Source organism: Solidesulfovibrio aerotolerans, from assembly GCF_009856865.1.
Lineage (GTDB): Bacteria > Desulfobacterota > Desulfovibrionia > Desulfovibrionales > Desulfovibrionaceae > Solidesulfovibrio > Solidesulfovibrio aerotolerans.
In genome coordinates, this window is sequence record NZ_WVUD01000004.1 from 1 (window position 1) to 56,297 (window position 56,297).

Annotated in this window: 48 protein-coding genes and 1 pseudogene (1 of these 49 running past the window's edge); 25 read left to right on the forward strand and 24 right to left on the reverse strand. The window is 62.2% G+C overall.

Annotated features, from left to right (window positions below; all coding sequences use genetic code 11):
• Positions 1 to 140 precede the first annotated feature (140 nt).
• The gene (locus tag GTA51_RS03730; RefSeq protein ID WP_160958811.1) at positions 141 to 1,256 is read left to right on the forward strand and encodes a radical SAM/SPASM domain-containing protein; all 1,116 of its coding nucleotides are present in this window, start codon (positions 141 to 143) and stop codon (positions 1,254 to 1,256) included.
• Positions 1,257 to 1,472: 216 nt separating this feature from the next.
• Here the strand turns inward: GTA51_RS03730 and GTA51_RS03735 are convergent, their stop codons facing one another.
• From GTA51_RS03735 to GTA51_RS03745, 3 genes are all read right to left on the reverse strand, one after another.
• Positions 1,473 to 2,141, reverse strand: a complete 669-nt coding sequence (locus GTA51_RS03735; protein WP_160958813.1) for a class I SAM-dependent methyltransferase — start codon at positions 2,139 to 2,141, stop codon at positions 1,473 to 1,475.
• A 291-nt stretch (positions 2,142 to 2,432) separates the two neighbouring features.
• Positions 2,433 to 3,929 carry an outer membrane homotrimeric porin gene (locus GTA51_RS03740; protein WP_160958815.1) on the reverse strand — a complete coding sequence of 499 codons (1,497 nt, stop codon included), beginning with the start codon at positions 3,927 to 3,929 and terminating at the stop codon, positions 2,433 to 2,435.
• Between the two features lie 120 nt (positions 3,930 to 4,049).
• Complete coding sequence (locus tag GTA51_RS03745) at positions 4,050 to 4,544, reverse strand: AmiS/UreI family transporter (RefSeq protein WP_160958816.1); 495 nt, start codon at positions 4,542 to 4,544, stop codon at positions 4,050 to 4,052.
• Positions 4,545 to 5,172: 628 nt separating this feature from the next.
• On the opposite strand from GTA51_RS03745, the gene glmS reads away from it, so the two are divergent.
• Genes glmS through pyrF form a run of 3 tightly spaced genes read left to right on the forward strand, consistent with a single transcriptional unit; the run spans position 5,173 to position 9,647 of the window.
• The gene (glmS, locus tag GTA51_RS03750; protein WP_160958818.1) at positions 5,173 to 6,996 is read left to right on the forward strand and encodes a glutamine--fructose-6-phosphate transaminase (isomerizing); all 1,824 of its coding nucleotides are present in this window, start codon (positions 5,173 to 5,175) and stop codon (positions 6,994 to 6,996) included.
• Positions 6,997 to 7,005: 9 nt separating this feature from the next.
• Complete coding sequence (locus tag GTA51_RS03755) at positions 7,006 to 8,940, forward strand: N-acetylmuramoyl-L-alanine amidase (RefSeq protein WP_160958819.1); 1,935 nt, start codon at positions 7,006 to 7,008, stop codon at positions 8,938 to 8,940.
• Positions 8,941 to 8,957: 17 nt separating this feature from the next.
• Positions 8,958 to 9,647 carry an orotidine-5'-phosphate decarboxylase gene (gene pyrF / locus GTA51_RS03760; protein WP_160958821.1) on the forward strand — a complete coding sequence of 230 codons (690 nt, stop codon included), beginning with the start codon at positions 8,958 to 8,960 and terminating at the stop codon, positions 9,645 to 9,647.
• Between the two features lie 279 nt (positions 9,648 to 9,926).
• Here the strand turns inward: pyrF and GTA51_RS03765 are convergent, their stop codons facing one another.
• Together GTA51_RS03765 and GTA51_RS03770 are read right to left on the reverse strand one after the other, a co-directional pair.
• Entirely contained in the window at positions 9,927 to 10,172 is a 246-nt protein-coding gene (locus GTA51_RS03765; protein ID WP_160958822.1) for a hypothetical protein, read from the reverse strand.
• Positions 10,173 to 10,412: 240 nt separating this feature from the next.
• Positions 10,413 to 11,030 carry an XTP/dITP diphosphatase gene (locus GTA51_RS03770; protein ID WP_160958824.1) on the reverse strand — a complete coding sequence of 206 codons (618 nt, stop codon included), beginning with the start codon at positions 11,028 to 11,030 and terminating at the stop codon, positions 10,413 to 10,415.
• A 126-nt stretch (positions 11,031 to 11,156) separates the two neighbouring features.
• On the opposite strand from GTA51_RS03770, the gene rimO reads away from it, so the two are divergent.
• From rimO to GTA51_RS03790, 4 genes are all read left to right on the forward strand, one after another.
• The gene (gene rimO / locus GTA51_RS03775; protein ID WP_160958825.1) at positions 11,157 to 12,455 is read left to right on the forward strand and encodes a 30S ribosomal protein S12 methylthiotransferase RimO; all 1,299 of its coding nucleotides are present in this window, start codon (positions 11,157 to 11,159) and stop codon (positions 12,453 to 12,455) included.
• 112 nt (positions 12,456 to 12,567) lie between these two features.
• Positions 12,568 to 14,298 (forward strand): 30S ribosomal protein S1, encoded by a 1,731-nt coding sequence (locus tag GTA51_RS03780; protein ID WP_043637767.1) that lies wholly within the window; start codon positions 12,568 to 12,570, stop codon positions 14,296 to 14,298.
• Between the two features lie 28 nt (positions 14,299 to 14,326).
• On the forward strand, positions 14,327 to 15,223 hold the full coding sequence (gene sppA / locus GTA51_RS03785; protein ID WP_246197954.1) for a signal peptide peptidase SppA: 897 nt from the start codon (positions 14,327 to 14,329) through the stop codon (positions 15,221 to 15,223).
• 231 nt (positions 15,224 to 15,454) lie between these two features.
• Positions 15,455 to 16,333, forward strand: a complete 879-nt coding sequence (locus GTA51_RS03790) for a fumarylacetoacetate hydrolase family protein (protein WP_160958829.1) — start codon at positions 15,455 to 15,457, stop codon at positions 16,331 to 16,333.
• A gap of 300 nt (positions 16,334 to 16,633) precedes the next feature.
• On the opposite strand, the gene GTA51_RS03795 is transcribed toward GTA51_RS03790, so the two are convergent.
• On the reverse strand, positions 16,634 to 17,563 hold the full coding sequence (locus GTA51_RS03795) for a LysM peptidoglycan-binding domain-containing protein (RefSeq protein ID WP_160958831.1): 930 nt from the start codon (positions 17,561 to 17,563) through the stop codon (positions 16,634 to 16,636).
• 74 nt (positions 17,564 to 17,637) lie between these two features.
• The gene (locus tag GTA51_RS03800; protein WP_246197956.1) at positions 17,638 to 18,660 is read right to left on the reverse strand and encodes an OmpA family protein; all 1,023 of its coding nucleotides are present in this window, start codon (positions 18,658 to 18,660) and stop codon (positions 17,638 to 17,640) included.
• A gap of 351 nt (positions 18,661 to 19,011) precedes the next feature.
• Here GTA51_RS03800 and GTA51_RS03805 point away from each other — a divergent pair, with 351 nt between their 5' ends.
• Complete coding sequence (locus GTA51_RS03805; protein WP_160958834.1) at positions 19,012 to 21,924, forward strand: insulinase family protein; 2,913 nt, start codon at positions 19,012 to 19,014, stop codon at positions 21,922 to 21,924.
• A gap of 131 nt (positions 21,925 to 22,055) precedes the next feature.
• On the opposite strand, the gene GTA51_RS03810 is transcribed toward GTA51_RS03805, so the two are convergent.
• Positions 22,056 to 22,352: an SH3 domain-containing protein gene (locus GTA51_RS03810; RefSeq protein ID WP_160958836.1), complete on the reverse strand. Its 297-nt coding sequence runs from the start codon at positions 22,350 to 22,352 to the stop codon at positions 22,056 to 22,058.
• A gap of 112 nt (positions 22,353 to 22,464) precedes the next feature.
• On the opposite strand from GTA51_RS03810, the gene GTA51_RS03815 reads away from it, so the two are divergent.
• From GTA51_RS03815 to malQ, 3 genes are all read left to right on the forward strand, one after another.
• Positions 22,465 to 23,304: an MBL fold metallo-hydrolase gene (locus GTA51_RS03815; protein ID WP_160958837.1), complete on the forward strand. Its 840-nt coding sequence runs from the start codon at positions 22,465 to 22,467 to the stop codon at positions 23,302 to 23,304.
• 154 nt (positions 23,305 to 23,458) lie between these two features.
• Entirely contained in the window at positions 23,459 to 25,381 is a 1,923-nt protein-coding gene (gene glgB, locus GTA51_RS03820) for a 1,4-alpha-glucan branching protein GlgB (RefSeq protein WP_160958839.1), read from the forward strand.
• A gap of 548 nt (positions 25,382 to 25,929) precedes the next feature.
• Positions 25,930 to 27,435, forward strand: a complete 1,506-nt coding sequence (malQ, locus tag GTA51_RS03825; protein ID WP_160958840.1) for a 4-alpha-glucanotransferase — start codon at positions 25,930 to 25,932, stop codon at positions 27,433 to 27,435.
• 160 nt (positions 27,436 to 27,595) lie between these two features.
• Here the strand turns inward: malQ and GTA51_RS03830 are convergent, their stop codons facing one another.
• The 4 genes from GTA51_RS03830 to GTA51_RS03845 form a co-directional block, all read right to left on the reverse strand.
• Complete coding sequence (locus GTA51_RS03830; RefSeq protein ID WP_160958842.1) at positions 27,596 to 29,017, reverse strand: DUF1254 domain-containing protein; 1,422 nt, start codon at positions 29,015 to 29,017, stop codon at positions 27,596 to 27,598.
• Positions 29,018 to 29,110: 93 nt separating this feature from the next.
• Positions 29,111 to 29,707, reverse strand: a complete 597-nt coding sequence (locus GTA51_RS03835; protein WP_160958843.1) for a hypothetical protein — start codon at positions 29,705 to 29,707, stop codon at positions 29,111 to 29,113.
• A 246-nt stretch (positions 29,708 to 29,953) separates the two neighbouring features.
• Complete coding sequence (locus GTA51_RS03840) at positions 29,954 to 30,826, reverse strand: Cif family virulence factor (protein ID WP_246197958.1); 873 nt, start codon at positions 30,824 to 30,826, stop codon at positions 29,954 to 29,956.
• 26 nt (positions 30,827 to 30,852) lie between these two features.
• Complete coding sequence (locus GTA51_RS03845) at positions 30,853 to 32,025, reverse strand: geranylgeranyl reductase family protein (protein WP_160958845.1); 1,173 nt, start codon at positions 32,023 to 32,025, stop codon at positions 30,853 to 30,855.
• Between the two features lie 139 nt (positions 32,026 to 32,164).
• On the opposite strand from GTA51_RS03845, the gene GTA51_RS03850 reads away from it, so the two are divergent.
• Complete coding sequence (locus GTA51_RS03850) at positions 32,165 to 32,824, forward strand: HAD family hydrolase (RefSeq protein ID WP_160959062.1); 660 nt, start codon at positions 32,165 to 32,167, stop codon at positions 32,822 to 32,824.
• Positions 32,825 to 32,957: 133 nt separating this feature from the next.
• Here GTA51_RS03850 and GTA51_RS03855 read toward each other — a convergent pair whose 3' ends face one another.
• The 3 genes from GTA51_RS03855 to GTA51_RS03865 all read right to left on the reverse strand — a co-directional run bounded on the left by GTA51_RS03855 (position 32,958) and on the right by GTA51_RS03865 (position 34,811).
• Complete coding sequence (locus GTA51_RS03855) at positions 32,958 to 33,299, reverse strand: HigA family addiction module antitoxin (protein ID WP_343039455.1); 342 nt, start codon at positions 33,297 to 33,299, stop codon at positions 32,958 to 32,960.
• 43 nt (positions 33,300 to 33,342) lie between these two features.
• Positions 33,343 to 33,624, reverse strand: coding sequence for a type II toxin-antitoxin system RelE/ParE family toxin (locus tag GTA51_RS03860; RefSeq protein ID WP_160958848.1), 282 nt, complete (start codon positions 33,622 to 33,624; stop codon positions 33,343 to 33,345).
• 119 nt (positions 33,625 to 33,743) lie between these two features.
• Positions 33,744 to 34,811, reverse strand: a complete 1,068-nt coding sequence (locus GTA51_RS03865) for an adenine nucleotide alpha hydrolase family protein (protein ID WP_160958849.1) — start codon at positions 34,809 to 34,811, stop codon at positions 33,744 to 33,746.
• A gap of 170 nt (positions 34,812 to 34,981) precedes the next feature.
• Here GTA51_RS03865 and GTA51_RS03870 point away from each other — a divergent pair, with 170 nt between their 5' ends.
• The 7 genes from GTA51_RS03870 to GTA51_RS03900 all read left to right on the forward strand — a co-directional run bounded on the left by GTA51_RS03870 (position 34,982) and on the right by GTA51_RS03900 (position 42,643).
• Positions 34,982 to 35,245, forward strand: coding sequence for a hypothetical protein (locus GTA51_RS03870; RefSeq protein WP_160958851.1), 264 nt, complete (start codon positions 34,982 to 34,984; stop codon positions 35,243 to 35,245).
• A 251-nt stretch (positions 35,246 to 35,496) separates the two neighbouring features.
• The gene (gene recA / locus GTA51_RS03875) at positions 35,497 to 36,564 is read left to right on the forward strand and encodes a recombinase RecA (protein ID WP_160958852.1); all 1,068 of its coding nucleotides are present in this window, start codon (positions 35,497 to 35,499) and stop codon (positions 36,562 to 36,564) included.
• Positions 36,565 to 36,662: 98 nt separating this feature from the next.
• Positions 36,663 to 38,183 (forward strand): HNH endonuclease, encoded by a 1,521-nt coding sequence (locus tag GTA51_RS03880; protein ID WP_160958854.1) that lies wholly within the window; start codon positions 36,663 to 36,665, stop codon positions 38,181 to 38,183.
• Between the two features lie 116 nt (positions 38,184 to 38,299).
• Complete coding sequence (gene alaS / locus GTA51_RS03885; RefSeq protein ID WP_160958856.1) at positions 38,300 to 40,942, forward strand: alanine--tRNA ligase; 2,643 nt, start codon at positions 38,300 to 38,302, stop codon at positions 40,940 to 40,942.
• A 368-nt stretch (positions 40,943 to 41,310) separates the two neighbouring features.
• On the forward strand, positions 41,311 to 41,556 hold the full coding sequence (locus GTA51_RS03890) for an AbrB/MazE/SpoVT family DNA-binding domain-containing protein (protein ID WP_160958857.1): 246 nt from the start codon (positions 41,311 to 41,313) through the stop codon (positions 41,554 to 41,556).
• Positions 41,553 to 41,891, forward strand: coding sequence for a type II toxin-antitoxin system PemK/MazF family toxin (locus tag GTA51_RS03895; protein WP_160958859.1), 339 nt, complete (start codon positions 41,553 to 41,555; stop codon positions 41,889 to 41,891). Before GTA51_RS03890 ends, GTA51_RS03895 begins: the two co-directional genes overlap by 4 nt.
• 98 nt (positions 41,892 to 41,989) lie before the next feature.
• The gene (locus GTA51_RS03900) at positions 41,990 to 42,643 is read left to right on the forward strand and encodes a CatA-like O-acetyltransferase (RefSeq protein WP_160958860.1); all 654 of its coding nucleotides are present in this window, start codon (positions 41,990 to 41,992) and stop codon (positions 42,641 to 42,643) included.
• Positions 42,644 to 42,758: 115 nt separating this feature from the next.
• On the opposite strand, the gene GTA51_RS03905 is transcribed toward GTA51_RS03900, so the two are convergent.
• Together GTA51_RS03905 and GTA51_RS03910 are read right to left on the reverse strand one after the other, a co-directional pair.
• Entirely contained in the window at positions 42,759 to 43,280 is a 522-nt protein-coding gene (locus tag GTA51_RS03905) for a hypothetical protein (RefSeq protein WP_160958862.1), read from the reverse strand.
• 146 nt (positions 43,281 to 43,426) lie between these two features.
• A complete protein-coding gene (locus tag GTA51_RS03910; RefSeq protein WP_211922423.1) occupies positions 43,427 to 43,981 on the reverse strand; it encodes a hypothetical protein in 555 nt (184 codons plus the stop codon).
• A 115-nt stretch (positions 43,982 to 44,096) separates the two neighbouring features.
• Between GTA51_RS03910 and GTA51_RS20870 the strand changes: the two genes are divergently transcribed.
• Together GTA51_RS20870 and GTA51_RS20875 are read left to right on the forward strand one after the other, a co-directional pair.
• Positions 44,097 to 44,312, forward strand: a complete 216-nt coding sequence (locus tag GTA51_RS20870) for a hypothetical protein (protein WP_246197961.1) — start codon at positions 44,097 to 44,099, stop codon at positions 44,310 to 44,312.
• 12 nt (positions 44,313 to 44,324) lie between these two features.
• Positions 44,325 to 44,573 (forward strand): annotated as a pseudogene (locus GTA51_RS20875) (methyltransferase family protein); the annotation flags it as partial.
• Positions 44,574 to 44,779: 206 nt separating this feature from the next.
• Here the strand turns inward: GTA51_RS20875 and GTA51_RS03920 are convergent.
• Complete coding sequence (locus tag GTA51_RS03920) at positions 44,780 to 45,142, reverse strand: hypothetical protein (RefSeq protein WP_160958864.1); 363 nt, start codon at positions 45,140 to 45,142, stop codon at positions 44,780 to 44,782.
• Between the two features lie 281 nt (positions 45,143 to 45,423).
• On the opposite strand from GTA51_RS03920, the gene GTA51_RS03925 reads away from it, so the two are divergent.
• Entirely contained in the window at positions 45,424 to 47,268 is a 1,845-nt protein-coding gene (locus tag GTA51_RS03925) for a SulP family inorganic anion transporter (protein WP_160958865.1), read from the forward strand.
• A gap of 98 nt (positions 47,269 to 47,366) precedes the next feature.
• Here GTA51_RS03925 and GTA51_RS03930 read toward each other — a convergent pair whose 3' ends face one another.
• The 5 genes from GTA51_RS03930 to GTA51_RS03950 all read right to left on the reverse strand — a co-directional run bounded on the left by GTA51_RS03930 (position 47,367) and on the right by GTA51_RS03950 (position 53,206).
• Positions 47,367 to 47,813: a Fur family transcriptional regulator gene (locus tag GTA51_RS03930; RefSeq protein WP_160958867.1), complete on the reverse strand. Its 447-nt coding sequence runs from the start codon at positions 47,811 to 47,813 to the stop codon at positions 47,367 to 47,369.
• A 96-nt stretch (positions 47,814 to 47,909) separates the two neighbouring features.
• Positions 47,910 to 50,054: a chemotaxis protein CheA gene (locus GTA51_RS03935; RefSeq protein ID WP_160958868.1), complete on the reverse strand. Its 2,145-nt coding sequence runs from the start codon at positions 50,052 to 50,054 to the stop codon at positions 47,910 to 47,912.
• Between the two features lie 20 nt (positions 50,055 to 50,074).
• Entirely contained in the window at positions 50,075 to 51,253 is a 1,179-nt protein-coding gene (locus GTA51_RS03940; RefSeq protein WP_160958870.1) for an Hpt domain-containing protein, read from the reverse strand.
• Positions 51,254 to 51,269: 16 nt separating this feature from the next.
• A complete protein-coding gene (locus tag GTA51_RS03945; RefSeq protein ID WP_160958871.1) occupies positions 51,270 to 52,049 on the reverse strand; it encodes an ATP-binding protein in 780 nt (259 codons plus the stop codon).
• Positions 52,050 to 52,054: 5 nt separating this feature from the next.
• Positions 52,055 to 53,206, reverse strand: a complete 1,152-nt coding sequence (locus tag GTA51_RS03950) for a PP2C family protein-serine/threonine phosphatase (protein WP_160958873.1) — start codon at positions 53,204 to 53,206, stop codon at positions 52,055 to 52,057.
• A 230-nt stretch (positions 53,207 to 53,436) separates the two neighbouring features.
• Here GTA51_RS03950 and GTA51_RS03955 point away from each other — a divergent pair, with 230 nt between their 5' ends.
• The gene (locus tag GTA51_RS03955) at positions 53,437 to 53,901 is read left to right on the forward strand and encodes a hypothetical protein (protein WP_160958874.1); all 465 of its coding nucleotides are present in this window, start codon (positions 53,437 to 53,439) and stop codon (positions 53,899 to 53,901) included.
• Positions 53,902 to 54,101: 200 nt separating this feature from the next.
• On the opposite strand, the gene GTA51_RS03960 is transcribed toward GTA51_RS03955, so the two are convergent.
• The gene (locus GTA51_RS03960) at positions 54,102 to 55,382 is read right to left on the reverse strand and encodes an HDOD domain-containing protein (protein WP_160958876.1); all 1,281 of its coding nucleotides are present in this window, start codon (positions 55,380 to 55,382) and stop codon (positions 54,102 to 54,104) included.
• A gap of 193 nt (positions 55,383 to 55,575) precedes the next feature.
• Between GTA51_RS03960 and GTA51_RS03965 the strand changes: the two genes are divergently transcribed.
• Positions 55,576 to 56,297 carry the 5' portion of a polysaccharide deacetylase family protein gene (locus tag GTA51_RS03965; protein ID WP_160958878.1) on the forward strand. Its footprint extends 301 nt past the window's final position, so 722 of the gene's 1,023 nt are visible here — the first part of the coding sequence; it begins with the start codon at positions 55,576 to 55,578; its stop codon lies beyond the right edge, outside the window.

The following is a 56,297-nucleotide window of genomic DNA, read 5'->3' on the forward strand; positions in this document are numbered from 1 at the left end:
TTTGAACTTGATGTCATGGCAATTTATGCCATTTTTTCAAAATTGATCGCCTAAGTGGAAAGGCATCATGAGCTTGCACCAGTTGTCGCTTTCAGGCGTCAAGCCTTTTCTTAGCCGGACAGTAATGGGAGAGGATATGAATGGATAATATAAAAAAAATATTGGTTCAAGATGAGCGCTATAGAGAACGGATTGAAACGTGCCTGAAGAGCCCATCTGTTTTTATAGCGCCGACAAACTATTGTAATTTTTCATGCTTGTATTGTTCAACAAAGAATACACAAAAGAGTAAGATTAATATAGATCTTGATTTTGCGAAGACTATTGTCGATCAGTGTATCGAAAACAATTGGGATTTTTCATTTGGTCAAACTTATGAGCCTTTTTTGCATCCAAAGATAAGCCGTCTGATTCGGTATGTCCACGAAAACGGAAAAGTATTTAGTTCGGCAACAAATGCAATGAAAATTCCGGCAGACGTATTTGATCTTCCCATGAATTTGATCATAAGCTACAGCGCCGATGAATCTGACTACAGATTTCGGCAGAGTTCCCTAGCCTATGATTTGTACCAAAATAAAATTGTTCAATTTGTTCGGCACCGTATTGCCAACACTATTCCAGGACTCATAACGCTTCAGATCGCAGACTACAGCATTTTCAAGGGTGTTTTTGCCTATGACAAACGCATTTATGAAGTTGGGCAAATATATCAAAAGTCACAGAAGCTCCTGAGACAGCTTGGCCTTGCAGGGTCTGTCGACGATTCCGAATGGCGCAATAATATTAGCCAAAGAAGGGCACTCGTACTTTTTGAATCGCAATGCACTAAAATCCAAGTAGAACCGACTAAAATTATGCCAAATACGTATGAAGCGTTTGCTTCAATGCCACTATCTTATGAGAACCGGGGATACTGCGATTCGTGTTTCACCACGATGTCAATTCAAGCAGATGGGGAGGTGGCTTTTTGTTGTTGCGATCCAACAGCCCAGGTTGTTGCAGGCGCCATAGATTTGAAGTCAAATTTGCGTGATTTTTGGCTTGGAAGGGAAATGTCTGAAATTCGCAATAGTTTTAGGATGTTTGCACCGAAGCATTCCTTTTGCGCCCAATGCCTCAGCAACGTGTCAGAGAATATCAAGCCATTGCTCACCGTAAAAGATCCTGCCCTCGTGGCTGCAATACTTGCAAGCCATGGAATTGTTGATGATCTTCCCTGGTGCTCCTTCCCGAAGCCTCTTGTCGGGATTTGATGCAACAAGCCTGATACGTTTCATGAGCCGAAGCGCTGGTTTCGGTGCCTCGGGCACTGCCCCCTGCAACAGTCTTCGTATCTGCCAGATGCGCAAGGTCCATCGGATAGGACGGCCTGGCATCCGGCAAGCCTGCAATCGTCTTCCTCTCGATACGCTGCGCCAGCCGCCGGACGGTCTGGTGCGGTGGAAAAGACGTGTCTGCCACCGTGGCGCTCAACAGCAGGCGGCTTTTTTTTGCAGATGCAGGCGCAATGCTCCTGCGTCTGGTGGCATTTGGTCCTCTGGCAGAGCTTGTCTGCCAAGTATGGAGGTGGCCACGCTTGCCATAAATCGGTAGCGCGACATTTCCAACACGTCCCAGCCTGCGCCGAAGATTTCGGCGAGGTCCCAGGACACCAGGGTCGGTTCGCAGGGTTTCGGCGTCGGACTCACCTCGCAGGCAATGAGGACATGGCCGCCGACCGCGACGACGCGCCCGATTTCGGCCACGGCTTTTTCCAGATTGTCCACGTGATCCAGGGAATTGATCGACGTCACGATGTCGAAATGCTCGTTGGGAAAAGAGATTTGTTCCACAAAATCGGGAGTATACTCCATGCGGTGCTTGTCAGTTCCAAGGAACGTGTAGGCCTCGGCCAGGGGGTCGAGTCCGACGCGTTGTGTGGTATTGTCGGCCCATTCCAAGGAGCCGCAGGGGCCGCAACCGATGTCGAGCAGCCGCTTGCCTGTGTAGAAAGATCTGTCTAGGTTGAAAAGTGTCGTAAAAAGAGCCTCGTAATGATCATTGGCAAGGAAGCCATAGTCAGCGCCACGCTTTTTCCAAAACATGTATTCATGGACATATTTCGAGATGGGGTTTTTGTATGCTCCCTGGTGCGGCATTGGAGTGTTCCTTCTTTGTTTGAATATGGGCCTAAAAAACAAGCATCAAATTGCTTGCCGGTCATAAAGCGGAAAGTTGCCTGCATACTGAGCTTTGGATTCCATTTTTTCGTGAAATCTGTCAAGTGCAGTGCAGGAGGGTCAAGTGAAGGGGCGTGAAGGAGCGTGGCAACGAACGGCAGTGACAACGAAGGCAAGTGCGCGTGGAGGGATGCGCCGGCCTGCAGGCCGCAAAAAAAGCCGGAGCCCTGGCTGGACTCCGGCTTGGCGTCGGTTGGATCGCGTTGGTTGCTAGAAGGTGTACTTAAAGCCGAACGACACCTTCCAGGCGTCTTCGGCTTGGTTGGCCAGGCGACGGCCCCAGACACTGCGCTGGAAAGCGCTGGGATGGGCCCAGCCGGTTTCCATGATCAAGGCCAGATTGTCATAGAGCATGTATTTGCTGTCGAAGTTCAGTCCCATGACCCATTCATCCGCCGTCAGGTCGCGGCCCATGACGAAGATGGGGTTGGAACCGAGCACGTCGTTGGCGTAGCGGATGGCCTTGGACGAGTTGTTGCCGTGGACATAGGCGAAGGTCAGGCGTTGGCTGAGCTTTTCAATGAAGCTCACGTTATTAAGCGATGCGCCAAAGCCCCAGGCACCCACGGGCGAGATGCCCATGTTGGAGCCTTTGACCAGTTCCTGGCCACCGTCGAACAGGAAGCTGTTGCCGGCGTTCCAGGACTGGGTGCCGCCGTTGTGCTCGCCGCCGCGGCCGGAGCCGGGGAAGAAGTTGGGCATGCGCTCGGAACCGTTGCGGGTGGAGCTGTCTTCACCGGTGGACCAGAAGCCGAAGGCCTGGGGAGTCAGCATGGTGAAGCCGGTGTACTCGGCGGCGGCGTCGATGAACCAGCCGTTGCGCCGGTTCTTGTCGTACTCGTTCATGCCGTGCTGGCCCCAGATCACGTCGCCGTAGAACTTGAACGGATCAAGCGCCGTGACTTCCAGGGTGGTACCGGCCCACAGCGCGGTGATGAAGTTGTTTTTCCAACCGACCGGAGAAGCGGCGAACAGGCCGGCAGAGACGAGGCCTTCGGCCCAGCCGGCTCCTTCCAGGTAGTGGCCGCCCTTGCCGCCGACGCCGAAGAGAGCCCACGGGGTGGCTTTGAAGCCTTCCACGGTGATGGGCAGGGCCAGCATGTAGCCCTCTTCGTTGGAGTACACGGCGGTGGTGGTGGGGGCGTAGGTGCGGTCGCTGGAGATGGTGCGCACGTAGGCCAGCACCAAGCTCAGATGATTCTCGATAAGCGGCGCGGAAATGACCAGCGAGGCCACGTCTTCGTCGAAAATGATGCTGCCGGCGAAAAAGGAGCTTTGCGGAATGGAGGCCGGCTGGAGACCGGCGCTGATGGAGATGTCGCAGCCGGGCCATTTGAAAGCGAGATAGGCCTGATAGACTTCGACAGACACGGTGGGGTTGGCGGCGGTCAACGTGCCGTGGCCCCAGGTGTCTTCGACCTTGATGCCCAGACGGAATTTCACGGCTTCATTGGCGATAAAATCGGAACGCAGGCGAAAGCGTTCCCAGATTTCAAAACGGTCTTCGGTCCTGGTGCCGGCCCGCTGGATCGTGCCAGCCTCATTGAGCCATTTGGAGCTGTTCCAGCCGGTGAAGTTGCGGTTGGCGAAAAAGTTGCCGTACACCAGCGCATCGCCCGTCATCCGCACCTCGGTGGCTGCCTCGGCGCGGAATGCGGCCGTCATCACCAGGGCGGCCGCAACGATCAAAAGCATCAGACGTTTCATGAGTCCCTCCTCCGAAAATGACGTGTAATCCCCTCTTGGCAAACGATAAAATCAACCGACGCAGAAATATTCGACTGGCCCGGACCGCTGCACGGTTCCGGGCCGAGGGCTACGCATCGTTTAAAAAGGCAGTGGCTTTCCAGCAAGCAATAAAAACGCCGGAATGTAAAGCCCGATGGGCACCCAGATGATGAGCGACCATGCAAGAATTTTCCCGGAAAGCTTCCCGTAGGCGTTGAGCCACACTTCCAGAGTCAGCACGGTATAGCCGGCGCAGGCCAGGGTGAAATAGTTGCTGCCCTTCACATGGTAATACATCATCATATAGATGAAGGATACGATGGCGACGGTCAGACTGACGTTGCCGACGGAGTGCATACTCTCCAAACCGGCCAGCAGCGCAAAAGCCACGGTGCAGTAGAGCAGTCCGTGGGCAAACAGCAGGCCTGCAGTGAAGGCGTCGCCCTGAATGACATTGATGAAAGCGCCGAGAACGACGCAAATGCCGACGAAGGCGCAGATGGCCCCCGTGCCTTTCGCTTCGCCGTAGCCGAGAAAGAGCAAGGCCACGGGCAGCCACATCAAGGAAATGGCAATCAAAATAGCCAGCGTCATCGTTTCCCCCCACCGTTTCTGGTTAATCCGCTCTGGAAAACCTCCTGCCAAGCGTCTGCGTTTACGCCAAGGCGTCGCGCCGTCCGGGTCCAGAGGAGGCGAAACGCGCACTCGTCCCCCAAATGCGACGGCCGGGGCGGAGACGTCCGCTGGCCCAGGCCGGCGCAACCGAAAAAACCAACTGTCTTTTCGCTCGATTGGGTTGCGCCCCCCTAAGCAAGTATCGGCCCTTAAAAAAAGTTTCATAATATTGACATGTTAAAGATTCGTTGGGATGCTTTGGGCAGGGTCGTGGGACTCCTGCACACACTTCCGTCTGCGGTGCCCCGTCGCAAAGGGCTGGCTGTCTTCATTTAAATCCATGATATCAGCGTATTGTGGCAAATGTAACTTTTTGACCGGACCGGACGCCTGAGTGGGTCAAAATTTTACGGCAAATGGTAGCGGGTCAAAAGTACCCTGCAAAATGGCTGTCGGCAAAACCCGGCCCCGCCTGGTTGCATCACATGCCAAGCCGGGCTAAATAGCGCACGAGTACGGCGAGTATTTGACCCCCGGCCACAACGGCCGGCCTGTTCGCCCAGCCAAGAAGCGGCCTGCGCCTGCGGCGCGCCAGGAGTGTAAAACTATGTGCGGCATCATCGGGTATTGCGGACATCGGCCGGCGGTTCCGGTTATTATAGAAGGCCTCAAGCGCCTGGAATACCGGGGCTATGATTCGGCTGGCGTGGCCTTTCTCCAGGGCAGGGAACTCGTTTCGGTCAAGGCCGAGGGCAAGCTCGGCAATCTGGAAGCCAAACTCGCCGCGCAGAACATTTATCTGGCCACCTCCGGCGTCGGTCACACCCGCTGGGCCACCCACGGCCTGCCCACCGAGAAAAATGCCCACCCGCATCTGGACGCCGCCCGGGCCATCGCCTTGGTCCACAACGGCATTATCGAGAATTACCAGGAGCTTAAAAAAGAGCTGGCCGCAGCCGGCATTCGCTGCGTCTCAGAGACCGACACCGAGGTGCTGGCCCAACTGGTGGGCCTGTATTTAAAGGAAAAAGGCTCTTTGGCCGAAGCCGTGTCCAAGGCCCTGTCCCGGGTCGAGGGCTCGTATGCCATTGTGGTGGTCAGCCGCGACAATCCGGGCATGCTCTACGCCGCGCGCAAGCATTCGCCCCTGGTCCTGGGCGTGGGCGTGGGCGAAAATTTTCTGGCGTCCGACATTCCGGCTTTTTTGCCCTACACCCGGGAAGTGGTCTTTCTCGACGACGGCGAGATGGTGCGCATCGACGCCGGTTCCTGGCAGGTCATGGACGCCGTCACCCTGGCTCCTGTTGCGAAAGAAGTCCGCCATATTTCCTGGGACGTGGCCGCCGCCCAGAAGGGCGGCTACAAGCATTTCATGCTCAAGGAGATCTTTGAGCAGCCGCGCGTCATTGCCGACTGTCTGACCGGCCGACTGGACCGGACCACGGGGCAGGCCGTGCTGCCGGAGTTGGAAGATTTGCCGGCCCCGGAACGGCTTTTCATCGTGGCCTGCGGCACGTCCTACCATGCCGGGTTGTGGGGCATGTATCTGATGGAACAGTGGGCCGGCATCCCCACCCGGGTGGAAATCGCCTCCGAGCTGCGTTACCGCGACCCCATCCTCGGTCCCGGCGACACCGTGGTGGCCATCAGCCAGTCCGGCGAGACAGCCGACACCCTGGCCGGCATCCATTTGGCCAAGGCCCGGGGGGCCAAGGTCATCGGTCTTTGCAACGTGGTCGGTTCGACCGTGGCCCGCGAGGCCGACGTGGTGCTCTACACCCAGGCCGGACCGGAAATCTCCGTGGCCTCCACCAAGGCCATGTGCTCCCAACTCACGCTTTTAACGCTTATGGCCATGGCCTTTGGCCGCAAGCGCGGCGTGCTGCCGGCGGAGGTGGCCACGCGCTGCCTGCCGGCCCTGGAAGCCCTGCCGGCCGAGCTGGACGCCGCCTTGCCGGGTATGCGCCAGCGCGCCCGGGAACTGTGCCGCGTCTATGCCGAGGCGCACAGTTTCCTCTATCTCGGCCGGGGGTTGTGCTACCCCTTGGCCCTTGAGGGGGCGCTTAAGCTCAAGGAAATCTCCTACATCCACGCCGAAGGCTACGCTGCCGGCGAGATGAAGCACGGTCCCATAGCCCTTATTGATCCCAAATTCCCCACCTTTGCCCTGGCGCCGCTGGATGGGCTGTATCCCAAGGTCAAGTCCAACCTCCAGGAAGTCCAGGCCCGGGGCGGCAAGGTCATTGCGCTGACCAACCCCGGAGCCGATCTTGACGTGGACCATCCCTGGGAGGTTCCGGCCGGCTGGGGTCCGCTGTCCACCTTCTTCATGCTGCCGGCGCTTCAGCTTTTCGCCTACGAGATGGCCGACTACCTGGGCAAGGACGTGGACCAGCCGCGTAATCTGGCCAAAAGTGTTACCGTCGAGTAGGCGGCCGGTGTGAGGGGATTTGCCGCAGTCAAACGGGTCGGGGCGGTGCTGCTGTGCGTCGCCCTGGCCCTGGTCGTAACGGCGGGGACGGTTTGGGCCGAGGCCTCGCCGCAAGCCTTTGACAAGGATGTCGGCCGGTTCGACGCCCTGCGCAAAGATCCGGCCTCGGTTGGCCGGCGCGATTTGTGGAAAGGACTCGACGAGGACTTTGCTGCCCTATCCAAGGCTGCCGGCAACACGTCGCTGGCGGCCAAGGCGCTGTATTACCAGGCCTGGACCGCTGCCGAACTGGCCCGGCGCTCTGCCCTGGACGCCGACTACGAGGCCGCCGCCGCCCTCTATCGCCGGATGGCCCAAACCTTTCCCACCCATGCCTGGGCCGACGACGCGCTGTTGCGCCGGGCGGTTATTCTGGCTGAAAACCTCAAGCGACCGGCTGAGGCCAGGGCCGACCTCGAAACCATCCTGCGCCAGTACCGCAAGGGAGACATGGCCGCCCAGGCCAAAAAATTCCTGGCCGCCTTTGCCGACACGCCCCCGGCCAGACCGGCTGCGGCCGAAACGGCCAAAGCTGGCGCAACCGAAACGGCCAAGGCGTCCTCCCCGGAGGCGGGCAGGGCGGCTTCTCCCGAATCAGCCAAGGCCGCCGCTCCCGACACCGCCAAAGCGGCTTCCCCGGAGATGGCCGCGGCCGGTCCGGCCAAATCCGCCCCGGCCACTGGCGCGGCCCTGGCCACCTCGGCCCGGCCGGCCACCCTGTCGCGCACGGCTGTGGAGCACACCGCTGCCGGCAGCCGGCTGACCTTGGCTCTCACGCGCGAAACCACCTACCGCTACCAGATTCTCGAGCAGAAGCGCCCGGGCGGCGAACCGGTCAAACGCCTCTACATCGACCTCGACAACACGCGCACCGGCTCGAAAACAGCCACTGAGCAGCGTTTCACCAAGGGGCCGGTGTCCCGGGTCCGGGCCGGCTATTTCACCCCGGAAACCGTGCGTGTGGTGCTGGAACTGGAAAGCCTTGGCCACTACGACATCCGCTCCGAGGCCAACCCCTTCCGGGTCGTCTTGGACATCGGCGCGGACAAGGCCGCTCCCCCGGTCCAGACCGCCGAGGCCGCGCCGGCCAAAAAAGACATCCCGGCCCGGGAAGTCAAGGCCCCGGCCACCCCGCCGCCCTTGCCGGCCACTCCGGGCTCGAATCTGCGCCCGTCGGCATCGGCCAAAAAAAACGTCGGCAATCTTATTGAGCAGTTCGGCCTGTCCGTGCGCACCGTCCTTATTGACCCCGGCCACGGCGGCAAAGATCCTGGTGCCCACGGCTTAGACGGCCTGACGGAAAAGGACGTGAACCTGCGTTTCGGCCGCATGCTCGGTGAAGCGCTCCAGAAAAAAGGCTTCACCGTCCTTTATACGCGCACGACAGACACGTTTATCCCTCTGGAAACGCGTACGGAAATGGCCAATTCCAAGGGCGCGGACTTGTTTATCTCTGTCCACTGCAACGCCCATGGCAACGCCGGTTCCTCGGGGTTGGAGACGTATTCGCTTAACCTGGCCAATTCGCGCGACGCCGTGCGGGTGGCGGCCCGGGAAAACGCCGCTTCCCAGAAAAAGATCAGCGACCTGCAGGCGATCCTCACGGATCTTATGCTCTCGGCCAAGACCGTCGAATCCAAAGAGCTGGCCGGCTACGTCCAGAAACGGGCCATCAGCAGCATTCGCAAGAGCTATTCCACCCGCGACCGAGGCCCCCACGAAGCGCCGTTTTTTGTGCTGATCGGGGCCGACATGCCGGCCGTTTTGGTGGAATTGGGCTATATCACCAATCCCGAAGACGCCAGGCGGCTTGCCTCCGACGCCTATCTGCAGGCCCTGGCCCAGGGCATGGTCGAAGGTGTCGTGGCCTATAAAAAGCGCCTTGAACGCTACGCCAATCTGTAACCAACCACACAATCCCCATGCCAGCACAAAAAACGCCGCAAAAGCGCCTCATCGTGGCCCTGGACGTCCCCACCGCTGCCGAAGCCCTGGCTTTGGCCGATACGCTGGCCCCGCAGATTGATTTCTTTAAAGTCGGGCTGCAACTGTTTCTCGAAGCCGGCTTTGCCGTGTGCGACGCCCTGTCCAAGCGCGGCCATAAGGTCATGCTCGACCTCAAATTCCACGACATTCCCCAGACCGTGGCCCTGACCACGGCCCAGCTCGCCAACCACGACATCGCCCTGGCCACGGTCCACGGGTACCCGCAGGTGGTGGCCGCCGCCGCCAAAGCCAAAGGCCGGACAAAGATTTTGGCCGTCACGGTGCTGACCAGCCTGGGCCACGAGGAGCTGGCCCAGTCAGGCTTTGCCGGCACCCTGGCCGAACTGGTGCAGCTTCGGGCCGAGACGTCGCTGGCCGCCGGCGCCGACGGCATCGTCTGCTCGCCCCTGGAAACGGCCCTTTTGCGCAAGAAAGTCGGCTCCAAGCCGCTGATCGTCACCCCCGGCATCCGGCCGCTGGACAGCGCCCGCGACGACCAGACCCGCACCGCCACGCCCCATGCCGCCATCCAGGCCGGGGCCGACTACATTGTCGTCGGCCGCCCCATCACCAAGGCGGCCAGTCCGGTGACGGCTGCGCGCGAGATATTGGATGAGATCGGATAATGCGGGGGGAGAGGGACCCCCTTTTTGAAAAAAGGGGTTCCCTCTCCCCCCGCACCCCCCTCTCTCTCCCCAAAAACTTTTTCAAAAGGGTGGTGGAGGGGGATGCGCAAAGTGGAAGATGGTGCAGCGGAGTGGGGCTGTTGCGATAAAATGTGCAGGCTGGGATTGCGGGAAGACGGCTGGTTTAGCCTTTGAGAATACGAAAGGGTATCCAAAGGGCCAACCCCTTTGGCCGCCTGAGATGTTCCCCAGGCACAGCCCCCGACTGCGTCGGTCCGCTCACTCCGCTGGCGTCGTCACCCCGATAACCGCCACCGCCGCCTCCCACTCCCTGGGATCGCAGACGTCCTTCTCGATGATCTCGAAAAACTCCCCTGGTTCGAGAAGCAGCCCCGGCATGTCCGGGTGTTTGCGTTTCAACCACGTCGGGGCCTCGCGGGCTTCGTCCACGTTGTCGGCGCTGAAAACGACCAGCGGCGTACGGGATGCGGCCCCGCACTTGTACAGCAGATAGGACTTCGTCATGACACCCTCCCGCAGGCAGCGGCCTGCATTCCTGTCGAGGCATCATCGTGTGATGGCTAACGGGTTGTAGTCCCTTTGGCCGCCAGCGCTGCGGCGCTTCCCGTCACGCGCCCACTACGTCTGTCCCGGTCTTCACGGCCAGATTGCCAGCCAACGCCCAGAACCCCTTAATAACCCTCTCCCTTTCAGGGGGTCCGGGGGGGATGATCCCCCCCGGCCGCCGGAGGCACTCTTTCGTTATTAGCGCGCCCACGCGCCCCATTGCGCCAACAGCGCGGCGAGCGCTTTGCCGCGGTGGCTGCGGGCGTTTTTTTCGGCGGCCGTTAGTTGCGCCGCTGTTTTGCCGGCGGTGGGGTCGAAAAAGAGCGGATCGTAACCGAAGCCACCTTCGCCGGCCGGGGCGGTCGCCACGCGGCCTTCCCAGGTTCCTTCGGCCGTCAGTTCCCGGCCGTCGGGAGCGGCTGCCACCACCACAGAGACGAACCGGCAGGTTCGGTCCGCCTCGGGCACATGCTGCAAGGCGGCGAGCAACTTGGCGTTATTGGCGGCATCAGACGCGTCCTCGCCGGCGTAGCGGGCCGAGCGCACCCCGGGTGCGCCGGACAGGGCGTCCACGCACAGCCCTGAATCGTCGGCCAGACTGATAAGCCCTGTGGCCTGGCACACGGCCAAGGCCTTTATGCGGGCGTTTTCGAAAAAGGTCTCGCCGGTTTCGGCGATTTCGCCGATGGCCGGGAAATCGGCCAGCCCGATAACGGTCACGCCAAGCCCGGCGAGCAGGGCGTTTAATTCCTTTATTTTCCCGGCATTGCGGGTGGCCAGCACAACGGTGGCGGCCTGTGACGACGTGGCGTCCATCGATACTCCTTGGATTGTCCGGCCTGCGGCGGCGAGCGGCGGTCCCCCCGGCAGGACCGCTTTTGCCATCCGGGCCTTGTCATGGTAGCCCGGCGACACACCGCCTGCAAGGATGGAACGAAACCCATGTCAAAGATCTATCGCGTCCACGCCATAAGCCTTGGCTGCCCCAAAAACCGGGTGGACACCGAAGCGGTGCTGGGCGGCCTGCCCTTTGCCACGACCCCGGCCGAAAGCCCGGAAACGGCCGATCTGGTCGTTATTAACACCTGCTCGTTTATCGCCCCGGCCGTGGAAGAATCCGTCGCGGCCATCCTCGAAGCAGCGGCCGGTATTCGCGAACTTTCCCCGCGTCCGGTGCTGGCCGTGCTTGGCTGCCTGCCGGCGCGTTTTGGCCAGGAGTTGCGCGACGGTTTGCCCGAGGTGGATGTCTGGGGCCTGCCGTCGGAACTTGATCTGCTCCCCGGCCGGCTGGCCCGGGCCCTGGATGCGGAGTCGGCCGCGCCCACAGGACGCCTGGCCAGCACGCCGCCGTCGTATGCCTATTTAAAAATTGCCGAGGGCTGCGACCACGCCTGCCGCTACTGCACCATCCCGTCGATCCGGGGCGCGCTGGTCAGCCGGCCCATGGACGCCTTGGTCGCCGAGTCCAAGCGGCTCCTGGAAAAGGGCGCGTCGGAAATTGTGGTGGTGGCCCAGGATGTGACGGCCTATGGCCGCGATCTGGGCCTAAAGGATGGCCTCAAGGAACTGCTCGACAAGCTGTTGCCGCTTTCGGGCCTTAAGTGGCTGCGCCTGCTCTACCTCTATCCGTCCGGGGTGACCGAGAGTCTGCTGGCGTATCTGGCCGGGGCCGGGCGGCCGTTCGTGCCCTATTTCGATATTCCCTTCCAGCATGTGCACCCGGACATGCTGGCCGCCATGGCCCGGCCCAAGGCTGCCGCCGCCGAGGTCATTGTGGAGCGGGTGCGCCGGCATTTCCCGGCCGCAGCCCTGCGTTCGACCTTCATTGTGGGCCTGCCGGGCGAGAAAAAGGAACATTTTGGCGCACTGCTCGATTTCGTCAAGGAAACCAAGCTCCATCACGTGGGCGTGTTTCCCTACCACGCCGAGGACGGCACGCCGGCAGCGACCATGCCCGGCCAGGTGCGCCGCGACGTCAAGGCCCGGCGGGTGGAGGCGATCATGACCGCCCAACGCGAAATCAGTGCTGATATCTTGGAAGGTTACGTTGGACAGGACATGGAAGTGCTGGTGGACGGCGTCCATGCGGAGTGGCCGGGCCTGCATGTGGGCCGCACCTGGTTTCAGGCCCCGGAGATCGACGGCGTGACCTATGTCAGCGGCCCGGGGGTAGTACCCGGGGCCATGGTGACGGCGACGGTTGAGGAGTCGAAAGAGTATGATTTGGTGGCCTTGGCCTGAGCCGGGCCGCAGGGGTCTTTGAAGCCGCCCCCTTTTGGGTTGTGTGTTCGAGGGGTTTCTGCTATTAGCACAAATCCTTTTCAGAGGGATAGATCGCGTTGGAGGTCAACTCATGGACAAAACTCAGGAAATGCAGAACAATTCTAACATGGATATGGAAGTCAACTTCGAGGACGCGCTGGAAAATTACCTCAATGAGGATTTCGGCGACCTGGAAGAAGGCTCCATAACCCCGGGCGTCGTCGTCCGCATCGGCAAGGAGCACGTCCTGGTGGACGTCAACTTCAAGTCCGAAGGACAGATCCCCGTCAGCGAATTCCTGGACGCCTTGGGCGAAATGGAAGTCAAAGTCGGCGATCAGATCGACGTCTACGTCGTCTCCAAGAACGAATCCGAAGGCACCATCATCATGTCCCGCGAGCGGGCCAAGCGGATGCAGCTTTTTGATAAGCTCGAGGAAATCCAGGAAAAAGATGACGTCATCAGCGGTAAGATCGTGCGTCGCATCAAAGGCGGCTACACGGTCGATCTCGGCGGCGTCGAAGCCTTCCTTCCCGGCTCCCATGTCGATCTGCGGCCCGTGCCCGACATGGATGCCCTGGTCGGCCAGGAATTCGAATTCCGCGTTTTAAAGATCAACCGCCGCCGCAGCAACGTCATCGTTTCCCGTCGCGTGCTCTTGGAAGAGCGCCGGGATTCCATGCGCAAAGACCTCCTCAAGACCCTCGAAGAGGGCCAGACCGTCACCGGTCGGGTCAAAAACATCACCGAGTACGGCGTTTTCGTTGACCTCGGCGGCCTCGACGGCCTCATGCACATCACCGACATGTCGTGGAAGCGCATCAAGCATCCCAAAGAGTTGGTGCACCTTGGCGACGAACTGGAATTGAAGGTTCTTTCCTTCGACCAGGACAAGCAGAAGGTGTCGCTGGGCATGAAGCAGCTCGTTGCTGACCCCTGGGAAAACATCGCCGGCAAATATCCCGAAGGCACCCGCCTGTCCGGCAAGGTCACCAATCTGGTCGATTACGGCGCGTTCGTCGAGCTCGAGCCCGGCGTTGAAGGGCTGGTCCACATCTCCGAGATGTCCTGGACCCGCAAGCTGCGCCACCCGAGCCAGATGGTCCACGTCGGCGACGAGGTCGAAGTGGTGGTCCTGTCCGTTGACCCGGACAAGAAGCGCATTTCCCTTGGCATGAAGCAGGTGCGCCCCAACCCCTGGGACATCGTGGCCGAGAAGTACCCCGAGGGCACGATCCTTGAGGGTTCGGTGAAAAATATCACCGAATTCGGCATCTTTATCGGCATTGAGGACGGCATTGACGGCCTGATCCACGTTTCCGACATCTCCTGGACCAAAAAGGTCCGCCACCCGGGCGAGATGTTTAAGAGCGGCGATATCGTCATGGCCAAGGTGCTCACCGTCGATAAGGAAAATGAGAAGTTCACCCTTGGCATCAAGCAGCTTTCCGAAGATCCCTGGACCCGCGTGCCCGATACCTACCCGGTCGGCGCCATGGTCAAGGGCACGGTGACCAACATCACCGACTTCGGCCTGTTTGTTGAGGTCGAGGAAGGCATCGAAGGACTCGTGCACGTCTCCGAGATCAGCCGCAAGAAGGTTAAGACCCCGGCGGAACTGTACAAGGAAGGCGACGAGATCGAAGCCAAGGTCATCCACGTTTCGGCTGACGAACGCCGCCTGGGCCTGTCCATCAAGTCCATCAAGGACGAAGAAGACAAGAAAAAGGCCAAGGAGTTCCGCACCGCCGGTCCTTCCGACACCGGAAGCAACCTGGGCGAACTGCTGCGTCAGAAGTTGGAAGAGGATGCCCAGCGTTAAATCGCCATTCTCAGTCAGGCACCCGGCTTTGTTCGGGTGCCTGATCGCGCTGGCGGCCGTGATCCTGGTTTCCGGGATTGCGGCCGCTTTTGGCGTCTTTGGCCATTCCGAGGAAGGCGAGTCGCTTTTTGGAAAAAGCGAGGCTCGTATCGGCGTGGTGCGCATCGAAGGCCCCATTGTCGATGCCGACGAGGTGGTGGCTTTCATTCGCAAACTGCGCGAGGACGACACCGTCAAGGGTGTCATCGTGCGCATCAATTCTCCGGGCGGGGCCTTTGGGCCGTCCCAGGAGATGTACATGGCTGTTAAGAAACTGGCGGCCAAGAAATTGGTTGTCGCTTCTTTTTCCGCTGTGGCCGCCTCCGGAGGCTACTACGCCGCCTGCGGTGCCAACCGCATTTTTTCCAATCCCGGTACCATCACCGGCAGCATCGGGGTCATCACCCAGTTGGCCAATGCCAAGGAATTGCTGCAAAAACTTGGCGTTAATTTCGAGTCGCTGACCACTGGCAAGCTTAAAGACGCTGGCAGCCCCTTTAAGGCGCTCACCGATGACCAGCGCGCCTATCTGGAAGGGCTCATTGCCGATCTCAATGCCCAGTTTTCCGGCGACGTGGCCACCGAGCGCAAACTCAGCAAAGAGGCCGTGACGCTCATTGCCGACGGCCGGGCCATGACCGGTGCCCGGGCCAGGGCGCTGGGACTGGTGGACGAACTTGGTGGGCAGGAAGAGGCCGTTGCTTACGTCAAAACCAAGATGGGACTGACGGGTGAAGTGCCACTTTTGAAAGGCCCCAAGAAAAAGAACAGCTTTTTCGAGAAAATTTCTTCCGCCCTGCACCTTCCCGATGCCAGAGGTGCTGCCGCGCTGTCAGCTCTGGCCGACGTGCTCGAAGGGCAGATGCCCCTGCCGGCCAGTCGTTAGTCCGGCTGCCCGACTCCCCGTGCCTAGCCTGGGGCGCGCGTTACGTTTTTCAACCCTCGCTCCCCAGGCTCTCCGGCGTATTTCCGGCGCGAGCCGCCCGGTCCGTTCCCAGCCCTTTGAGCGCCGCCACCCACCGACATGATACAACCGTAATGGTTTGCTTCAGGGCAAATCTTGACCCCTGTTGCCGCTCCTTCTATTGTCGCTCCTATCGATATGCGAGGAGTTCCCATGCGGCTCGTTTCCTTCCTGCACAGCGACGGTCCCCGCCTGGGGGTTCGCCTGGGCGATGTCCTGGTCGATCTGCACGCCGTCAACCCGCGCCTGCCCCGTGACATGGCCTCGTTTTTAGCCGGTGGCGAAGACGCCCTGGCCGCAGTGGCAGCAGCGCTGCGCACAGCCCCGGCCGAGTCCCAGATGCGCTTTTCTGCCGTGCGTCTGTTGCCGCCGGTGCCACATCCTGGGAAAATCATCTGCGTGGGTCTTAACTACGTGGATCACGCCGTGGAAATAGATCCTCGCAATCTGCCGGACTATCCGACGTTTTTCGGTCGTTTGGCCTCAACCCTGGTGGCCCACAATGAGCCGCTGCTGCGTCCGTCGGTTTCTACCAAGCTCGATTTTGAGGGCGAAGTGGCCGTGGTCATCGGCAAGTCCGGGCGCATGATCGACCCCGGAAAGGCCCTTGGCCATGTGGGCGGCTATGCGCTTTTTAATGAAGGCTCGGTGCGCGATTACCAGTTCCGCACGTCCCAGTGGTTTTTGGGCAAGAATTTCGACGCAACTGGTGCCTTTGGGCCGGAACTGTGTACCCCGGATGAGCTGCCGCCCGGGGCCAAGGGCCTTTTCCTGGCCACCCGGGTCAACGGCCGGGTGATGCAGGAGGCCACCACCTCGGAAATGCTCTTTGGCGTGGCCACGCTCATTGCCAGCCTGTCTGAGGCCATGACGCTGCATCCGGGAGACGTCATCGTCACCGGCACCCCGTCCGGGGTCGGCTTTGCCCAAAAACCGCCGTATTACCTCAAACCCGGCGATGTCTGCGAGATTGAGCTGGAAGGCTACGGTGTGCTGCGAAATCCCGTGACAGACGCTCCTGTGCCCTTCTAGCATTGCCCCGGCGAAAGCGCCGTAGCGTGACTCGCCAAGGGGCTTCGCCGAACAACGAACCAGCGGATTGACTGTTTTGGTTCACCATTGAAATGGCCTTTTTTTGTGGAAGCGAACCTCGCTCTGGACGGACTCGTCTGCATGGCTGCATCCACAGCTTGGCTGACTTGGCTGGCCGACCGGCTTGGCTGGGCACCGAAGCAACTCCAATTCGCCAGACACGCGGTCCACGGGAACACCATAAAAAAAGCCCCCTGGACCAATGGTCCAGGGGGCAAGCAAACATGGAAGGCGATTCGACTAGCGCCAGGCTTTGGCCTTGCCGGAATAGCTGAAGATCTCGCGGATGGCTTCGTCTTTTTCCGTCCAGGGACCGCGCAGGGCGGCTTCCTTGGTCGGACCCACCGAGGTGAAAACGCGTTGGGTGTAGGTGATATGCCCGACGTAGGGGGTGTGGTCGTACTCCACCCGCTTGACTTCGGCCCCGAGCGACTCACGGATGATGATGCGGTAGGTGGCTTCCCACTGACTGCCGACCTGACGCACCTTCTTGTTGTGGGCTGTGCCAACGCCTAACCGGTCGAGTTCATCGACCCACTTCTGCGCATACCGCCAGAATTCGTCGCGAATGGGTTGCGGCACATCGGTGGTGTTGCCGATGACACCGGTTTTGCCAAAAGAGGCCCGCTGTTTGTCACTGAGTTCCACAGAAGGGGTCGGCACGGCAGCGGGATCGTCTTTTTCCTTTTTGCCTTTCTTGCCTTTGACCGGTTTCTCTTCGACCACACCAGGATCGACGGCTTCTTTGGAACCTGCCTTGCGGGCGGTGGCGTCGGGCTTGACCGCTTCGACAGGAGCCGCCGGCGCAGCCGCCAGGGGTTTGGGCTGGGCCGTGGGCACCGGCGTGGCGCCGGGCTTGCCCGTTTGAACGGCCTGGGCCGCCGGGGCAGCGGTTTTGCCGGGAATGGTCAGGGTCTGTCCGGCTTTAAGCTTTTTGGCGTCAGCCAGACCATTTGCCGTGAGCAGCGTTTTGGCGTCAACGCCGAATTTCTTGGCTATGACAGCTACGGTATCGCCTTTTTCGACCTTGTACGTCAGGGGCTTGGGCTGGTCGATGGCGAGCTGTGGCGCTGGGCCGTTGGCAGGATAGGTGTGAAGTCCGGCGACGGAAACGCTGGTCGTGGCGAAAATCAGGAGAGCGAGGGCGGCGAGGGTCTTGGCGGTGGGCATGCGGTTTCACTCCCATCAAAATACAAGGCCAGACGCCCCGGGGGGCGTCTGGCCAGTGAGACGCAGTGTCTCGCTTACATGGACTTGAACTTGATCACGCAACGACGGTTCAGAGCGCGGCCCTGAGCGGTCTTGTTGGTGGCGACCGGATCGGACTCGCCGAAGCTGATGGTCTCGATGCGGCTGGAGTCAATGCCCTTCTTGACGAAGAAAGCCTTGACGGAATCAGCGCGGCGCTGACCGAGCTTCATGTTGTACTGGTCGGAACCGATGGAGTCGGTGTGACCTTCAAGGACGACCTTCATGCCGGTCTTCGACTTGATGATGGCGGTGCCTTCTTCAAGAACGGGCACGAACTCGGGCTTGATGTTGTACTTGTCGAAGTCGAAGTAGATGCTGCGGAAGACGACGATTTCGTCTTCGATCCACTCGTAGAGCGAGCACTCAAGGAAACGCTCACGGGCGGCTTCGTTACGAAGCAGCTCTTCGCCGAGCTCGATGCAGTTGCACTTGCCCAGAGCGGCAATGGCCTTGAGGACCTGCTGGCCGTGCTTGTTGTCGGACAGATCGACAATGTAGAAGCACAGGTTGTCGCCGTACTTGGCCTTCAGGGACTGGGCCACGGCAACGGGATCGACGCCGCAGTTGGAATCGCCGTCAGAGAAGATGAACACGCCGGTCTTGCCAGAAAGGGTGGCGAGGGGCAGCTTGTCCAGATCTTCCAGGCCCTTGCCCATGGGGGTCATGCGGCCGTAGACAGAGTAGTCGGTGTCGATCTTTTCGACAGCGGCAGCCAAGGTGGCCTGCTTGTACGGGGCCATCGCAGCGTACTCTTTGTACGGGGCGAAGGTGTACAGGCCGGCCTTGTAGCCAAGCTCGGGGGTCATCTTGTTGAGTTCACGGGCCAGCGACTTGGCCATCATGATCTTGGAGACGCCGCCAAACTGCACATAACGCTGTCCCTTGTAGGAGAACGCCATGGAGCTGGAATGGTCAATAAAATAGATGAAATTATCGACCTTCGGGACCTGCTTCTTCGCCATAGCCGGGCTGAAGCCCAGCAGCAGGGCGACTAAAGCCACCAACAACACTTGCATTTTCTTGTTCATAACTCCCTCCTCGGAGCAGTGAATGAATTCACCCTTGCCAAAAAAAAAACACCCTCGTTAGCCAAGAACGGGGTTCCCGCGCCCGGGGGGGCGAGGAAGCCCCAGCCCCTCAAGTCGCTTAATCTTTTGGAAAAAACGACAAATTGAGGCGCTTCCCTCTGTTCTCCAGTTAAAATATAGTTCATTTTTCTCGCAGGCGCAAGTGCATGCGCCCCTATTCCTTAGCCGCAGACCGATCCCTGGCCGGTCATGTCGACCCTATAGCATATTTTCCTGCAATGTGTACAAAAAAACGGCCGGGTACAAACCCGGACGCCAACGACCAACGTAGGAGTGCCGATGTCCCGTATGCATGGATTTTCCGTCCTTCGCGACGAAACCCTCGACGAATACGCCGCCCAGGCGATCCTCTACCGCCACGACCGTACCGGTGCCCAGTTGCTCTCCCTCGTCCTTGAAGATGCCAACAAGGTATTCGGTGCAGCCTTTCGCACGCCCCCCGAGTGTTCCACCGGAGTTCCCCATATCCTTGAACATTCCGTTCTTTGCGGCTCCCGCAACTATCCGGTCAAGGAACCCTTTGTGGAGCTGCTCAAGGGCTCGCTCAATACCTTTTTAAACGCCTTCACCTATCCCGATAAGACCTGCTATCCCGTGGCTTCGACCAATGTCCGGGATTTCTACAACCTCGTCGATGTCTACCTCGATGCCGTGTTTTTCCCGCGCATTCCCAAGGCCGTCTTCCTTCAGGAAGGTTGGCATTTCGAGTGGAGTGCCGCCGAAGAACTGATCCGCAGCGGCGTGGTCTTTAATGAAATGAAGGGCGTGTATTCCTCCCCGGACTCCGTGCTGGGCGAATTCTCCCAGCGCCTGCTCTTTCCCGACAATACCTATGGCGTTGATTCCGGCGGCGATCCCCGGGTCATCCCGCAACTGACCTATGAGGCGTTCAAGGCCTTCCACGACACCTATTATCATCCGTCCAACTGCCGGTTTTTTTTCTCCGGCGACGACGATCCCACCGAACGTCTGCGGCTATTAAACGAGTATTGCAGCCGCTTCGACGCCCGGCCTGCCACCCCGGGTGTGGTCCGCCAGCAGCCGTTTGCCACCCCCAAAACCGCCGAAATGCCTTACGCCGCCGCACCGGGACAGGCTGAACGGGCCTTTGTCACCGTCAATTGGCTGTTACCCGACACCACCGATCAGGATATGGTGCTGGCCTTTGACGTGCTTGAACACGTGCTGATCGGCCTGCCGTCCTCCCCGTTGCGAAAGGCCCTGCTCGACAGCGGCCTGGGCGAGGATCTGGCTGGCGGTGGGCTTGAAACCGAGCTGCGCCAGATGTCATTCTCCGTGGGCTTAAAGGGCATCAAGCCCGGCACCACAACCGATGTGGAGCGGCTGATCCTGGACACCCTGACCCGCCTGGGGGCCGAGGGGCTGCCGGCCGACGCCGTGGAGGCCGGGGTCAATGCCCTGGAATTTTCCTTGCGGGAAAATAACACCGGCTCCTTCCCGCGCGGGCTGTCCATGATGCTGCGCTCCTTAACGACCTGGCTGCACGACGGCGATCCGTTCACTCCGCTTCGGTTTTCCGGGCCGCTTGCCCGGTTAAAGGCCCGTCTGGCCGCCGGGGAGCCTGTGCTGGAAGAGGTCTTGCGCCTGTGGTTTTTGGATAATCCCCACCGCCTGACCCTGACCCTGGCCCCGGACACCGAACTCGACGCCAAACGGGTGGCCGAGGAAAAGGCCGAGCTGGCTGACGTGGCCGCCGGTCTTGATGAGGCCGGCCGGGCCGCCATTGCCGCCGATCTTGCCCTGCTGCGCCAGTTTCAGGACACCCCGGACAGCCCCGAGGATCTGGCCCGCATCCCCAGTCTGGCCCTGGCCGATCTGCCCCGCGACGAAACGCCCATCCCCCAGCAGATCAGGCAGGCCGACGACGTGGAGTTGCTGCTGCATCCCCTGGAAACCTCGGGCATCGCCTATCTTGATCTGGCTTTTCCGCTCACCAGCGTGCCGGACCGGCTGGTGCCGCTGGTGCCATTGTTTGGCAGGGCGCTGCTGGAACTGGGCACCGAGCGTTTTGACGCCGTGACGCTGACCCGGCGCATTGCAGCCAAGACCGGCGGCATCTCCCGGGAGGCCCTGGTCACCAGCATCGTTGGCGGCGGTGCCGATGATCTGGCGGCCCGGCTGGTCCTTCGCGGCAAGGCCACGGTGGAAAAAATGCCGGAACTCTTTGAGATTTTAAAAGAAATCATCGAGAAGACGGATTTTGGCAACCGTGAACGCTTCACGCAAATGGCCACGGAGTCCAAATCGCGCCTGGAACGGCGTCTGGCACCATCGGGCCATGCCACGGCCGGATCGCGGCTGCGGGCGCGCTACACCCTGGCCGGGGCCACGGGCGAGCGGCTGCGCGGTGTCTCCCAGCTTTTGTTTTTGCGCGAACTGACCGCCCGGCTGGCCGACGATTACAACGGCGTGCGCCGCGACCTGGAAACCCTGCGCGAGCTGATCCTGACCCGGGCCGGGGCCATCGTCGGGCTCACCGTGTCCGAGCGCGACATGGCCGGGGTGGAAAAACCCCTGGCCGCCTTCCTGGCCGGGCTGCCGGCTGCGGCCAACGCGCCGGCGGCCTGGAGCCGCCTGGAGCTGCCGGCGGCCGAAGGCATCGCCATCCCGGCCCAGGTCCACTATGTCGGCCTGGGCCTTGACCTGACCAAAACCGGCTGGGTCTTTGACGGCGCGGATCTGGTGGCCAGCCGCTATCTGCGCATGGCCTATCTGTGGGATCGGGTCCGGGTGCGCGGCGGGGCCTACGGCGCGTTTTGCTCCCTTGACCGCATCGCCGGCCAGGCGGTCTTTGTCTCCTACCGCGACCCCAACACCGATGCCACCCTGGAGGTATTCCGCCAGGCCGGGCGTTATTTGATGGACGCCGCCCTGTCCGACGAGGAGATGACCCGTGCCGTCATCGGTGCCATCGGCGATATTGACGCCCATATGCTCCCGGACGCCAAGGGCCACGTCGCCCTGGCCCGTCGGCTGACCGGCGATACGGCGCAAATCCGGGCCGAGCTTCGCGCCCAGGTGCTCGGCGCGGGTATGGCCCGGTTTCGCCAATACGGCGAGGCCCTGGATGCGGCAGCCAGGGACGCCGCCGTGGTGGTCCTCGGGCCGGCCCCGTCCCTGGACGCCCTGGGCACAACCGAGCCGGGGCTGGTTCGGGTGGACGTGTTGTAAAACTCTTTTGCGGTCGTCCTGACGCGTTGTTTGCCGCCTGTTGCGGCGAGCAGTGCATCGGCCACAAAAAGCAAGAGCCGGGTGGAGCGTATCCACCCGGCTCTTTTTGGGAGCGATAAAAGGGTGAACGTCTAGCGACCGCTCAGATAGCGGGCATCCATCCAGCCGGTGGCGCCGCTGTCCAGCGTGGATACGCGCGCCCAGCCTTTGTCGTATTCATACACCCGCACGCGCTGGCCGCGATACACCACGGTGCGCACGTCGCAATTTGCGGCCGGGCAACTGCGCACATAGACAGATTCGACGCTGACGCTGCGGACATAGCCGGCCGGCGGCGGCGGGGTCAGATCGATGGAGACGCTGCAACCCGCCGTCAGGGCGGTGAGCAGCAGGAACAGGGCACATGCGGACCAAAGATGCTTTTTCATGGGATCCCCCTGGTGCAAAATATTGCGGAAATTTAATGAAATATGCCCAAGACCGCGCGAAAAGTCCAGGAGTCCCTTGACATTTCTTGCAGGTATAGCGCACAGCCGTAACATGGAATTAACTGTTCTCGTCGACAATAATACGCTTATCGACCGCTATCTGCTGGGCGAGCCGGGCTTGTCCGTCTACCTTGAAGAGGCCGGGCAGCGGGTGCTTTTCGATTGTGGCTATTCCGACGTGGTCTGGCGCAACGCCGAGCGCCTGGGCATCGACCTGGCCGCCCTGGATGTGGTCGCCCTGTCCCACGGCCACAACGACCATACCTGGGGACTGGTGCCGCTTATCAGTTGTCTGGCCGAGGCCGCCGCCTGCGGCAACATCCGCCCCAAACCCCGGCTGGTGGCCCATCCCGACGCCCTGGCCAAACGCAGTATCGGTCCGGGCGAACCGATTGGCTCGCTGCTGGACCGGGAGGCCCTGGCCCAGTGTTTTGCCCTGACCCTGTCCGGTGGTCCTGTGTCCATCACCGACCGGCTGCTTTTCCTGGGCGAAATTCCGCGCTTTTTCCCTTTCGAGCACACCGAGCCCATCGGTGAGCGCGAGACGGCAGGCGGGCCGGTGCCCGATGCCCTGCCCGACGACACCGCCCTGGCCTATGCGGGGGAGGCGGGGCTGGTCATCCTGACCGGCTGTTCCCACGCCGGCATCTGCAACATCATCGAGCATGCCCGCCGCCTTACCGGCGTGCGCCGCGTGGCCGCCATCATCGGCGGGCTGCATTTTCTCGCCCCGGACCCGGCCCGTCTGACCGCCACGGTGGAATATCTGCAAAGTGTTGGCGTCGCCGACCTCTATCCCTGCCATTGCACCGGCCTTGCCGCCAAGCTGGCCCTGTTTCGGGCCGCGCCGGTCCACGAGGTGGGCTCGGGGCTGCACCTCTCCTTCGCCTGATGCACCTTGCGCCGGGATGCGGGAGGCGGTGAGGGCGCGTGGCTTGGGGCTTCGCCTCTCCTTCGCCGGATGCACCCCTGCGTTGCCCCAGGGGGCTGTTTTGCCTATATTCCCGCCAGCCAACCCAGGCTTTTGTCAGTCCAAGGAGTATTCCATGGGGCACGCCATGCCAGTGCGTCACGATGTCACCCGGCTCACCGACCACGATATCTACCTGTTTAAGCAGGGCAACCATTTCGATCTGCCCGACAAGCTCGGCTCGGCGCTCATGACCGTGGAGGGCACGCCCGGAACCCATTTCGCGGTCTGGGCTCCCAACGCCAAGGCCGTCTCCGTGGTCGGCGATTTTAACGGCTGGGAACCCGAACACCATCCCATGGCCGTGCGCCACGATGCCTCGGGCATCTACGAATGTTTCATTCCGGGCCTGGGCAAGGGGGCGCATTACAAATACCACATCACCTCGGGCGTGGCCGACTACCGCGCCGACAAGGGCGATCCCTTCGCCTTTTACTGGGAAACCTCGCCCAACACCGCCTCCATCGTCTGGGATCTCGACCACGACTGGCAGGATGCTGCCTGGATGGCCGCGCGCAAGGAAAAAAACGGCTTTGCCGCGCCCGTCTCCGTCTACGAGGTCCACCTGGGGTCCTTTCGCCGGGTCCACCAAGACCGCTACCGCTCCCTGTCCTATGTGGAAATGGCCGATCATCTCACCGAACACGTGCTGCGGGCCGGCTTTTCCCATGTCGAATTTCTGCCCATCATGGAGCACCCCTTCTTCGGCTCCTGGGGCTATCAAACACTGGGCTATTTCGCTCCCACCAGCCGCTTCGGCACGCCCCAGGATTTCATGGCGCTCATTGACCGGCTGCACCAGAACGGCATCGGCGTGGTGCTCGACTGGGTGCCCTCCCATTTCCCGGCCGACGGCTACGGCCTGTCCTTTTTCGACGGCACCCACCTGTTCGAGCACGCCGACCCCCGCAAAGGCTACCATCCCGACTGGAACTGCTACATCTTTAATACCGGCCGCTTCGAAGTCCGGGCCTTTCTCATTTCCAGCGCCCTGTTTTGGCTCAAGCACTATCATGTCGATGCCATCCGCGTGGACGCCGTGGCCTCCATGCTCTACCTCGACTACTCCCGCCGCGAGGGCGAATGGATTCCCAACATCCACGGCGGCCGCGAAAATCTCGACAACATCGAATTTATGCGCCGCTTAAATGAAATGACCTACACCCGCTTTCCCGACACCGAAACCATTGCCGAGGAATCCACCTCCTGGCCCATGGTCTCGCGCCCGCCCTATCTCGGGGGCCTGGGGTTCGGCATGAAGTGGAACATGGGCTGGATGCACGACACGCTGGCGTATTTTTCCCGCGACCCCATCTTTCGCAAATACCACCACGGCGAACTCACCTTCGGCATCTGGTACGCCTTCACCGAAAACTTCGTCCTGGCCCTGTCCCACGACGAAGTGGTCTACGGCAAAGGCAGCCTGCTTTCCAAAATGCCCGGCGACGACTGGCGACGCTTTGCCAACCTGCGCCTGCTCTACGGTTTCATGTACGGCCATCCCGGCAAGAAGCTCCTTTTCATGGGCGGCGAGTTCGGCCAATGGCAGGAATGGAACCACGACGCCGAACTGCAATGGGAACTGCTGGATTCCCCGCCGCATCAGGGCATCCTGCAATGGGTGGGGGACTTAAACCGCCTGTACCGCGACGAACCGGCCCTGCACGAACGCGATTTCAAGGCCGAAGGCTTCGAGTGGATCGATTACCGTGACGCCGAAGCCAGCGTGCTGGCCTTTTTGCGACACGGCAAAACGCCCGGCGATATGGTGCTCGTGGTGCTTAATTTCACCCCGGTGCCGCGCGAAAACTACCGCGTCGGCGTGCCTGTCCCGGGGCTGTGGCGCGAACTGCTCAACAGCGACGCCCGCCTCTACGGCGGCTCGGGCCTCGGCAACGCCGGAGCCGTCATGGCCGAAAATATTGAAAGTTTTGAGCGGCCGCATTCCCTGACCCTCACCCTGCCGCCGCTGGGAGCCGTGTTTTTAAAGCCAGCCTAGAGCGAGCGCAGAGCCGGGGCGCTGCCCCAGACCCCGCCGGGACGCTGCCCCAGACCCCACTGGGGCGCTGCCCCAGACCCCACTGGGGCGCTGCCCCAGACCCCGCCGGGACGCTGTCCCGGACCCTGCCAGGGCTTTGCCCTGGACCCACCGGGGGGATGATCCCCCCGGACCCCCCGGATGGGCGTGTGGAGGGGCGGGCGGTGCGGCGGGATGCTGCGAAGATGGGGGCGGCATTTGCCTCGATGCTGCCGCCGCTGGCGCGGCAGGCTCATCGAGGCAAATGCCGCCCCCAACCTGCCCTCGGCCCCGAAGACGGGGCCGAACAGGGTGGAGACGGAGCGACAGGACAGAGCGGGCGATGGCCCCTCTTTTGGATCGGTCCTTTCGCCTAGACTTGCTGCCTGCCCATGAAAATGTAATCTATACCCCGTAAAAAGTTTTTGGGGCGTTTGGCTGTAGGGGCGTACCCTTTGCTGCGGGCCGCTTGGCCCGGGGTTCCCTCCCCCACATTCCTCCTCGCCTCTCGCACCCCCAAAGGAGCCACCATGCAGCGCAGAGCCAGCGGCGTGCTGATGCACATTACTTCGCTTCCGTCCCGGTTCGGCATTGGCGATTTCGGTCCCGGGGCCAGGGCGTTTGCCCGGTTTCTGGCCCAGGCGGCCCAGTCGTATTGGCAGATTTTGCCGCTCACCCCCACGTCGACGTTTATTGGCAATTCGCCCTACAGCAGCGATTCGGCCTTTGCCGTCAATCCGCTGTTGATCAGTCCCGAGGATTTGGCCGCAGCGGGCTGGGTCACGGCCGAGGCCGTTGCGGCGGCGGTGGTTGGCGGCAATCCGGCGGTGGCTGATTACGAGCAGGCCCAGATCAAAAAGGATGCGCTGTTGCGGCTGGCTTTCGGGAACAACCGGGAGCGGCTGGGGCAGGATGCCGGGTTTACGGTATTTTGCCGCGAAGAGGCTGGCTGGCTGGAGGATTATGCGCTGTTTCGGGCGGCCAAGCGGGAGCAGGGCGAGGCCGGCTTTGCCGACTGGCCCAGGGATTTGCGCGACCGCGAGCCCGGGGCGCTGGCCGCCCTGGCCGGGCGTTTGGGCGAGGAGATCGAATACGTCCGGTTCGTGCAGTATCTGGCAGCCGGCCAGTGGAAGGCGCTTCGGGCCGAGCTGCGCCAGTCTGACATCCAGGTCATCGGCGACATGCCCATTTACGTCACCGAGGACAGCGCCGATGTCTGGGCCAATCCGGGCTTGTTCAAGCTGGGCGATGACAAGCGGCCGGTGCTGGTGGCCGGGGTGCCGCCGGATTATTTCAGCGAAACGGGCCAGCGGTGGGGCAACCCGGTCTATGCCTGGCCGGCCCATGAGGCCACCGGCTTTGCCTGGTGGCTGCGGCGCATGGAGCGCACGCTGGCCCTGTACGACATCGTGCGGCTGGATCATTTCCGGGGCTTTGAGGCCTACTGGGAGATTGCGGCCAGTGAAGAAACTGCTGTCCGGGGCGAGTGGGTCAAGGCACCCGGGGAGGCGCTTTTCAAGGCCCTGACCCGTCGTTTCCCGGCCCTGCCGATTATTGCCGAGGATTTGGGCGTCATTACCGCTGAGGTGCGCGAACTGATGCAGGCCTTTAATTTCCCGGGCATGCGGGTGCTCCAGTTCGCCTTTGGTCCGGGCATTGCCGAGAACCGCGACGCGCCGCACAATTACAGCCACAACAGCGTGGCCTACACCGGCACCCATGACAACAACACCAGCCTGGGCTGGGCGCGCAGCGAATCCGGCAGCGAGGCCATGGACGCGCTCTATGCCTATCTCGGCCGCCAGATTCCCCACGAGGAGGTTCCCTGGGAGTTGTTGCGTCTGGTCATGACCAGCGCGGCCTCCAAGGTGATTGTCCCGTTGCAGGACGTGCTGTGCCTGGGCGAGGGCGCGCGCATGAACATGCCGTCGGTAGCCCAGGGCAACTGGTGCTGGCGGGCCGTGGCCGATCAGTTTGAGCCGGCGGTAGCTGCCCGGCTGCGGGCCATGACCGGGATTTTCGGCCGCAATCACTGAGGGTGTCGGAGCTTTTGCCAACGCCAGGCGTTGTCTGACGGACACAGTTTTATGGTTCGCCGCCGCCCCCAGGCGTCGGCGGCGACGACAGAGCGGGGATGCCCCGGGTCGCGGCGAAAAGCATCGTCGCGACCCGGGGCGTTCGCATATCATCCCCTGTTTACGGCACCTTTTGGATGGCCGGGATCTTCCAGGTGCCGTCGATAATGGACGGCGGCGTTTCCTTGGGCCAGTAGAGGCGCAGCATGGGAATAAAGCGCCCTGTCGGCGTCGGGAGCCAGTTGGAGGCTTTCTCCGGGCCGGGGTTTTCGTTTTGCAGATAGAGGTCCACCGAGCCGTCGGCGTTTTTTGTAAGGTCGTTGCGGGCGCTCAAGGTATAACGGTTGAGTGGGTTCGCCACGAAGAAGTACTCGGCGTTATACATGGTCAGCGACCAGAAACCCTCGACCGGCGGCAAAAGCCCCTTGTCAAAGTGCAGCACGTATTTGGCCGACCCGTCGTAGGGCTTGCCCTGGGCGTCCGCTTCCGAAGTCGGGTAGACCGCATCCTGGGGCCGGTTGGCTCCAAGACCAATGGCGGTAATAAGCGCCCGCTGGAGGTAATCCGTACCGTAAAGGCCGGTTTTGGTCGCAAAGACCCAGCCGTTTTCGTCAGTCCCAGCCGACTTGAAATGGGCCATGATGGTTTCAAAGCCGGCCTTGGGAATGGCGGCAAGGGCTTGCTGCACTTCGGGGGTTAGTTTCTTGGGGTCAAACGGCTTTCCGGGGACGATGCCCAGGCGGGCCATTTTTTTGAGCATCGGGGCGTCGTTTGGAGCGGCTGGATTATCCTTCATGAGCGCGGCCAGCAGATTGAAATAGGCCGCGCTGTCCAAGGCGTTGACCTGGTCGCGCACCGGGGTCTTCATGTCGATGGTTGTGTCCACTGTCCCCGGCGTCGGGGTGTAGGGCTTGCCGTAGGCATGCAGCGGCACAACGGAGACGGCGTCCTGGATCGCATGCACGGCCGCGTAATCCTGCGGCGTGCCGGTGCAGTAAATGCGCCCCAGGAGCCACACGACACTGGTCGGCGACTTGTATTCTTTTATGCCCTTGGGCAGTTTCCCCTTCCAGCCGGGACCGGTGATGGCGTATTGCTGCGGGCCTGTTCCGGTGGTGCGTTTGCCGGGCGCCTGGAACACTTCGGTCCAGCCATCGAGCATTGGGAAGAGTGCATACCGGTCGTGCATATCCGGCAGGCTCAGAATCCATGGCTCTTTGCCCACGTCAAGCCAGGTGGTGGTGTAGAGGGTGTCGGCGTTGGGCGCGGTGACGTCCCTGAAGGCGGCGTCGGGATAGGCGCGCATCCGTACCAGTTGCCCCATGGGCGCGCGCGTGCCTTCCGGTTCGCGCACGTTTGTCATCACCCGCTTGGTCATTTCCATGGTGATCAGCGGGTAGCCGAAGATATACGCATCCAGTGCGATCTGCTTGGCTTCCTGGAGGGTGGGCTTGCTGGCGATCTGGGCAAAGGCCGCTTCAGGAGAAGCGTATTGGAGCAGGGCCAGCGTCAAGACGAGCGTTTTTATAAAACTCGCTTTCATGATGGTCTCCTTTGTCCGCCATTGGCCGGCGGGGCCGGCTGCGGTTCTCGGCGCAACCAGGGTGGCAGGATCTATCCCTTGCCGGCGGCGGCGCTATTTGACGACACTGCCGTCAAAGGGTGAACGCTTGGCGGGCGCAGAAGCTGCGGGCAAGGTGACTTCTTTGGTCAGCTTGTCTTTCTCGGACAGCTTGGCCAGGGCATCGAGATCCACGTTGTCCAGATCGAGCAGATTGGCGAGTGGGCCGGGGTTGGCCGTGGAATAATAGGCGAGTTTGAGGGAACCCGTGGCCGCATTGGCCTTGAGCTTGACTTTGACCTTGCCCTTGCGCCAGCGCAGCACGGCGGCACCGTCGTCTGCGGCGGCGGCAGGCTTGCCGAATTCCGCCGTCAGCCGCTTGGCCATGGCGTCGCGCTCGATCAGGCCGTCCAGACGGACATAGGCGGCGAAAAGCTTGCCCGAGGCAAAGCCGTACACCACCACCGGTGCCTGGCCATTTAAGCGATAGCGTTCCTTGAGATTGACGGCGTAGGTGACGCTGCCGTCCTTTTTAAGAGGCATAAACGACGGCAAGGCCGCCAGCGGCGTTCCGAAAGCCGTTCCGGCAAAACCATCAGTCTGGCCAGCCATGGCTGTACCGCCCAGCATGATGCAAAACGCCAGGGCAAAGCAAACAATCCTCCCGCGCATATCCCCTCCTGAGTTCGGATTTCGTATGCCGTAACGTACCCCGGCCGGCAAACGCAAGCCGGTTCGCTTGCAAAAGCCGTCATGGGGCAGCTTTCCTTGGCAGCCGTCGTGCGTGGGCACCAGTCCAGTCCTGGCTTGGGCGGGAGAATCGGCGGTGTTGCGTCGTCGCTGCGCTTGGAACAGCGGCTTGGGGGGCCGCGCACAACTGGAGGAAATATTCCTCGTCGTATTGCGTCGCTGCTGTACTCAGAACAGCGGCTTGGGAGCCTCGTCGGTGGGCACGATTTGTCCGCCGGTCGGAGCCGGGGCCGGCTCGGCCGGCGGCTGGGAGGCTGGCTGGGGCGCGGTTGCCGGGGCCGGCTGCGCTTTTTTGGGTGGCTCGCCTTTAATGACGCGTTTGGTCTTGCGGCCTTTGAGCGTGGCGTCGCGGGGCGGCAGCGGTTTCTGGGGTGATCCTGCCGGCGGCAGCCGGAAATTCGGACCCACCGGCTCGCCGTGGAATTCCTTGATCTTCCACATCAGATGCTCATCGCGCACGAGTCCGAAAAAACAGTCCATGACCGCCTGTTTTTCCTGCCCGGCCTGTTCCCAGGCCAGATCAGCCACCACCCGCACCGAGGCCCGTTCGCCCTTGGTCTGGATGTCCATGGGTTCGCGCCAGACAAGGCGCAGGCCCATGCGCCGCTCGTCGGCCATGGCGGCCGGCAGTTGTTTGGCCAGCTCGCCGCTGCGGATGGGGCGTATGGCGTTGCCTAGAAGCGGCACCACCCGGGCGTCGTCGGTAAAAAGGCGCAGCAGGGCCTTGGCGTCGCCGCTGGCGGCGACTGCGGGATAGGCGACGATGAAGGCATGGACGTTTTTGGCGTCGGCCGAGGCGAAGCCCGTGGGTTTGGGCGCGTCTTTGGGGGCGGCCTTGCCGGCGCAGCCGGGCAGCAGGGCGAGCAGGGCGCAAAGGACGAGCAGCAACCGTACGGCGGCCGGCCGGCCGAGCCGGGTGTTTCCCTGGGGCAGGGGCGAAATCCTGTCGCCCGGGGCGGGCTGGACGACGGCCGGTCCGGCGGACCGGCCATGCCAACGGAAGCCTTCCAACGCTTTGCAACGCAACTTCCGTGCAACCATTCGTCCTCCCTGTCGGTTGGTTGCGCTCAGCGCGGCCCCTTGGCCCGGGGCAGGAGCAGCCGATACGAGCGCAGGCCGTGAACCATCTCGCCCAAAAGCCGCCCGCCGCCGCGCACAAAGCACAGCAGCGGCAAAAAGCCCCATTGCTGGCTGGCGTAGAGCACCCGGCGCAGTCTGCGCGACCAGATCAGTTCCGGCAGAATGTCGCGGCGAAGCCCCTGGCCGTAGATTGCTGCCGGGTCGGCGTTTCGGGTGAGTGCTGCGGCCACCGCCTCGCCGGCCAGTTCGCCGCTGCGCAGGGCGTAGTAGATGCCCTCGCCGAAAAGCGTTTCCACCAGTCCGGCGGCGTCGCCGGCCAACAGCGTGCGGCCGTGCCAGGGCGCGGTCAGATAGTTGCCATAGGGCAGGCCATGGCCTTTGGCCTTATCGGCCAGGGCGGCGGGCAGGCCGAGAAATTCCACGAATTCGCGGAATCTGGCCCGAAATTCCCGGCCGTGGCGGGCGCTGTGGCCGCCGATGCCGATGACGAGCCGGTCGGCGTGGGGGAACACCCAGCCGTAGCCGGCGCGCAAAAATCCCGCATAGACGGTGGGGTGGTCGGCGTGCAGATCGGGATGGACGGTCCCGGCGAGCAGCGCGTCATCGCGGGGCAGGGAAAATTCCAGCGCCCCGCCCATGCCGGCCTTCCAGGCGGCCGTATCAAAGGGGCAGGACCGGCGCACCAGACTGGCCGCGCCGTCGCAGCCGATGACATAGCGGCCGCGAAATTCCCGGCCGTCGTCAAGGCGCACGACCCCGGCCAGGGGATCGACAAAGGCGACATGGCAGCCCAGGCGCACGTCGGCCCCGGCCCGCCCGGCCTGATCGAGCAGATGCTTGTCAAACACCCGGCGGTTGGTGAAATGAAACGGATAAAACGTCTCGCCGCTGGCGATGACGCGCTCGCGAAAGCGGATGCAGTAGCCGGGCATGGCGGCGTTAAAGACGCCCGAGGCGAGCAGCCCCTCGGCGCTCTCGCCGTAGACCCGCTCCAAGACGTCCACGGCCTTCCAGGTGAGCAGCCCGGCGCACAGCTTGTCGCGGGGGAATTCGGCTTTATCGAGCACCAACACGCGCAGGCCCTTTCGGGCCAGCACCTGGGCGGCGGTGGAACCGGCTGGACCGGCTCCGACTATGACGACATCGTGGGTTTCATTCATGGGAAATCGTGCGGCTTTTGGTTTCGGCTGGCCCGGCAGGCCCGGATCGCGGTTGCCAAGGGTGTCTGCCCCGTCTACACAAAAAGCAATCATACCTGCGACACGCCCGGCGGGCAATCCGTTACAAGGTCAATTCGTGATGCAAAAGCTCCACTTTGCTGCGGTGGTGTTCGATTTCGACGGCACCCTGGCGGAACTCGTCCTGGATTTTACGGCCATGAAGGCCCGGCTGGGCCGGGTGGCCGCCACCTTTCTGGCCGATGTGCCGACGCCAAACGGCCTGCCGGCCCTGGAATACGCCCGGTTTCTGGCCGAGACCATCGGCGCGCAGTCGGCCCAGGCCGCGGCCCAGTTCGAGCTGTTTGCCGCCCGTGCCATCATGGACCAGGAAATCGAGGCCGCCCGCGCCGCCCGGCTGTTTCCCGCCACCCGGCCGGCCCTGGCCGCCCTCACCCGGGCCGGCACCCGGGTCGGCATCATCACGCGCAATTGCCGGGCCGCCGTGGAGATCGTTTTTCCCGACGCCGCCGCCTATGCCGGCGTGATCCTGGCCCGCGACGACGCCCGCCACGTCAAACCCGACCCTCGGCATCTCCTTGACGCCTTGCAGGCGCTGGGTGTGCGCCCCGAGGACGCCCTCATGGTTGGTGATCATCCCATGGACGTGGCCACGGGCCAGGCCGCCGGCACCCGCACCGCCGCCCTGGCCAGCGGGCGCACCCCCCTGGCCGAACTGGCCCGCCACAACCCGGATTACCTGGCCGACGACATCGCGGCGCTGGTGGCGATGCTGCAATAACGACGAAAGGCGGGAAGAACAAAACGAATCGGGGCGCTGCCCCGCGCCCCGCCGGGGGGATGATCCCCCCGGACCCCCGCGATGGGGAGTGTGGGGGGGCGGCCGGAGCCGTGAGGTGGCGGCCTTGGTTTGTTTAGGTCAGGCAGGCAACAGGAACAGAAGGCAAGTGATCAAACCGGGGGATTGCATTGATTTCAGCTTCTTTCGACTGCTCCAGCCGGTCCCGGTCAATCTCAAAGATCATTTGCAAGTTCATCCAGTATTGGGGCGTTGTCCCAAAAAATTGGGCTAACCTTCGTGCAGTATCTGCCGTGACGGCGCGTTGTCCCTTGAGAAGCTGTGTTATCCGGTTGGCAGGCACTTTTAAATAGGAGGCCAGTTGATTGGCGCTCATATTGAGTTCCTGTAATTCATCCGCCAACAGCGTCCCAGGATGAATAGGCGTCCTCATAAAATCACCCTTAATCGCAGGCATTGATTGTTTTTAACATCTGTTTTGGCAATGTTTGGGCTTCTGTCTAATGGTAGTTTACTATCTCGACATTTTCGGCCCCTGACTCGCTCCAGGTAAAGCAGATTCTCCACTTGTCATTGATGCGAATACTATATTGACCTTTTCTGTCTCCGCCCAACGCTTCAAAATGATTGCTCGGAGGTTGGCGCAGATCGTAAAGTTCGACAGCCGCTTCAAGTCGGCGTAAACACCGCTCGGCGGCTGATCGAAATGCGCGGAAGTTTTTGTCGCACTCGCCTTTTTCAGAGAGTAATTTTGTCTTTCTGCATTTAAACGACTTAATCATGATCCCCTCTTGAGTATCCTGCCAAGCCGGTCATTCAGAAAAAATAGTACGTTGTACGTCAAACGTCAAGAGGGGGAGGTGCGATTCGCTTGGCCCCCCCCGGCAGCGCCCGTTCGGGCTTACTGCGACCCGCGACCGTCGCCGCACACCTTGAACCGTTCCCGTTTCTTCTCCACCACTTCCTCCCAGGTCGGTTCGGCCCAGGGGATGGCGGTCTGCCGCGACGGGGTCACGATCACCGACCCGCCGGACCAGCCGGCCACATCCACCCGCACCGTGCCGGCTATGGCCTTGGCCTTGGGATTAAACGAGGCCAGAAACGCGGCCGCGTCGGCAACCGTCGCGTCGTCCCAGACCACCCCGGGCAGGCGTCGGGCCAGCCCCAGCGGGCCGGGCAGATCGCGCACCTTAAACAGCAGATCATCCGGGCCAAGCAGCGCTTCCAGGCTGTCGTTGTCGGCCTTGTTGCGGCCAACGGCCATCCAGCGTTCCCCGGCCCAATACTGGCGGCCGATGTTGGCCAGCTCGAAATCCGCCGGCCGGGGGTTGGTGCTGTGCATGAAAAGCGGCAGAAACCGTCGGGCCGAAGCCTGCTCGGTGAGCAGACAGCCGCCGGCCGGCGTGGGAATTTCGGTCAGGCCAAAGGTCGCCGCCAGAGCCATCTGGTCCTTGCGGCCCCGGCCGTTCATGCCGAAAAGCAGCTCCCGATTGACCAGCCCAGAAGCCTCAGGCTCGGTTTCGGGCAGCCGTTTGGCGCACAAGGGCCGCAGCAGGATACCCTTGGTCTCGGAATCGCGGATGATGATATTGAGCGCGTCGATACGCTGGGACATGGGCCGCTGCCCCACAACCTCGCCGGAAATGAGAAACGTCGCGCCGTACTCGGCCAGCAGTTCCTTGGCCCGGCGCAGCATGAGGATTTTGCAGTCGATGCAGGGATTTAAGCACTTGCCAAGGCCTTGGGCCGGGCCGGCGGAGAGCATGTTGACGTAGGCTTCGGAGACGTCCACGGGAATGATATCCAGGCCATAGATGGCCTTCCAGTGCTCGATCTTGTGCGGTTTGCCGAAAAACGGGCTGACAAAATGCAGGCCCAGGACATTGAGGCCCTGGGCGGCGATGGTCTTGGCGGCCAGGATGCTGTCGAGGCCGCCGGAGAAAAGGGCCAGGGCGTGGTAGGATTTCATGCGGCGTAGCTAAAGCCTCGCGGCCCGCAAGGCAAGGGGCAATCGCCGCATGGTCGCCCGTTTGACACGCAAGGGGAACATGGAACGGCTATGCCCTGCCTGCTTGGCCCGCGCTCCTGCGTGGCCGACAAACAGGCGGGCCGGGCGTTTCGGTCTGCCGGAGACGCGCCATGTTGCAGCATCTGCCTGCGGCCGGTGAAGCGGGCGACAGCCAGTCGCTTGCGGCCGACCTTGCCGCCCAGAACGAGCATTTTCTGTATCTTCGCCAATTGCTCCAAGACATCGAGTCGGTGTTCGGCCGCCTGAGCAGCAGTCTGGCCACGCTCCATGTCGGTGTCGAGGAATTGGCCAGAGAAAAAAAGGCCATGCCCATCCGCGAAAAAAAGGCCGTACCCAGCGCAAAGCCGGCAAGCTCCAGGCCGGTCCCCGCCTGACCAGTTCCGCCCAGCGTCTGCTTGATCATCGCGCCAACAGCGCCTGCGGGCGCTGAGCCCCTTTTCTCGCCCCGTTCCGCTGCGGCGTGTCCCTGCCTTTTCCCGGTCGGGACAGACCCTTGGGCGATGCCCGATCCAACCGGACGCCACTTTCCCCCTTTCGCCCGGCGCTAACGAAGTTGCCGGGCGACAGGCTTTTTGCTAGTTGCTCTCCTTTACGCCCCAACAATCAACGCCAGGAGCATGGCGATATGGCCCGAAAGCCCGCGTTAAGCCCCGAAGATTTCCGCAGCGAAGCCCTCGCCACCGCGCTCACCACCATCGAACGCAAGCACGGCCAGGGAGCCGTCATGCGCCTGGAAGATTCGGCCCACGTCAAGATCGCCTCCATCCCCACCGGCTCCATCGGCCTCGATCTGGCGCTCGGCATAGGCGGCATCCCCAAAGGGCGCATCACCGAAATTTACGGCCCGGAATCCTCGGGCAAAACCACGCTGGCCCTGCACATCATCGCCGAATCCCAAAAACTCGGCGGCACGGCCGCGTTTATCGACGCCGAACACGCGCTGGATATCAACTATGCCCGGCGTCTGGGCGTGAACACCCCGGAACTGCTCATTGCCCAGCCCGACTTCGGCGAACAGGCCCTGGATATCGCCGATCTGCTGGTGCGCTCCAGCGCCGTGGACGTGGTGGTCATCGACTCGGTGGCTGCACTCATTCCCCAGGCCGAACTCGAAGGCGAAATGGGCGAAACCCAAGTCGGCGGCCAGGCCCGGCTCATGTCCCACGCCATGCGCAAACTTACCGGCACCATTCACAAATCCAATACGTCGGTGATCTTTATTAACCAGATCCGCATGAAGATCGGCATGACCGGCTACGGCAGCCCGGAAACCACCACCGGCGGTAATGCGCTCAAATTCTACGCCAGCATCCGCCTGGATATCCGCCGCATCCAGACACTTAAAGACAAAGAAGAAACCTACGGCAGCCGCTGCCGGGTCAAAGTGGTCAAAAACAAGTGCGCGCCGCCGTTCCGTGAGGCCCTGTTCGATATCCTCTACGGCACAGGCGTGTCCCGCGAAGGCGAACTCATCGATATGGGCGTCGAAGCCGGTATCGTGGACAAGTCCGGTTCCTGGTTCTCCTTTGGCTCCGAACGCCTAGGCCAGGGCCGCGACAATATCCGGGCCTTTTTGCAGGAACATACCGATATCCGCGACCAGATCGAAGGCAAACTGCGCGAACATCTGGGATTTGCCGAATACGCCCCGCCGCCCACCCCTGAAGCGCTGGAAGAAGAAGACGGGATGTAGGTAGAAAGAAGTCGCAGAACGAATATACTCAGAGCAGAACAATTCTGTTCATTGTCGAGATCTGATGTCTTGAGTAAAGGTGGGGAGGTTGTTTTGTAATGCCCTTTTCTCCTTCTGTTAAAGAAGCCGTGTTAGTTAAATCGTGGAGGCGATGTGCTCTTTGCGGCTGCTATAAAGGTGTGAATGTCGAGGTTCACCATATTGTCCAGGAGGCAGTTGGAGGCCCGAATACGGAAGAAAATGCCATTTGTTTATGTTTTGATTGTCATGCGGGTGCTGGACATTACAATCCAAAGCACCCGCGTGGGACCAAGTTTTCCCCAGAGGAATTAAGGCGTCAAAGAGACGAATTTTATAAGGCCATTGAGGATAGCCGGCTATCCCTTTCGGTTAAAGATCAGTTCCCAGAGTGCTATACTCGCTATCTGGTTGTGATGAGCCCTGAACTTGTCGAGCGGATGTTTAAAAAGAGAATCGGTGAGGCTCCTTTTAAATACACCTACATCTACAAGAATCGTGTATATGACTTTGTCGATGCTATCGTTTCTGATGAGTTTTGTCATGTTGGATTTAAGAATCTTGGTGAATATGGCAGTGAAGATGCATTGTTGGTCGATTATCCGGAGCTACGCAATAGTGACTCCAGGAGACTCACTCGGCAAGATGTTGGGAAGATGACGATTGAGTCAAAATTGTTAATGAAAATTGTCAACAGTAATTTTGATGTTGAGAGTTTCGGTCTTGTAAGAAAAGTGTGGGATGGATGCGGCGGTGGCCAATGGTTCGTCGAAGCGATTTGCCGGCGACCGTATTTTGTATTCCTTCAGATTGAAAATAGAAGCAATTTTTCATTTTGTATCGACAGATTTCGCATCGAGGGAAGTCGGCCAAGTGGTTTTGTGTGGCCCCTTGATGAAGAGCGTGTTGATTCAGAGATTACCGAAGAGCATATAATGTTGGCTCCGGGTGAGTCTGTTTTAGTCCCGACTGCCTGTCTCCTTGGGCCGGTAGGATATGATCCTCTCTCACTTGATTATGAAGTTGGCGCTCTTGAAGAAGGGTGTGAGTATTCTTCCGTGGGATACCGATATGATGATTCTGAACGGGACTATTACGGCTTCGGTCATTTTTTTATACCACGAGAGATGTCGCTCAAAGTAAACAATAATAGTGAATTGTTTGCTTTTCATAAATTTGATCCAAAAAGATGCTACGTTGTGGATATGCAGTGGATGTGTGGAAGCTGCCCGCATGTTTATTTTTTTGTGCATGGATACTGGGTTTATTATGGTGAGATACTGCAAAACAGTTCTCCGTCTTGTTCTGAAAATTGTCTTGTTCGCGTCCCGTTAGGAGCGACTAAATGCAGAATTGTCGAGCTTGAGAATGAAATTTGCTTTGTAAAGTCTGTGCGAATTGGAGCTTGTTGTCTGTTCCAGAATGTTTTTTTGAGAAAGGGTGATGCTCTGGAATTTGAAATCACTGGCTTGTCAAATGTCGAAATTGTTGGATATTACGATGCATTGCTCGCGAGGCCACTTGATTACAGAATGAGACGAAGCAAAGACAGTTTGCGAATCGCATATCAAAAGAATACGCTTTGTATTTTATCAACCTAGTGTTTTCGCTCGCTAGCACAAGCATAGCTCATTAGTCTTAATGGGCTTTTTATTGATGGGGGAACTTCACAGCGAAGAATCTCCGTCCTATTTCGTCATGTGGAGGCATAAAAACAATGATGACGGCTACCGAGATTCGCGCCAAGTTTCTGGAATTTTTCGCGTCCAAGGGCCATCAGGTGGTGGCGTCGTCGCCGCTGGTGCCGCGCGAAGACCCGACGCTCCTTTTCACCAACGCCGGCATGGTCCAGTTTAAAAAGGTCTTTCTCGGCCAGGACAAACCCGGGTACGTTCGGGCCACCACCTCGCAGAAATGCCTGCGCGTGGGCGGCAAGCACAACGACCTGGAAAACGTCGGCCGCACCGCCCGCCATCACACCTTTTTCGAGATGCTCGGCAATTTTTCCTTTGGCGACTATTTCAAGGAAGACGCCATCACCTTTGCCTGGGAGTTCCTCACCGAGGTCATCGGCCTGGACAAGTCGCGTCTGTATGCCACGGTCTATCTTGACGACGACGAGGCCCACGGGCTGTGGAAAAAGATCGCGGGCCTGTCTGACGACCGCATCTTTCGCCTGGGCGACAAGGACAATTTCTGGTCCATGGGCGACACCGGCCCTTGCGGCCCCTGTTCCGAGATCATGTACGACCGGGGCGAGGCCGTGGGCTGCGGCCCGGGTTGCGGCATCGGCCAGTGCGACTGCGACCGCTATCTGGAAATCTGGAATCTGGTCTTTATGCAGTACGACCAGATCGAGCCGGGCAACCGCGTGTCATTGCCGCGCCCCAGCATCGACACCGGCATGGGCCTGGAGCGCATTGCCGCCGTGGTCCAGGGCGTGCATTCCAATTTCGACATTGATCTTTTTCAGACCATTATCAGTTCGGCCGCCACCATCGCCGGGGTGACCTACGGCGACAACGACGAGCACGACACCGCCCTGCGGGTCATCGGCGATCACAGCCGGTCCGTGGCGTTTCTGCTGGCCGATGGCGTCATGCCTTCCAACGAGGGCCGGGGCTATGTGCTGCGCCGGCTGATTCGCCGGGCCTTGCGGTTCGGGAAGCTCATCGGCCTGTCCGATCCGTTCCTCTATAAGACCGCTGGCGTCGTGGTCGATGTCATGGGCGAGGCGTTCCCGGAGCTTGGGGCCAGCCGCGAGTTCATGGAACGGGTGGTGCGCGAGGAAGAGGAGCGTTTCAGCGTCACCCTCGATAAAGGGCTGGCCATTCTGGCCGAGGAACTCGACCGCATGACAGCGGCCGGCGAGACGGTCATCACCGGCGAATTTGCCTTCAAGCTCTACGACACCTACGGCTTCCCGCTGGATATCGTCAACGACGTGGCCGGCAAGCGCGGCATCACGGCCGACGAGGACGGTTACCGGGCCGCCATGGCCGAGCAGAAGGCCCGGGCCAAAAAGGCCTGGAAGGGCTCCGGCGAAACCGACCCGGCCGTGCTGTTTCTGGAACTGCTCGAATCCGGCATGAAGTCGCGCTTTGTGGGCTATGACCAGTTGACGGCGCAAAGCCGGGTCAATGCGCTCATTTCCGCCGAAGGGCTGGCGGTCGAACGTCTGGTGGCCGGCGAGACCGGCTACATGGTCTGCGCCGTGACGCCCTTTTACGGCGAATCCGGCGGACAGGCCGGCGACGTGGGCCTTGTGACCACGCTGACCGGCGACGTGGCCGTCATTGGCACCATCAAGGCCGGGGCGGAGCTGACGGCGCATCATATCGAGGTCAAAACCGGCGAGATACTCCTCGACCAGGAAGCCGAGCTGGCCGTGGACATTGCCGTACATGCCGCCACCGCCCGCAACCACACCTGCACCCATCTGCTGCACAAGGCCCTTAAAAACGTGCTGGGCAGCCACGTCAATCAGGCCGGCTCGCTGGTGACGCCTGACCGGCTGCGCTTTGACTTTTCCCATATCGCGGCCATGACCCCGGACGAACTGTCCCGGGTGGAGGACGAGGTCAACGCGGCGATCCTGCTGGACGCCCCGGTGGTGACCGAAGTGCTCGGTATCGAAGCGGCTCGGGCCAAGGGGGCCACGGCGCTTTTCGGCGAAAAATACGGCGACGAAGTGCGCGTGGTCGATGTCCAGGGCGTGTCCATGGAACTGTGCGGCGGCACGCATATTAAAGCCACGGGACAGGCCGGCAGCTTCTACATTTTATCCGAAGCAGGCGTAGCCGCCGGCACGAGGCGCATCGAAGCGGCCACGGGCGTTAATGCGCTCAACCACGTGCGCGCTCTGCGCGGCGAGCTCGACGAGACGCTTAGAACCGTCAAGGCCAAGCCGGGCGAACTGGCTGGCCGGGTCAAAAAGCTCCTCGACGAGATCAAGGCGCTTGGCAAGGACAAGGAGCAACTCGCTGCCAAACTGGCGTCCGGCCAGGGTCGCGACCTCATGGCCGGCCTGGAAGACGTCAATGGTGTGCCGCTGTTGTGCGCCCGGGTGGAGGCGCCCAGCGTCAAGGCCCTGCGCGACGCCATGGACGATCTGCGCAGCAAGCTGCCCTCTGGCGTCATCGCCATCGCGGCCGAGCAGGAAGGCGGCAAGGTGAGTCTTATTGTGGCGGTCAGCAAAGATCTGCACGCCAAGTTCACAGCCCCGGCGCTCATTAAAGACGCTGCAGCGGCAGTCGGCGGTTCCGGCGGCGGCCGGCCGGACATGGCCCAGGCCGGCGGCACGAACCCGGCCGGCATCGACGAAGCCTTCGCCAAGGTCAAAGCGGCCGTGGCGGGGTAGCGAGGGAAGAGGAAGAGGAATAGGAAAAGGCAGAAGATGCCTCCGGCGGCCGGGGGGGATAATCCCCCCCGGACCCCCTTGATAGGAGAAGTTTTTTGTGGGTCTGGGGAGTGGACGGCTGTGGACAGGGGCGGACGACGTGGGCGCTTGACGGGTGCCACCGTTGGTCCGGGGCCAAGAAGGCGCAATCCCTTTGGAAACCCCGGGGCCTGATTCTTTCTCGAAGGCTCTTTTGAAATGATTGGGGTCCGGCAAGGCCCCAGGAAGAAGCGAAAGGCGGCTCCGGCAAAGGGCCGCCTTTTTTGCGCCCGTTGACCGAGGCCGCCAGCATGACTATACAAAGGCTATCCAAAGTTGGAGGGACGCGTATGGAAGTGACGTTAAGCAAATGGGGCAACAGCCTGGGGTTGCGCATTCCCAAGAATTTGGCGGCCGAGGCCGGGGTCGCGGCCGGAGACGTGCTGGATCTGGTGGCCACGCCTGAGGGTATTGTGGTCAAAAAGGCCTGCAAACGGCCACGCTATGATCTTAATACGCTGCTGGCCGGTGTGCGCGACGACAATCGGCACGGCGCAATCGACCTGGACGGACCGCAGGGGCGGGAATTGTTGTGACAGCGGTTCCCGAGCGCGGCGATTTCGTGCACCTGGATTTCGACCCCCAGGCCGGCCATGAGCAGCGTGGAGCGCGGTTTGGGCTGGTGCTCTCGCCGGCTTCGTTTAACCGGGTGACGGGCTTTGCCTTTATCGCACCCGTGACCGGGCAGACCAAGGGCTATCCCTTCGAGGTGGCGATCCCGGCTGGCGAGCGCGTGGCCGGTGTGGTGCTGGCCGATCAGACCAAAAGCCTGGACTGGCGCGCGCGCGGGGTCACGGTCAAGGGCCGCGCCCCGGACGCCGTGGTGGGGCAGGTGCTCGGCCTGCTGGAAGCGGTGCTGTTGGCAGAGTGAAGGCGCTGCGGTCCCGGCTTACCGTCCTCCCGCCTGCCTGCGGCTCCGGTCACGTTCGTAAGAACTATGGTATTGTAACCTATTGAGTGAGTACAAGCATGCGTTTTATTGATATCGACCAGTGGGATCGAAAGCAGCATTTCCAGTTCTTTCAGAGCCGGAGAAATCCCTGTCTGGCTGTGACCACGCAGGTTTCTGTCGAGAATCTTATTTTGTATAGAAAGCAATGCAAGGAAAAGCGGCCGAAGCTGTCTGACTGCCTGTACTATGCCATCATGAACAGTGTGAACAGCGTGGCGGAACTGCGGCTGCGTCTTGTCGATCTGCGGCCGGTGGAATTTGCCACGGTGGACGCCGGCTTCACGTATGTGCCCCAGGGTGGAAAGCTGCATTGCAATTGCGTCGCCGCCTATGATGCGTCGTTTGCCGTGTTCGCGCAAACGTTGCAGGCGGCCCGGGACGCGGCAGACGCCCACCCGACCCTGACGCCGCCGGGCGCGGAGGGCCAGGGACTGGTCTATATGAGTAATTTGCCGGATGTCGCCTTTACGGCCGTATCCAATCCCTGGGGCGACCCGTGGCAGGATTCCGTGCCGCGCGTGGTGTTTGGAAAAATCGATACGCGGCTGTTGACGCTGCCTGTTGCGCTGGAAGGGTTGCATAGCTTCGTGGACGGCAAACACGTGGGCCTGTTCTTTGCGCGCCTGGAAGCCGTGCTGGGTGACCCTGAGGCGTCGTTTTCGGCCACCTGAGCATCTGCCCAGGGCATGCGGTTCTTTCCGCGATCCTCAACCACGAGGCGATTTCCCGGGTAGCCTGCGCGCAAAGGTGTCGCAGATGTAGCAATGCCATGCCGCCCAGCCCCTCCTATGTGTGCTGTTCGTCGGCCGCCCCCGCTTTGAGCTGCACTAATTTCCAGGATTGGTTAACCATCAGCAGGGTGCAACCCAGCAACAGCAGCGCGCTGATGGAAAAAATGACGTCCTCTATATTTTGCGTATCAATAATGGCGTCAGGGATTTTGATGCAGGCGACGCAGGCTTCCATAAAAAGACCGAGCAAAAGATAGCACAGCCCGTATTCGTGGCAGAGATGGTCAACCGTGGTCTGGAAAGGCGACTGGAATTCGGGGTAGAGCTTGAAGATGCTCATAAACGTTTGCCGCTCTTCAACGGCCACGCCGTAGCCGATGAGAATGACGCCGAGATATTCCGAGATGTTTTCAAGCTCCAGGCCGTGGCTGGCGGTGTCATAGATCATCGGGATCATGACCCAGAGCGAGAGGGCGGAGACTGCCGTCAAAAAGAGATTGAAGACGATGATGCCAGAGCGGCTGGTCAGCGCCAGGAGTACTTGCGACACCAAACTGAAGTTTTTCCGAGCGGCCATGGTGTCCTCTGGGTTCTGCTGTTTGGCCAGAATGGCTGGCGGGTTGCCCTTGTCCGTATTCCATTTCCAGTGACGTTTTGTCGGCGGCCCGCATGCGTCAGACGCTGCGCAAACGGCCGATTTGGCTGCTTACGCAGCGTTCTGGCTCAGACCATAGCGGATTCGGATACGGCAGGAGCCGGCGGTTTGTCGAGCATGGCAACCGCTGTTGGGCAGTTGGCGCGCCGGGACAGGGCACAGGAATACGTCCGGGGCTTGTGTCGAAAAGCCAGGAAACTTCCCTGGAGAAAGCGTGGGGTGAGCAGACGCCACGGTGTGCGGCCGATCCCGCGTGGCAGCAGATGATACCACGCATAGCCCCGGGTGCGGTAGTGGGCTTTGGCCTGGGGCAGAAAACCGGCCTGTCCGGCGGCGTAGAGGGCGGCATCGCGCTGGCAGCGCGACGCGGCCATGGCGTCGAGGATGCGGGGATCGAATCCCCGACGGGAAAAAATACGGCGCGCCCGACGCGCTTCGGCCAACCGCGACAAGGCGTCGCACAGCGACAATGCCGCCCCGCCGGAGGTGGCCATGGCCAGGGCGGCCTGGAGTGAGGCGCTGCAAAACAGACCCAGTGATACGCCGGCCGCCAGCGCCATGACCGAGGCCATGGTCATGGGCAGCGGAGCGGCGAAAAGGAGGTGGATGATGTGGTGCAGCACGATTTAGTGAACAAGCGATGCCCTGGCCTGCGCCTGTCTGTCAAGCCGGCGGGAACAGGCTTGACAGACGGCGGTTTTTTCGGTGCAAACGGGTCATGACCTTGGAGGTGAGGCCATGAACCGTTGGGGCATGGGGACCATGCTGTACCGCGCCACCATCTGCTATGGGCTGCTGGCGATTCTCTACGATACTATTTTACTTGCCGCATTTTGCGACCGGCTGGTGCCCGAGCGGCTGGCCCTGGCTGCAGCCGGTGTCCTGCTGTTCCTGGGGCTTGTCATCTACGCCTTGGGCACGTTTTCCGTCTATAAGGCCATCGACGCCGGATAACTCGCCACGCGCGGCATCTTTGCCGTGGTGCGCCATCCGCTCTATGCGGCCTGGGTCTGGTGCATCGTGCCGGGGCTGGCGCTTATGCAGGGGACGTTGCTGGCGTTGCTGGCACCGGTGGTGGCGGCTCTCTTTTACAAACTGTGCATTCCCCACGAAGAGGCCTGGCTGCACGATCTGCATGGCGAAGCCTACAAAGCGTATAGCCGGCGTGTCGGCGGCATCGTACCCCGCTTCGGCCGGACCCAGGAGGACGGATAAGGCCCCGCCACCGGCTTGCCCGCCGGAGCAACGGTGGTTCCCGCCAAACGCCTCCCCCGACTGCCCCGGTCTTTAGCCGGCCAAATTGCCAGCCATCCCCATAACCCCTTTAAAAACTTCTCCTATCAAGGGGGTCCGGGGGGGATTATCCCCCCCGGCCGCCGGAGGCCTCTTCTGCCTTCCTCCCCAAGCCTCCCTCCGGCGCCTCAGGCCCGCGCCGAGAACATGATCGGCGTGACGGGTTTGACCGTGGCAGCGGCGGCGTAGCCGGCCAGGGCCTGGCGGCGGGTCAGGGCGTTGGGTTCGGGCGCGGCGTCCAGGGCCGGCGTCTCGGCCAGCTTGGCGATGGTTGCGGCGGCGTCCAGGGCGTCGGTGAAGGGTGTCTGGGCCGATGCCCCGGTGAGGTCGAATTCGTAGTCCGTGGCGGAAAAGCGCACGGAAAAGGGGCCGATGGTCAGGCCGCCCTGGCGGTTGATGATTTTGCCATCCACGCGGGGCATGGCGGGCGTCAAGCGTGACGCCTCGCGCTGGTAGGCCCCAAGGGGAGAGGTGGCGGCAATGGCGGCCATGGGCGGACTCCGGGCGCAATGCGCCGCGCGACGGGGACACGAGCGTGCCTGCCCTCGCGGTCCCGAACAAAAGGGACCGGCTCCGTCCATGGAGGAAAGGACTTCTAGATTAAGACGGTTTTCGGGTCTTGGCAAGGGGAGGTGCCACGAGCCTGGGCGATGACCGCATGGGGGAGCACACGTTCTGGTTGATTCCGCCGCCGTTCCCCTTGCCGGCTTGACCCTTGGCCCCGGCCGGGTATTGTCGATGTGCGGACCTGTCCGCCCCGGAGGCCGTCATCATGGAACAGTGCGAACTGCCGCGACGCCAGACGTCGCTTGACCGCGTCAAAACGATGCTGCCGCGCCTGCTGCCGTTTCTGCGCTGGTGGCCCAGGGTCAACCGCCGCACCATGGCCGCCGATGTGTGGGCCGGGCTGACCGGCGCGGTCATCGTGCTGCCGCAGGGCGTGGCCTTTGCCGCCATTGCCGGGCTGCCGCCCCAGTACGGTCTCTATGCCGCCATGGTTCCGGTGGTGGTGGCGGCGCTGTTCGGCTCCTCCTGGCATCTCATCTCCGGTCCGACCACGGCCATATCGCTTGTGGTCTACGCCAACGTCAGCCAGCTCGCCCCGGTCGGCTCGCCGGAATACATCCGCCTCGTGCTGGCGCTCACTGGTTTGTGCGGGCTGGTGCAGTTTGGTTTGGGCCTGGCCCGGCTGGGCGGGGTGGTCAATTTCGTGTCCCATTCGGTGGTGACCGGCTTTACGGCCGGGGCGGCCATTCTCATCGCCACCAGCCAATTGGGTCATTTTTTCGGAATCACCCTGCCGCGCGGCGGGTCGTTCCTGGAGACCTGGGCGACCTTTGTGCACGACTTTCCGGCCATAAACGGCCATGTGGCCTTCATTGCCGGGGCAACCCTGGCCATCGCCCTGGTCCTTCGCCGGCTGTGGCCGCGTTCGCCGGCCCTGCTTTTGGCCCTGATCGGCGGCAGTTTCATCTGCCATCTGGTGGACGGGGCCGGCCACGGGGCCAAGCTGGTGGGGGCGTTGCCGGCCAGTCTGGCCCCGCTGTCGTTGCCGGAATTTAACCTGGACACCTTCCGAGTGCTGTTTCCGGGCGCCCTGGCCGTGGCCATGCTGGGTCTGGCCGAGGCGGTGTCCATTGCCCGGGCCGTGGCTGTGCGCTCGGAGCAGGCTATCGACAACAGCCAGGAATTTATCGGCCAGGGGCTGGCCAATCTGGCCGGCAGTTTTTTTTCGGGCTATGCCTCGTCCGGGTCGTTCACCCGCACCGGGGTCAATTTCGACGCCGGGGCCAAGACGCCGCTGGCGGCCGTCTTTTCGGCCCTGTTCCTGGCCGCCGTGCTGCTGCTTATCGCCCCGGCCACGGCCTATCTGCCCAATGCCGCCATGGCCGGGGTCATCGTGCTGGTGGCAGCCGGGCTGGTCAACGTCAAGGCCATCCGGCACATCCTGCATACGGACCGGTCCGAGGCCGGGGTGCTGGCCGCCACCTTTCTGGCCACGCTGTTTGTGGCCCTTGAATTCGCCATCTATGCCGGGGTGATGCTGTCGCTGCTGCTGTATTTGCGCCGCACCAGCCATCCGCATTTCATCACCCTGGCCCCGGACCCGAGCACCGCGCACCGCGCTCTGACCAACATCCGGCGCAAGACCCTGGCCGAGTGCCCGCAACTGAAAATCCTGCGCCTGGACGGCTCGATCTTTTTCGGGGCCGTCAACCACATCGCCGAGGAATTGCACCGCATCGTGAACCACAGTCCCGAGCAGTGCCACATCCTTATCCTCGGTTCGGGCATCAATTTCATCGACGCCGGCGGCTGCCACATGCTCTTTCACGAAGCCGGGGCCATGAAACTGTCGGGACGGGAGATTTTTTTCTGTTCGCTCAAGCGCGAGGTGCTGGAGCTGCTGCAAAGGGGCGGGTGTCTGGCCCGCATCGGGGCGGAAAATGTGTTTCCGAACAAGGAATCGGCCATTGCCGGCATCGTGTCGCGCCTTGACCCCGAACGCTGCGCCTGCTGCGCCGTCCGGGTCTTTGCCGAATGCGCCGGGCGTCCCGGCGGCTGGGCGTCCATGCCGCAACGGCCCGATCCCGAAGCAGTGGTCGGGCAGGAGTAGGGGCGCGCGCGGTCGGGTGCAGCGGGCTTGGAGCGGGAGCGTGCGCTTTTACGGCACTCCGGCGGCCACCGGTGCGGCAAGTTCCCGGCGGCGTGACCTTAGAGCGAGGACGTGCGCTTTTTACGGCACTCCGGGCACAGGCCGTAGAGGTAGAGTTTGTGGCCGGTCAGGGCAAAGCCGTGCCGCCGGGCCACTTCTTCCTGAAGCCGCTCGATGGCCGGGTCCACCACCTCGACGTTGACGCCGCAGGCCTCGCAGATGAGGTGGTCGTGGTGGCTTTGGCCGTAGAGGATCTCGTAGCGCATGGCCCCGTCGCCGAATTCCACGGCCTTGGCCAGGCCCGAGTCGGCCAGCAGTTTCAAGGTGCGATAGACGGTTGCCTGTCCGATGGACGGGAACTCGGTCTTGACCTTTTGATACAGTTCTTCCGACGTGAGGTGGCCTTCCTCGGCCAGAAAAACGTCGAGAATCTGGCGCCGCTGGGGCGTCATCTTGAGCTTTTGGCGCGCCACGAAATCGGCAAACAGCGCATAGGGGTCTTTCATGCGGCAAAAATCCTGTTCCCTTCAATTGGGGCAAGTGTAGCGGCCCGCAGCCGCCGGGTCAATGCGGGCCGGGCACATGACGCGAAAACCCGCGCGTTAGGCCACCGCGCGCTTGACCGAGGCCACCAGCGTTGGCACGTCGAGAATGAGCGACATGGTGCCGTCGCCATTGATGGTGGCCCCGGAAATCCCTGACACGGAGCCGATGTAGTTGCCAAGGCTCTTGATCACGGTCTGCTGCTGCCCAAGCACCTGATCCACGGCAATGCCGGCGCGCTCGCCCTCAAAGCGGGTAATGACGATCTGTTCGATGGCCGGCGGCCGGCCGTCGAGTTCAAACGCCTCGCGCAGCCGGATAAACGGCACGATCTCGCCGCGCAACTGGATGGTGCGGCCGCGGCCGGACGCCTCGGCCCGGTCCCGGGGCAGCTCCACGCATTCCTCCACCAACGACAGCGGTATGATGTACTGGTCCTCGCCGGCTTTGATCTGCAGTCCGTCGATGATGGCCAGGGTCAGGGGCAGTTTGATGGTGATGCGCGTGCCTTTGCCCGGTTCGCTTTGCACGTCGATCTTGCCGCGAAGCGCGTCCATGCTGCGCTTGACCACATCCATGCCCACGCCCCGGCCCGAGATGCTGGTGATTTTTTCCGCCGTGGAAAAGCCGGGCAAAAAGATCAGGTTGAAACATTCGCTGTCCGACAGGCGGGTTTCGGCCGGGATGAGTCCCTTTTCCACGGCCTTGGCCCGGATGCGCTCGGCGCTCATGCCTTTGCCGTCGTCGGTGATGGAAAGCACCACCTCGCCGCCGGCGTGCTCGGCCGACAGGGTGATGGTGCCGGCTTCGGGCTTGCCGGCAGCCAGACGTTCCCCGGGCGATTCGATGCCGTGGTCGATGCTGTTGCGCAGCAGATGCACCAGCGGATCGTTGAGCTGTTCGATGACGGTCTTGTCGAGTTCGGTTTCGCCGCCCTCGGTGACCAGCTCGATGGATTTGGCCATTTCCGAGGACAGATCGCGCACCAGCCGGCGGAAGCGGCTAAAGGTCGTGCCGATGGGCAGCATGCGGATGCCGAGGGTATTGTCGCGCAATTCGTTGGACAGGCGCTCGATTTCCTCGGCCACGCTGACCAGGGCCGGCTGGGCCAGACTGGAGGCGAGTTGGGTGAGCCTCGCCTGGGCGATGACCAGCTCGCCGACCAGATTGACCAGATCGTCGAGCTTGCCGGCATCCACCCGCAGACTTTGCATGGCCTCTTTTTTGGCGGCCGGGGCCGGTCGTTTGGCCTCGGCGTCTGGCTGTGGGGGCTGGGGGGAAGCGGCCTGGACCGGGCCGGGGTCCGGGGCTGTGGCACCGGGCTGGGCCGGCGCGGCCGGTTGGACCGGGGGCTGCGGGCTGCTGGCCCGGGCTTTGGCCGTATCGGCACCCGCTGCCGCAGGCGGGGCCAGGGCCGTGGGCGTCAGGACGGTCGGCTCGGGACCGGCCGGCTCGATACGCACATCGTGCTGATTTTCCAGAAACAAAAAGACGTCGCGCAAGGTGTTGGCGTCGCAGGCCACGGCCGGGTCCGGGGCCAGATGCACGGAAAAGCGCAGCCGGCAATCGGCCGGGTTAAGTTCGTCCAGGGGCGGCAGGCCGGACAGGTCGCAGGCCACGGTGGCCTGCCCCAGGGTGCGTAATTCATCGAGCAGGGCCAGGGGATCATTGCGCTCCAGGAAGCCGGGCTCTGACGGGGCCACCAGGATGCTCCAGCAGCAGGGTTCGCCGACGTCGGCCGCACCCGTTGCCGCGTCGTCAGACTCCCGGCCGGTCTGGTCCGGGGCGTTGGCGGCACTGGACGCACCGGGGGTGGGTGGCAAGTCAGGGGTGCGCAACAGTTCCTTGAGCCGGGTGGCGAGCCGGGGGTCTTCTTCGGCGGCCGGATCGGCTCCTTCGGCCAGCATGGCGACGAAGCGGTCTTTGGCGGCAAAGGCGGCGTCGAGCAGGGGTTTGTTCACCTGCCGCCAGCCGCTGCGGACCTGGTCAAACAGGGATTCCAGGTCGTGGGCCAGCACCACCACCGGACGGATGCCGAACATGTCGCAACCGCCCTTGAGGGTATGCACGGCCCGAAACACCCGATCAACCTGTTCGACGGCGGCCGGGTTGGTTTCCAGTTCGAGCAAGGCTCCGTCGAGTTCGGCCAGGTTCTCGACCACTTCTTCCCGGAACAGGGCGCAGGTTTCTTCGTCGAAAGCCATCCAGTCCTCCGAAAAATGTCTTAGCCGACGGCGAGCAGATCCCCGGGCAGCCCGGCGTCGGCCAGGGCTTCGGGGGTGATTCCGGCCCGGCGGGCGGTGGCGGCGACAGCGTCCGGGGGTGCGGTCGACTGCACCAGGGACAGCCCCTGCCCGGCAAAGGTCCGGGCCGCAGCCAGGAGCACTTGCAGCATGGCCAGATCACAGGATTGGGGGGCGTTCCAGTCAAGGGTTGCCGGCAGGCCTTGGGACAGGGCCTGGAGCAGGGCTTCCCGGGCCGTGGCCGCGTCGGGCGTTTCCCCGGGGCGAAGGGCCAGGACGGCCTGCTGCGCACCCAGGCTGAGCTGCCAGGGGCCAAAGGCCACGGATGCGGCGGCAGGCTCAGGCGTCGGGGACGCCTGGGGAGACGCCGGGGGGGGCGCGGCCTGGACATCCGGGAGGTCCAGCGCGACGGGATGGATACGGCTGACGTCCAGGGCGAACAGGTAGCCGATGATATCGGGTTCGACGATGGAGGCGTAGAGCACGTAAAAGGGGATGCGGTTGACCGGGGGGGCATCCAGGTCGCCAACGGCCGCCAGTTCCATGCGGCAGTCGATGATAAGCCCGCTGGATTCCATGGTGTTGATGACGTCGAGTGGCGTTTTGCCCCGGGCCTGGACATCGTGGATGAGGTCGTATTCCACGAGGTAGAGATTTTTGCCGCCGCTGGTTCCCTGGCGCAGGGTGAGTTCGTCTTCCTCGAAGATGACCTCGCCGCCGGGCAGGCGGATGGGGGTTTGGGCGGTGGCCTGGGCGCGCTGTTCCGTGGTGAGGTGTTCGGTGGTCAGGCCCGAGAGGCTGTCCAGGAGCTGGCTTATGTCCTGGCCGTCGCTGGCCGGGCCGGCCACCACCAGGGAGAGCAGGCGGTCGAAACCGGTGAGCAACTGGTTGATGACGCGGGTGTCGGGCACCACCTCGCGGCTGCGGATGAGGTGCAGCAGGCTTTCCAGTTTGTGGGACAGGTCGCGGATGTTGTTGAGATTGAGAAACCCCGCGCCGCCTTTGATGGAGTGGGCGGCCCGAAAGACCGTATTGACGAGTTCCTCGTCGATGTCGGCCCCGTGCCGTTCCATGTCCATAAGGGCGGTTTCGATGTTGGCGAGGTGCTCGCTGCTGTCCTCAATGAACATGGAAAGGATTTCATCGTCCAGCTGGTCCATGGGATCTCCGCGTCGGTCAGGCGGGTTGGATGGAGAAATGTTTGTCCAGGCGCATGGTGCGCAAAAGCGTGGCCAGATCCGGGCTGACGTGGTCCAGGGTCAGCTTGCCGCCTTTCTGGGACAGGCTGTTGTGCACGGCGATCAACAGGCCGATGCCGACGGAGTCGATGAGTTCCACCCGGGCCAGATCGATGGTCAGCGGCCCGGTGAGCTGGGCCACGATGTCTTTGAGTTGGGCGCGCAGCTCATCTGCCATGGAGGCGACGATGTCTCCGGACGGACGCACCACAGTGTGCCCGTCTTCGATGTGAATGTCGTGCATAAAAAGGCTCCGCGTGGTTTTGTCCCCGGGTTTTTGCGGGGTGGCAGCCGGTCCCCGCAGGCCGGAAACGGCCTTGGTCAGGGTCAGCTGGTTGCCGGCGGCGTTAAAGCGCACGTCGTCGGCGTACAGGGTGAGGATGGTGAGCCCCCGGCCGCTGGTGGCTTCGGGCGGCGGGGGTTGGGCCAGGCTCGCGCGCCAGTCGAAACCCGGCCCCTGGTCGGTGACGGTGAGGGTGAGGCGGCCGTCGGCGGCGGCCACGACCAGCGTCACCTGGCGCAGGGGGTCGGACCGGTTGCCGTGGATGACGGCGTTTAAAAGGGCTTCGCGCAACAGCAGTTTGACGTCAAACAGGCTGCCGGTGACGTTTAAGCCGGTGATAAAACGGACGGTTTCCTCCACGGCCCGGTCAAGTAGGGCCAGGGTGGCGGAAAACCGGAAGGTGCGCCCGCCCGGGAGGGTCTGGATTTCAAACATGGGCGTCAAACCTCGATGCCCATAAGGACCACGTCGTCCTCGGGCTTTCCGGTACCTTCAAGGGTGGCGTTGGCAATGGACGCAACCGCAGCGTCCAGAGGCAGGCAGGAAGCCTGGCGGCAGGCGGCGAGCAGGGCGGCCAGCCCCTGGCTGCGTCCCCGGCCTGCCTGGCCGAAGCGTTCGATGAGCCCGTCGGTGTAGAGGTAAATGCGATCACCCGGTGCCACCGTCCGCTCGATCTGGCCGCATTGGATGGTGGCAAACACCCCGAGCACGTCGCCGTCGGCGGCCAGCAGTTCGACCTCGCCCTGCCCGGTGACCAGGATGGGGGCGGGATGGCCGGCGTTGACCAGACTGAGCCGGGACCGCGTCCGGTTTAAAAAGACCAGGGCGGCGGTCAGGTGCTTGCCGTCGCGCAAAAAGGTGGTCAGCACGCTGTTCATGTTTTTAAGCGTTTCCACCGGCGAATAGAGCGGGTTGGCGTTCTGGCGCACCAGGGCCTTAAGCGAAGAGGTGACAAAGGACGCGCCCAGGTCGTGGCCGGCGATATCGGCCACGAAATAGACCATCACCGCGTCGCTCCAGGGAAAGACGTCGTAAAAATCGCCGCCGGCCTCCAGGGCCGGCACGTAGCGCACGGCAAACCGGGCTTCGGGGATGTCCTCGGCGGCCACCAGGATGGACTGCTGGGCGTCGCGGATCTGGGCCAGCTTGGCCGCCTGTTCGGCCAGCAGGGCCTTTAAGCCCTGGCGCAGGCGGATGTGGATTTTTACCCTCGCCAGCACTTCCTCCCGGGCAAAGGGCTTGGTCACGTAGTCCACGGCCCCGAGCTTAAGCCCCCGGACCTTGTTTTCCACGTCATCGAGGCCGGAAATGAAAATGATGGGGATTTCCGCCGTGGCCGGGTCGGCCGTTAACTGGGTGCAGGTGGCAAAGCCTGATTCGCCCGGCATGATGATGTCGAGGATGATGAGTTCGGGCTGCTCCCGGGCGGCGATTTCCCGGCCCATAGGCCCGGACGAGGCGCGCAACGGCGTAAACCCGGCCTCCTTGAGCATCCAGGCCAGGGTTTCGACATTGATCGTTTCATCGTCCACGATCAGGACGCGGGGCGGCTGGGCCGCGCGGGCCCCAGCCCTGCTGGGCGCGTGTTTCATGATGCCTGGCTGGTGCGGGCTGCCGGTGCGGCGGCGGGCCGGTTATGCGGAAAACGCGTTGCTTCACAACTTGCAACCCAGTATGACGTTTTCCGAGGCGCTTGACAACGCGGCCGGCGTGCTTTTTGTTGGCGAGCCCGGCGTCATCCAGGCGCAAGGGGGACCGGGCCGGCGCGGCCCGAACGGCCGAACGGCCGAACGGCCCGTACGGTGAGGATATGAGGCGGACAATGCAAGACGTTTGGGACAAGTTCTGGAAATTTCTGCTCAGGCGCCATCAGGGCCTGGGCATCGTCGGCCTGTGGGTCATAAGCCTCGTGCCGGGGCTTATTGTCTCCATACGCAAGGGCGATCCCGGGATGGCCACGGTCGTGGTCATGGCCATCCAGCTTATGGCTTCGTTTGGCTCCATCACCCTGTTTGGGGTGGTGGCCCAGCTGATCTGCTACAAGTATATTGAGTCCGTGGAAGTCCACGACCGGATGATGGACGGGCTGTTTTTCGGCTTCCACGCCGGCATGATCATCTGGGTGTGCTATGGCTTTTTCCACATCCTGTTTGGCCGCAAAATCATCGGCAATGTCAACGATCTGGTGGCCATTTTCGGCGTCAGCTGCATCGGCAGCTGCATCATCGGCATTGCCATCGGTTTTTTGGTGGGCAAACTGCGCGACGGCAATTCCACCATCGTCTGACCGGTTGCACCGTATTTTTCCGCGATTGCCGCCCCGCCCGGTTCCATTTTTACTGGACCGGACGGGGCGCTGGTCGTTTTGGGGAGGGGCGCTTTGTGGCCTTGGAACCCGCCGTGCCGGGGGGGCCGGATGATGCGTTGTCAGGCAACTGGCCGGAACGGTCTGGCCCCGCCTGCGCCAGGCCGCACCGGAACGCCGGGTTATTCGTCGTCAGGCAGGAACATGGTGATGATTTCGGCGGCCTGGATGTCGGCGGCGGCCACCACGTCGGCCAGGCGCTCGGGCGAAAGGCCAAGGGTTGTCCAGGCGGCCGGCGACAGGGGCGGCACGTAGATTTCGCCGCTGGCCCCCAGGAGCAGGGCGTTGGCAGCGGCGTCGGCCACATGGATCATGGCCGGCATGGGCTGGCCCATGGGGGAAATGCCGCCGTGGTGATGGCGCACGGCCCGTTCCAGATGTTCCGGGAACCGCCAGCGCCGCAGCAGCATGCCGCCAAGGGTGGCGTGGTCAAAGCCCAGCATGGCCCGCTCGGCGTCGCGCAGCAGGATTCCTTCGTTGCGGGCCTTGGCCAGCACATGGGCGCTGTGGCGGGGCAGATTGCGATACAGCACCAGCCGGCCCACGTCGTGGAGCAGGCCGGCCACGAACAGCCGTTCCACTTCCACCCCGCCGCCGCCGCCGCCGGCTGCCGCCAGATTGGAGGCGATGATGCCGCAGCCGATGCTGTGCTTCCAAAACGAGCGCATCTCCACCAGACCCTCGGGCAGATCCTTAAAGATGCCCAGGACCGAGATGCCAAGGGCCAGGGTGGAGATCTGCCGGCTGCCGACGATGGTCACGGCCCGGGACAGCGTGTCCACTTTTACGGGAAACCCGTAAAAGGCGCTGTTGACGAGCTGGAGCAGCTTGGCCGACAGGCTGGTATCCTTGCCAATGGCCCCGGCCGCCTCCTGGGCCGTGCTGCCGGGGTCGTTTAAGACCTCGTTTATGCGCACGAACACGTCAGGCAGGGAGGTGAGCTTGGGGTCGGCCTCGATGATGTCCATGGGCGACGGCGGCGGTCCGTCGGGCAGGGGCGGCAGGCTGTCCAGGGATACCGGCCCGGGCAGGGCCAGGGCCTGGGGGCCTTTGCCGGCCAGCAGCCGGGCGGCCCGGGGCAGGGATACGGAAAAAAGGGCGGACTGGGCCGGCTCTTCCAGATCGCAGTGGATAAAGCGCGGGGCCAGGGCCTGGGCGGCTGCGGTGAGATCGGGCGGCGTCTCCCATGCAGCGGCCGGCCCGGTCGCCGTCTCCGGGGAGGGCGCGTCCGGGAGCCGGATCAGGGCTTGCCCGTCGGCCACCTGCCAGGCAGGCAAGAGCGCCAGATGGCGTGCGGACAGGACCGTGCCGCACGGCAACAGCAGAGCGCCGTCTTCCCGGCGCAGATCCGCAGCCAGGACCATGCCGGGTTCGAGGGCGTCAAGGGGCAGACGTTGCTTCATGATGCGGCCTTGGCCATGCGTAATTGTTTAAAAACGTCAGTTAACAAGTGTATCCTGCCGGGGTGGTGTCAAGGGAAAACGGTTGGCCGCTGCCCGGCGAGGCTATGCAAGATTGATGCAAAACATATGTCCGGTTGTGATAGTTGCTGCGCCAGGGGCCTGGGCGCGTTATAAGGACCGGGGAGGTGGCGGCATGGCAAAAAAGTCTCTGGCGGTGGTGGTCAGTCTCGATGTGGAGGAAGAGGGCCTTTTCTCGGGAACCTACCCCCGGGACGGGGCCGGCCTGTCCAATATCGCGGAGCTGCCGCGTTTGGCCTTTCTGCCGACCGAGTTCGGCCTGCCCCTGACCTACCTGTGCGATTATCCGGTGATGTCCAACGGCCCGAGCTGCGAGGTCCTGGCCGGGCTGCTGGCCCGGTGCGGCGGCGAGCTGGGGGCGCATCTGCATCCCTGGAACACTCCGCCTTTTCCCGAGCTGCCCTGGCCTGAGCCGGTAAGCACGGCCGTTATGCCGCGCGACGTTTTCCGGGCCAAACTCGACAGCCTGCAAGGGGCTGTTGCGGCCTTTGCCGGAGCGCCGGCCAAATCGTTTCGCATGGGGCGGTGGAATCTCTTCCCCCGGGCCATGGCCGAACTGCCGGGCGCGGGGTTTCTGGTCGATTCCAGCGTCGTCCCGCTGCGCCACGTTCCGGGCGGTCCCGACCATTTTCTGGCTCCGCCCGATCCGTACTGGGTGCGCCCGGGCGGTGCGGCCGGTATGCCCGGTGCGGGTGGCGCGCGCCTGCTCGAAGCCCCCTCCACCCAACTGCCGCTCATTCCCGGCAGCCACCGGCTGGCCTATGCCCTGGCCGAGCGGTTGCCGGCCAGGCGCGACGCCATCCTCGCCACGTTTATGAAAACCGCAACCCTTGGCAT

Excerpts from the sequence above, each read along its gene's own strand:
- GTA51_RS03730 (WP_160958811.1), top strand. The coding sequence starts at position 141 with ATGGATAATATAAAAAAAATATTGGTTCAAGATGAGCGCTATAGAGAA.
- GTA51_RS03735 (WP_160958813.1), bottom strand. The coding sequence starts at position 2,141 with ATGCCGCACCAGGGAGCATACAAAAACCCCATCTCGAAATATGTCCAT.
- GTA51_RS03740 (WP_160958815.1), bottom strand. The coding sequence starts at position 3,929 with ATGAAACGTCTGATGCTTTTGATCGTTGCGGCCGCCCTGGTGATGACG.
- GTA51_RS03745 (WP_160958816.1), bottom strand. The coding sequence starts at position 4,544 with ATGACGCTGGCTATTTTGATTGCCATTTCCTTGATGTGGCTGCCCGTG.
- glmS (WP_160958818.1), top strand. The coding sequence starts at position 5,173 with ATGTGCGGCATCATCGGGTATTGCGGACATCGGCCGGCGGTTCCGGTT.
- pyrF (WP_160958821.1), top strand. The coding sequence starts at position 8,958 with ATGCCAGCACAAAAAACGCCGCAAAAGCGCCTCATCGTGGCCCTGGAC.
- GTA51_RS03765 (WP_160958822.1), bottom strand. The coding sequence starts at position 10,172 with ATGACGAAGTCCTATCTGCTGTACAAGTGCGGGGCCGCATCCCGTACG.
- GTA51_RS03770 (WP_160958824.1), bottom strand. The coding sequence starts at position 11,030 with ATGGACGCCACGTCGTCACAGGCCGCCACCGTTGTGCTGGCCACCCGC.
- rimO (WP_160958825.1), top strand. The coding sequence starts at position 11,157 with ATGTCAAAGATCTATCGCGTCCACGCCATAAGCCTTGGCTGCCCCAAA.
- GTA51_RS03780 (WP_043637767.1), top strand. The coding sequence starts at position 12,568 with ATGGACAAAACTCAGGAAATGCAGAACAATTCTAACATGGATATGGAA.
- GTA51_RS03790 (WP_160958829.1), top strand. The coding sequence starts at position 15,455 with ATGCGGCTCGTTTCCTTCCTGCACAGCGACGGTCCCCGCCTGGGGGTT.
- GTA51_RS03795 (WP_160958831.1), bottom strand. The coding sequence starts at position 17,563 with ATGCCCACCGCCAAGACCCTCGCCGCCCTCGCTCTCCTGATTTTCGCC.
- GTA51_RS03800 (WP_246197956.1), bottom strand. The coding sequence starts at position 18,660 with ATGCAAGTGTTGTTGGTGGCTTTAGTCGCCCTGCTGCTGGGCTTCAGC.
- GTA51_RS03805 (WP_160958834.1), top strand. The coding sequence starts at position 19,012 with ATGTCCCGTATGCATGGATTTTCCGTCCTTCGCGACGAAACCCTCGAC.
- GTA51_RS03810 (WP_160958836.1), bottom strand. The coding sequence starts at position 22,352 with ATGAAAAAGCATCTTTGGTCCGCATGTGCCCTGTTCCTGCTGCTCACC.
- GTA51_RS03815 (WP_160958837.1), top strand. The coding sequence starts at position 22,465 with ATGGAATTAACTGTTCTCGTCGACAATAATACGCTTATCGACCGCTAT.
- glgB (WP_160958839.1), top strand. The coding sequence starts at position 23,459 with ATGGGGCACGCCATGCCAGTGCGTCACGATGTCACCCGGCTCACCGAC.
- malQ (WP_160958840.1), top strand. The coding sequence starts at position 25,930 with ATGCAGCGCAGAGCCAGCGGCGTGCTGATGCACATTACTTCGCTTCCG.
- GTA51_RS03830 (WP_160958842.1), bottom strand. The coding sequence starts at position 29,017 with ATGAAAGCGAGTTTTATAAAAACGCTCGTCTTGACGCTGGCCCTGCTC.
- GTA51_RS03835 (WP_160958843.1), bottom strand. The coding sequence starts at position 29,707 with ATGCGCGGGAGGATTGTTTGCTTTGCCCTGGCGTTTTGCATCATGCTG.
- GTA51_RS03840 (WP_246197958.1), bottom strand. The coding sequence starts at position 30,826 with ATGGTTGCACGGAAGTTGCGTTGCAAAGCGTTGGAAGGCTTCCGTTGG.
- GTA51_RS03845 (WP_160958845.1), bottom strand. The coding sequence starts at position 32,025 with ATGAATGAAACCCACGATGTCGTCATAGTCGGAGCCGGTCCAGCCGGT.
- GTA51_RS03850 (WP_160959062.1), top strand. The coding sequence starts at position 32,165 with ATGCAAAAGCTCCACTTTGCTGCGGTGGTGTTCGATTTCGACGGCACC.
- GTA51_RS03855 (WP_343039455.1), bottom strand. The coding sequence starts at position 33,299 with ATGCCTGCGATTAAGGGTGATTTTATGAGGACGCCTATTCATCCTGGG.
- GTA51_RS03860 (WP_160958848.1), bottom strand. The coding sequence starts at position 33,624 with ATGATTAAGTCGTTTAAATGCAGAAAGACAAAATTACTCTCTGAAAAA.
- GTA51_RS03865 (WP_160958849.1), bottom strand. The coding sequence starts at position 34,811 with ATGAAATCCTACCACGCCCTGGCCCTTTTCTCCGGCGGCCTCGACAGC.
- GTA51_RS03870 (WP_160958851.1), top strand. The coding sequence starts at position 34,982 with ATGTTGCAGCATCTGCCTGCGGCCGGTGAAGCGGGCGACAGCCAGTCG.
- recA (WP_160958852.1), top strand. The coding sequence starts at position 35,497 with ATGGCCCGAAAGCCCGCGTTAAGCCCCGAAGATTTCCGCAGCGAAGCC.
- GTA51_RS03880 (WP_160958854.1), top strand. The coding sequence starts at position 36,663 with ATGCCCTTTTCTCCTTCTGTTAAAGAAGCCGTGTTAGTTAAATCGTGG.
- alaS (WP_160958856.1), top strand. The coding sequence starts at position 38,300 with ATGATGACGGCTACCGAGATTCGCGCCAAGTTTCTGGAATTTTTCGCG.
- GTA51_RS03890 (WP_160958857.1), top strand. The coding sequence starts at position 41,311 with ATGGAAGTGACGTTAAGCAAATGGGGCAACAGCCTGGGGTTGCGCATT.
- GTA51_RS03900 (WP_160958860.1), top strand. The coding sequence starts at position 41,990 with ATGCGTTTTATTGATATCGACCAGTGGGATCGAAAGCAGCATTTCCAG.
- GTA51_RS03905 (WP_160958862.1), bottom strand. The coding sequence starts at position 43,280 with ATGGCCGCTCGGAAAAACTTCAGTTTGGTGTCGCAAGTACTCCTGGCG.
- GTA51_RS20870 (WP_246197961.1), top strand. The coding sequence starts at position 44,097 with ATGAACCGTTGGGGCATGGGGACCATGCTGTACCGCGCCACCATCTGC.
- GTA51_RS03920 (WP_160958864.1), bottom strand. The coding sequence starts at position 45,142 with ATGGCCGCCATTGCCGCCACCTCTCCCCTTGGGGCCTACCAGCGCGAG.
- GTA51_RS03925 (WP_160958865.1), top strand. The coding sequence starts at position 45,424 with ATGGAACAGTGCGAACTGCCGCGACGCCAGACGTCGCTTGACCGCGTC.
- GTA51_RS03930 (WP_160958867.1), bottom strand. The coding sequence starts at position 47,813 with ATGAAAGACCCCTATGCGCTGTTTGCCGATTTCGTGGCGCGCCAAAAG.
- GTA51_RS03935 (WP_160958868.1), bottom strand. The coding sequence starts at position 50,054 with ATGGCTTTCGACGAAGAAACCTGCGCCCTGTTCCGGGAAGAAGTGGTC.
- GTA51_RS03940 (WP_160958870.1), bottom strand. The coding sequence starts at position 51,253 with ATGGACCAGCTGGACGATGAAATCCTTTCCATGTTCATTGAGGACAGC.
- GTA51_RS03945 (WP_160958871.1), bottom strand. The coding sequence starts at position 52,049 with ATGTTTGAAATCCAGACCCTCCCGGGCGGGCGCACCTTCCGGTTTTCC.
- GTA51_RS03950 (WP_160958873.1), bottom strand. The coding sequence starts at position 53,206 with ATGAAACACGCGCCCAGCAGGGCTGGGGCCCGCGCGGCCCAGCCGCCC.
- GTA51_RS03955 (WP_160958874.1), top strand. The coding sequence starts at position 53,437 with ATGCAAGACGTTTGGGACAAGTTCTGGAAATTTCTGCTCAGGCGCCAT.
- GTA51_RS03960 (WP_160958876.1), bottom strand. The coding sequence starts at position 55,382 with ATGAAGCAACGTCTGCCCCTTGACGCCCTCGAACCCGGCATGGTCCTG.